The sequence below is a fragment of the Desulfosarcina variabilis str. Montpellier genome, from assembly GCF_048565275.1.
Taxonomy (GTDB): domain Bacteria; phylum Desulfobacterota; class Desulfobacteria; order Desulfobacterales; family Desulfosarcinaceae; genus Desulfosarcina; species Desulfosarcina variabilis.
The window spans coordinates 4,210,280-4,267,950 of the sequence record NZ_CP159846.1; the positions used below are offsets into that span (position 1 = coordinate 4,210,280).

A 57,671-nucleotide genomic window follows, 5' to 3' on the forward strand; every position below is an offset into this window, starting at 1 on the left:
TTGGAAGAGCGGAAGAGATGGAGATGAAGGGGTCGAGGATTCGAGTGGGCGTTCGCCCATATTTCTCGCTTTTCCCGCCAGTCTTGCTGAAAAAGATTGTAATCCCAATAAACTTAACAGACACAAGTAACCCAACAAACTCAATAAACAAAAAATCACCGCAGAGTCGCAGAGAGCGCAAAGAAAAAAAAAGAGTTCACTCGGCTTCGCCAAAACTGATTCTTTCCAGTCAGAGAAAACCGAAACCTTTGCGAACTTTGCGCCTCAAGCGAAGCGGGCGGTGAAAGCTGTTTTTGAATTATATGGTATCAAAATTCCTACATTTGAATGAACGCCAGCCATGAACACAAAAGAATTACGGGATTTATTCGATCAACTCACGGAATGTAAAAAAAATCAGCAACTGAGCCAAGCATGTGAACTGCTCAAGACTGTTTTTAGCGCGCTTCTGACGTCTGCATATTCGATTGTCCGCGGCCAGGCGCCACCACGGATCCTGCGCGGCCTCATGGAAATAGAGATCGAGATTGGTGGTGAAGAAGGCGATTTCAAGACTTTTGACAACCAACAAATGATCGATCTTTTCAACCGTTGCAAAGTGGTTGACTATGTACACCGCAACCGTTGCATGGTTTGAGAACAACAGTGATGGACGTCCAGCACCTGTGGGCACCCGGTTGCCCAATGGGCTGGGACTGTATGATATGAGTGGGAATGTATGGGAATGGTGCCGGGATATCTATATCGCGTCAGCTTATAAGCAACATGCCAAGGTTGATCCGGTGTGCATAACAGGTGGAAGAGATCGGGTCATTCGAGGCGGTGGCTGGCATCTGGATGCATGGAGTGCCCGTTGCAGCCGACGACTTGCTTTCGATCCTGAGCTGTTTGGACCGGCGCTGGGTTTTCGGTTGGTAATGAAGACTACGGTTTGATTGGTTAACTAACCCTCACTTTTCCGGAGGAATAATATTCAGATCGCTAATTTTGTAAAGCAGGGTTTTATAGCTGATTTTAAGTATTTTTGAGGCTTTGCTGCGATTCCAGTCGGTTTTGGCAAGAACGTGGGAAATGATTTCCCGTTCAACCATTTCAACGGCCTTTTTCTTGGCGTTTTTCAACGAAAAGGATTGGCTGTCCGGTGAGTTCACACCGTGAAGATCAAGAATCTGTTCCAGAGATGCATGGTGACTTGTCTCGGCAACGGCCATGTCCGCAGCCATTCCCACTTTTTCGCCATTGATAAGCTCATCGATGATTTGGGAACAATCTCCCAGCACAAGCATTCGTTTCAACACATTTTGCAGTTCCCGGACATTTCCCGGCCAGCTATAGGCGCACATACGGTCAATAACCGCTGGGCTGGGTTTTTCGATATGACGATTATTTAACATGGTGGTGTATTCTTCCATGTAATAATCAATCAGTGGGGGGATGTCCTCGGGGCGTCCCCGAAGCGGTGCCAAAAATATTTTGATGATGTTGAGCCGGTAATACAGGTCTTCACGAAAACGGCCTGCTTCAATATCTTTTTTTAGATCGTGATTGGTCGCCGCAATGACCCAGGTATCTGCTCTGACTTCTTTTTCAGAGCCAAGCGGAGAGAATTCACCCCCACTTTGAAGCACATGCAACAATTTGGCCTGAAGAGGAAGCGACATGTCGCCGATTTCATCAAGCAACAACACACCGCTGTGGGCAAGTTGAAATTTGCCTTTTTTCTTTTGTTCGGCACCCGTGAATGCACCGCGCTCGTATCCAAATAATTCGCTTTCCAAGAGTCCTTCGGGTAAGGCAGCACAATTGATCTTGATAAATGGTTTGCCCACCCGCGGAGACCGTTGGTATAGGTTCTGGGCGACGACCTCCTTGCCAACGCCACTTTCCCCAAAAACGACGGTGTTCAGTCCAGTGCCAGCGACATGATCGATCAGTTCACGAACCCGTTGGATGTTTTTACTTACACCAACAATGGGCGGTCCCGCCTTGAATTTTGAATGTTCGCTCATCGGCTGCTCAATAATTTTTTAACCAATTGTTCTAATTCAGGCAGTTTAAATGGCTTTTCAAGAACGATATCAGCATGGGCCTCTTTGGCCAGCGATTCCGGATGCTCCCCCCATCCCGTGATGGCAATGATCGGCGTGTCTGGAAATTTCTTTTTTACAATTGAAATAATAGCCACACCGCTGATATTCGGCAACACTAAATCAGTAATGATCAAATCGAAATACGCATCCTTTGATTCGATATGCTTCAAACCGTCAAGGCCATTGGCCGCAGCTATAACATCGTATTTTTTTTGAGTGAAAAAATTCGTCAACGCCGTAAGGATCTCTTCGCTGTCATCAATTATCAGTAGCTTGAAGGGCGCTTTCATTTCAGCCTCTTATTTTTTCCATAGGGGAAGGGCCCATATACAACATTTATCGACACTTATATATGAATGTTAACAAAATGGCAAGTTTTTACATACTTTTCACGCAGTAAAGTCTTTTTTAAATCTCATGATCTGTCTGTTTCGGTCGATAATTCTATAACAGGTTATGTCAATTGATATTTTCCATATATCCAAAAAGGTGGTAAAAGTTTTCATAATATGTAAAGTAAGTCCACTTTTTTGGGAAGATCTTTGACAATCAGGTTGCGGTAAACCGACTAATTCTGTCTTCGTTTATCCTAACGTACTAAGAAAATAGGATATATATTTATTCAGGGGTGCTTGTTTATAATGGCACACTAATTGATTGTTACCATGGCAAATCAGGTGTTTTCTGGATCCCTTCCAATGTTACTACATTCCGGGGGCAATCCAGCAACAAAAAAAGAGTGTAATAAGCCAAGACCGATTCAATGACACAAACCACCGCAGTCGTATTAGACCCGAATCAAGGCAGAAGGGACCAGATCCGTATGTGTTTATCCGATTGCGGTATATTGCCCATTTGTTTTGATGATGAATGGATTTGCCTTGAAAATCTGTTTCATGTAAGACCGGCATTCGCGGTGGTTCGGCCCACATCCTGCGAAATGGCTATTCACTTCATTTGTGTTGCCAGGGCAATTGAACAGGGGCTGCCCATTATCATCATTTCGGATCAGCGGGAACTCAAGCGGGTGATTATTAAACCCTGGCTGAACCATCTTTATTTTTTGTCTGATCCGGTTTCGAAAAACGACTTGAAAGCGCTTGTTGACACGGTAGATGGGGTGGCATCGCGTTTATACCAGCCAATGTTGATTGCTGAATCAACGGTTACCCAAAACTGTCTTAACCAGTTGAAAAAAATTGGCCTTGCCAACAATGAGCCGGTGTTGATTCAAGGCGAACCCGGTGTTGGAAAAAGACTGATCGCCAGCATGATTCACCATTGCAGCGAGGCTAACGTCAAATTGTGTAAACCCATACCTGCCCAAGATATTTCCGGCTCCTGGATTCGAAAGCTTCAGAAACAAATTGAGCGTTTGTCGCAATCTGACAACTTTTTGATTTGCCATGTGATTGAGAATCTCGAGGCACTCAGTGATCGGATGCAGTCCCAATTATTGCTGATTATGGACATGCTTGCGGAGAAAGGCGATGGAATCGGGGCAGGGACACCGGTCCGGTTTATTTTTTTATCGGAGACGGATTTATCGCATTTGATTCGTAATGGGCTGTTTCGTAAGGATCTTTATTACCGGCTGACCGTACTCAACATGTACGTTCCGCCCCTTAGGCAGCGAAGAGAAGATATCCCGCTTCTATCTGAGTTTTTTACGGCGAAATACAGCCTTGAGAAACATTGTTCCCTGGTTCAGTTACCCGGGGATATAAAGACGGCCTTTAGTGCCTATGACTGGCCAGGCAATGTGGCCCAGCTTGAAGAAACCATAAAAAAGGCCATGGAAAAAGGGATGGTGGCTTGGGTGGACGATCTTTATCAATGGTGTCAGGATCATACAAAGCAGCAAAACCGCAGATCCCCAACACTTCCCATGGATGTAGACGAGTGTTTACGAAAAATGATGGATAAAAAGCAGGGAATGTCTTTGAAAACGGCAAGACAGCTCTGTATTATGAAGATGGAAAAAGATATTTTAAAAACAGCATTGTTCAGAACCCATGGTAATTGTAAAAAAGCAGCAAAATTCCTGAATATCAGCTATAAATCGATGCTTAACAAGGTAAAGGCCTACCAATTGTTTGGCAGATCGCTCGATTCAAACCAGCGTATAGGGCCTGGCAGTGAAAATATTTTAGCTTGAAAGTAAGTATCGATACGATTGACGTTTCAACAAGAACAAACAACAAACGACCAACAACTAACTATTAATTATAGAGCAATCAATGCCATCACAACCAATACCCACTGATCCTAAAAGCATAATCGATCTCATTATTAAGCGACGCTGGATTGTTATGATCCCATTTTGTCTGGCAATGATCGTGGGGATGTATAAGGCGGTTACGCTCCCAAGAATTTACGAAGCCAGTACGCTGATTCTAATCCAGCCCCAGCGGGTTCCGGACAGTTATGTTCAGTCCATTGTCTCCACAGATACCAGCGAACGCATCAGTACCCTCTCCCAACAAGTGCTCAGCCGTACCAACCTGGAAAAACTGATTAATGAATTTAAACTATTTCAGAGTATTGGAAGCAGCCAGATGTATGTCGAGGACAAACTTAATAACCTGCGTCAACGAATTGCCATTGATGTCTCAAGGGACAGGCGGGGAAACGATGCCTTTACCATCTCTTTCCAGGATCAGAATCCTATAACCGTAATGAATGTGACCAATGCTTTGGCTGCCTACTTTATCGACGAGAATTTAAGGATCAGGGAAGCACAAGCCGTTGGGACCAGTGATTTCCTTGAAGCTGAATTGCAGACCATGAAATCGCGGCTTGAAGGGGTTGAGGCCCAGCTGAAGGATTATCGTGAATCCTATATGGGAGAACTGCCGGAACAGCTCGATTCGAATCTGAGAATTCTAGACCGGCTCCAGGATCATTTGAATGAGAGTCAGCAAAACCTTGCCGAAGCAAAAATTCGACTGGTAGCCTTGCAAAATGATGCGGTTCAGTCCAGAAATCAGCCCACCACGGTTATTGTTGGTTCCGAGACTCAGCAGGAGCCCAATAATATAGAAGAAATGCGGGCACAGTTGGAATCGCTTCTCAGTCGTTACACGAAACGCCATCCGGATGTGGTTAGATTAGAAGCAAGAATTGCGGAAGCGGAAAAACAGGCTGAACAGATTATACAATCAAACATTAGGGATGGTGTTGACGATAGCCCGGATCAAACGCCAACATCATCTCTTTCTCCAGAATTTCGTATGCAGCAGAACGAAATCATGCAGGAGATGCGGCGTCTGGAAATTGACATCAAGGATACAAAAAGACAGATCAGTATCTACCAACAACGGGTCGAAAATACACCCAAGCGTGAACAAGAGTTGTTGTCACTGAGAAGGGATTACCAAAATATTCAGGGCTCCTATAACTCACTGTTGGCCAGAAAACTTGAAGCTGAAATTGCCGTAAATATGGAGCGCAAGCAAAAAGGGGAGCAATTCAGAATCCTGGACGAGGCCAAGTTGCCCCAAAAGCCTGTAAAGCCGGACATGAAAAAGCTGTTTATGATGGCGATTGTTGCAGGATTGGCCATTGGTGGTGGGGCTATCTTTTTGCTTGAATATTTTGATGATAGCTTTAAGCAGCCCGACGACATCGAATCCGAACTAAAGCTAAAGGTATTATGTACGGTTCCATTAATTATAGATAAAAAAAAGAAGGCGTGGCGGACTGTCGAGCATGTTTGCAGTTCCATCTTTGCGGCTATATCTCTCGTTTTATTAGCGAGTTTTGCCATCTTATATATAAGGGGCGTAGACCAGACCATTGCTGCCCTGCGAAAATATATTTCAATATAGTTAGTGCCTGAGATTTAGCAATAATGATCAATTTGAAATGCCAGTCGATTTTTTGCATTTAAATAAAAACAATCGTTAGAGGTTTTGATGGGGAAGTTTAGTGACGTATTGGAAAAATTGGCAGAACGGGAACGCCTGGAAGAGCCACCGGAAACGTTGCCTGAGCCAAAAGTTGTAGAGGAGCAGGAAACCGACGAGGCCGCAACGAGCGTGCCGTTGGATTCGACCTCTGAAACTGTGCCAGTTCGTGCGGATGATCGAGAACCTATGTATTCTGGTGACACGATTCCCCTTGAAATAGAACAAGAAGAAACCGACGAGGCAGCAACGAGCGTGCCGTTGGATTCGACCTCTGAAACCGCACCAGTTCGTGCGGATGATCGAGAACCTATGTATTCTGGTGACACGATTCCCCTTGAAATAGAACAAGAAGAAACCGACGAGGCAGCAACGAGCGTGCCGTTGGATTCGACCTCTGAAACCGCACCAGTTCGTGCGGATGACCCAGAATTTTTGTATTCCGATGACACGATTCCCCTTGAAAAAGAACAAGAAGAAACCGACGAGGCATCGACGAGCACGCCATCAGATTCGGCGTCTGATTCAGAGGCAATCCGGCTGACACAAGTCTGGCCTTTTGTTGCCTATGACCCGACGGTTTCCGTTGAAGCAGGAAAAAAGACAAAAAATAAAGCTGCAACGAGCATAAAATTGCAGCCACCCTCTGTATCTGAGATTGTTCATCCAATTGACCCCCATCTGGTTGTTTATCATGACCCGGTTTCCGTTGAAGCAGAAATATTTAAAATGCTGAGAAACAATATCTTGTTTCCTAAAGATGGTGTTCCACCACCATCCATAATGATCACAAGTGCGACACCGGGAGATGGAAAATCGTTTATTGCCGCCAACCTGGCTGTCTCCATTGCTCAAGGCATTGAAGAACATGTGCTTTTAATGGATTGTGATATGCGGCGTTCTAGCATTCATCGAAAATTTGGTTTTAGTGATAATGTTCAGGGATTGAGTGAGTATTTGTCAAAAAACATGCCGCTACCTTCTTTGTTGAAAAAAACGATTGTTGAGAAATTGTCCATCTTGCCAGGTGGTCAAACCCCAAATAATCCAGCCGAGCTTTTGTCCAGTCAACGAATGAAAGACCTGCTTGATGAAACGAAAAGCCGTTATAAAGACAGGTTTATCATCGTTGATTCACCGCCACCCCAATTAACCGCTGAAACCACAGCCCTGGCCAAATATATCGATGGGATTCTTATTGTTGTCAGGTCAGGAAAAACACCGAGGAATTTAGTTGAAAGTCTGATTGAAAAATTAGGTCGAGAAAAGATAATTGGTGTTGTGCTCAACGCTTATCGTATCCCGGCCACAGAACGCTATGGATATGGCCAATATGAGATGCGTAATTACGAACAGTAACAAAAATATAAAAACAATCTTTGAGAGCCTGTCATGCTGAGGTTGTTCAAACAATATTATCCCATTCGAAACGCGCTTTTTGTTGTTGGAGAAGGGTTGTTCATCTTTTTCTCGGTCTTTATCGCGAGTTGGATCCTCATTGGTAATGATTTTTTCTTTGCCGATCAGCAGTTGGTGCTGAAAATACTGCTTATTACGGTAGTTTGTCAGATGTGCCTTTACTATAATAATTTGTATGATTTAAAGATTACCGATTCCTACACAGAATTGTTGATCCGTCTGATGCAGGCCCTGGGTGCCGCGGCCATCCTTTTATCCCTGATCTATCTTTTATTTCCGGGTTGTATCATTTACAGGAATGTTTTTTTACTCAGTGTCGGGTTTTGCATGGCCTTCATCGTGATCTGGAGAGTTGGTTATACTCATATTTTAAATCGGGGACTATTTGATCAGAAAATCTTTTTATTGGGCCATGGCGAACTGGCAAAAAATATTGTCCATGAAGTGATTGATAAAAAGGATTGTGGCCATCAGTTTGCCGCTATTATCGTCGGGGATGAGAATCGGCAAGAGCGGATAAGTAACAAAATACCTGAAATATGTCTGAAGGCATACCAGGGCCTTCCTGACTTTTCCCAAAAAATGGATGTAAAAAAAATTATCGTGGCCATTGAAGAAAGAAGAAATCAGTTTCCTGCCAGGCAGCTGTTGGATTGCCGGGTAAACGGCATTGAGGTGCTAGAGGGTACCTCATTTTACGAAATGCTGACGGGTAAACTGATCGTAGACAAAATCAATCCTAGCTGGCTTATTTTTTCTGAGGGCTTTCGAAAGTCAAAGAGTCGGCGTTTGTTCAAACGGATCGTTGATCTAATTTTAGCTTTGGTCCTACTTGTCACCCTTTCACCTGTGTTGATGCTGACAGCCCTATTGATCAAATTGGATTCAAAGGGACCGATCCTATTTTCGCAGGAACGGGTTGGTCAGAACAGAAAACCCTATCCGGTTCATAAATTTCGGTCCATGGTGGATGACGCGGAAAAAGAATCCGGTCCGGTATGGGCCCAGTGCGACGATCCACGTGTGACGCGGGTAGGAAAATTCATTCGCAAATGGCGTATTGATGAATTCCCACAGATATTCAACGTGATAAAGGGGCAAATGAGTTTTGTGGGGCCGCGGCCGGAAAGAGCCTTTTTTGTTAAGGACCTAGAAGCGGTTATTCCTTATTTTGGTGAACGGTTTTCCGTAAAACCGGGGATTACCGGCTGGGCTCAAGTCAATTACCCTTACGGTGATTCCATTGAAGACGCCAAAGAGAAACTGAACTATGATCTTTTTTACATTAAAAATATGAGCGTTTTTATGGACTTGATGGTAATTATGCGCACGGTGAAGACGGTGATATTTGGGGAAGGGGCGAGGTGAGATATCGGTGATCGGTTAACGGTGATTAGTAACCGGTGAACAGATACTGAGTTTAGCGGTTCATAGGGGATAGGTGAAGGCATGGGGCTTGGAAAGGGGCGCATCCATACACCGTATACCCTTCTACCTTACAGCTTACACCGTAAACCTATCACGCAAAAAATAATTAAAAAGCCCAACGAGTAACAAAATAAATAAAAATTCCAAATGGATAACAAGATTTCTCGCTTGTTCTCCACCAAGCGGAGCTATATTTAAATTAGCTGTTAGCTGTGAAAGGTTAAAGCGGGAAAAGCGGGGCGCGCGCCTATCAAATTATTGGAGCAATGGGCGTAAGGTTGGAAGATCGGGAAGGCCCTAAAGAACAAAAATCATTCATCTCATTACGGTTTGTCTTTCCCGCGTTTCTCGCTTTTCCCGCCAGTCTCGCTGAAAAACCCACCCAACCCAACGAACATAAAATCACCGCAGAGTCGCAGAGAACGCAAAGAAAAGAAATAGTTTTTGTTGGCTTCGCCTTTTTTTCCCGTCAGGGAAATTTAAACTCTCCGCGATCTCTGCGCCTTAAGCGAAGCGGGCGGTGAAATAATCAGCCACCGACCCACACTGACAGACACAGACGAATTAGATGATAGGCCATAGGCAATGGGAAAAAGGAAAAGCGGAAGCTTAGAAGAGCGGAAGAGATGAAGATGAAGGGTTCAAGGGTTCGAGGATTCGAGAGGGGAGCCGTTAGCTCATATTTCCCGCGTTTCTCGCTTTTCCCGCCAATCTCGCTGATTTATTGTTAAACCCAACAAACAACCCACCACTCACGACAAGCAACAGACAATGCTATCACCGCAGAGTCGCAGAGAACGCAAAGAAAAGAAATAGTTTTTGTTGGCTTCGCCTTTTTTTCCCGCCAGGGACACTTAGACCCTCCGCGATCTCTGCGCCTTGAGCGAAGCGGGCGGTGAAATAATCAGCCACGGTCCCACACCGACAGACACAGACGATTTAGCGGATAGCTCGTGGCCGATAGGCGATGGGAAAAAGGAAAAGCGGAAGAGATGAAGATGAAGGGTTCAAGGGGTCAAGGGTTCGAGGATTCGAGGGGGGGAGCCGTTAGCTCATATTTCCCGCGTTTCTCGCTTTTCCCGCCAATCTCGCTGATTTATTGTTAAACCCAACAAACAACCGACCATGGCAAAAAAATAAAACTCAGGAAAGATCATGCATATCGATTACAAAAACGCATTAGTTACCGGCGCTGCCGGTTTTATTGGTTTTCATTTGTCAAAACGACTTTTGGACGAGGGAATCCGTGTATTTGGATTGGACAACCTCAACGACTACTATGACCCACTGCTCAAGCAAGACCGCTTGGAGATCTTAAAAAAATATCCTGATTTTTCTCTTCACCGTGTGGATCTTGCCGACGCTGACCAGCTGGCATCCCTTTTTCAAAACAACACTATTGATGTTGTGGTGAATCTTGCCGCTCAGGCCGGTGTACGCTATTCATTAACCAACCCCCAAGCCTATGTGAATTCCAATTTGGTGGGATTTGTCAATCTGCTGGAATGCTGCCGGCATCATCAGGTAAAACATCTGGTGTTTGCCTCATCGAGTTCTGTTTATGGGGCCAATACAAATATGCCGTTTTCGGTTCACCATAACGTGGATCATCCTGTGTCTTTATACGCTGCGTCTAAGAAATCAAATGAATTGATGGCCCACACGTATAGCCATTTGTTTGGTTTGCCCTGCACCGGCCTGCGCTTTTTTACAGTTTACGGCCCGTGGGGAAGGCCCGATATGGCTTTGTATCTCTTCACAAAGGCTATTTTGGAAGACAAGCCCATTGATGTGTTTAATCATGGAAAAATGAAACGCGATTTTACATATATTGATGATATTATCGAAGGTGTGGTACGGGTGATGAAAAATGTTCCAGACCCGAACCCGAACTGGACAGGCGATGCGCCGGACCCTGGAACATCCTACGTTAAATACAAAATATATAACATCGGGAACAATCAACCGGTAGAGCTTATCGACTTTATTCGTGCTATTGAAACGGCGCTGGGTAAAACCGCAAAAAAGAATTTTATGGATATTCAGCCTGGTGATGTACCGGCAACCTATGCAAACGTGGATGACCTGATCAACGATGTGGGGTTTAAACCGAATACCTCGATTGAAGAGGGGATTGGGCGGTTTGTGGAGTGGTATAGAAGTTATTATAAATAGGGTCCAAGGATTCAAGTGAAGGGCGGGAAAGGGTTAGAGCGGGAAAAGCGGGAAAGCGGGAAAACGATGTCACAAATTAGACGCTTTGAAGATTTACAATGCTGGCAACGTGCTGTTGATTTGAGCGTCAAGATATATGAACTAAGCAGTTCTGGTGACTTTGGAAAGGATAACACTTTTTTGAGCGTTTACAGATCTTCTTTCGCGCATTTCACGCTTTTCCCGCGTGTCTTGCGCTCCCAGCTTTCCCGCGTGTCTCGCAACTGAAAAGCACTTGAATCCTTGACCCCTCGAATCCTAAAAAATTAAGGTCTCAATCATGCAAAAAAAAACGATCCTCCTGATTTCTTTTGTCCTTTTGTTCGCGCTTCCTCAACTTGGTCTTTCGCAAAGCAAAATTTCAAATGATGCTATTGATGCAAATGGTGCTCCACCGGATCCTTACATCATTGGCAATGGAGATGTTTTAGAGATTGTTACCTGGAGAGAGCCCGACTTTTCCAGGCAAGAGATTATTGTACGAATCGACGGTAATATTTCATTTCCTTTGATTGACGATATTGTTGCCGCAGGAAGGACCCCCACCCAGTTGAAAGTTGAAATCCAGAAGCGGCTTGCAGATTATGTCACCAATCCCAATGTGACCGTTACCGTTCGAGATGCAGGCAGTCAGCGCTTTTATATTTTGGGTGAGGTGGTCAATACTGGCGAATACCCGCTGACCAAAAACCTGACCGTGCTCCAGGCGTTCGCCCTTGCCGGTGGGTTTACCGAGTGGGCCTCAAAAAAGGAGATCATCCTTTTTCGTCGTGAACAAGGCAAGGATATCGTTCTGAGAATTGATTACAAGGATATTGTCAAAGGTAAGGACTTTAGCCAGAATGTTCAGATTCGTGCTGATGATACGATTGTGGTACCGTAAATTAGTTGGTTTGTTAGTTGGTTGATTGGTTGTTTCGTTCAATTCGTTTTTCCAAAACCTGTATGTCTTATGTCCACTGTCAAACGTTTTGAAGATCTTGAGTGCTGGAAGTCAGCGCGAATAATGGTTGGCACTGTATATAAAATGACCAATAATGAAAAATATAAAAAAGATTTCGAGTTGGTCAATCAGATCCGCAGAAGTGCCGTTTCTTCAATGGCCAATACTGCAGAAGGTTTTCATCGCAGTAGCCACAAAGATTTTCTGAGATTTCTGGATTATTCAAGATCATCAATTGCAGAAACTATTAGCCACGCCTATGTTGCCCTGGACCAAGGATATATTAGTGAAAAAGAGATGGAAGAGTTAAAAGAAATCGGGGAGGATGTCTGGAAAAGAATTAATGGTTTCATTTCTTACCTAAGACGCTACCAACCAACCAACCAACAAACCAACAAACCAAGTAACTAAATAACTAAATAACTAAAAAACCAATAAAACCAATAAAACCAACAAACCAAGCAACTAACCATTCCCCCGGACAAACAAATGCAAAAAAAACAAAAAAATAATCATACCGTCTACTGGATCCACTTTGCTGCTATTGCCATGCTCCTGATGTGCCGCCCAATGATTGGGCATGCCGCAATAGAGATTACTCCGCGGTTGACCACCGGTGTAGATTATACTGATAACTACTCATTAGCTAATGATAATCCCGGTTCAGAGGCGGAATCCGAGTGGATTACAAGGATTTCGCCCGGTCTTTCTGTAGATATGGATGGTAGACATCTGGGGTTGTCACTCAACTATGATCCATCGTACACCATGTATGACCGGTATTCTGACAGAGACTACTGGGAACACGCAGCCAGTGCAACCGGTACATGGCAGGCAACACGATATATGGGGATGACTCTGTCCTACGATTTTTCAAGAACCGAAGATCCTATTGACGAAGAAGACCTGACGATTCGCCGAGGGCGGAATGTGTATGACCGGCATCGTTCTGAAGCCAGAATCGATTATCGTTTCGGGGCAGAAAATACGCTTTATGCACTTGGAAACTATGGTAATTTGAAAAACGAAGACACAACCATCCAGGACAGCGAGGAATACGGCGGCGGCGCCGGGATGGTCTATTGGTTCAACATTCAATGGGGAATTGATCTTAGCATCGAACAAAATTGGGCGAAATACAAAGAAATCGATGATTCTGAATCTATCGATGACTTCGAAGATTCAGAAAATTTTAAAGAATTTTCTGGGCGTTTGCGGCTAAATCGCCGTTTTAACCGTAAGGTTACTGGATATCTTCAATACCAACATACGGATCATCGTTTCGACGAGGAAATCGCGGAGACGAACTACAGGATCTATGATGGTGCAGTTGGCGTTGAATATGCGATCAGTTCCAGCATGGACTTCAGTATAGGAGTTCACTATTTTGTTCGTGACTTAAAAGACAGTGAAAATGAGTCTGAAACACCCGTTAACCTTTCTCTTACCAAACGGTTTTCGCAAGGATCGGTTACCTTCAGCGCCGAGGGGGGGTATGATTACACTACCACAGCGGCCGAAAACATAGGCTATTATGTCTACTATGGTGGTACACTTGCAGCCGACTACGTATTTACCCGGCGCTTTAGTGGTGACGCGGCTATCACTTATATGTACCATGATTACAAAGATGAAATACCCAGTCGAGATGACGATGTTTACCGGGCCAGGTGCGGTTTGTCATTTCAACTATCGCGTTGGTTGACGGCACGTCTCGGATACACATACAACGCAGTCGAATCCAATATAGAAGCAAACGATTATGTGGAGAATCGTGGCAGCCTGGATTTGATCATCGCTCCTCCGAATCCGTATCGTTTTTAATGCCACACCGGATGGTGAGGTCGCTGGCCGGCAAGCTTTTCTCGCTTTTCCCGCGTTTCCAGCTTTTCGCGCCGATCGATTCTCAACAAACCCTCAGCGAACTCTGCGCCTTGAGCGAAGCGGGCGGTAAAATAATTAGCCCGGACCCACGCGGATGGACACAGACGATTAGCGGATAGCTTATAGCTGCTGCGCAGTGGGTAAAAAAACGGAAAAGCGGAAGCTTGGAAGTACGGAAGAGAAGGGGGGATCCGGTTGCTCCTATTTCCCGCGTTTCACGCTTTTCCCGCGAGTCCCGCTGATTTTCTGTTTAACCCAATGAACTCAACAAACTCAAAGAACCCGAATAACACCATTTAGAGGATAACCATGAACGTTTGCATTATAGGCACCGGATATGTAGGACTCGTTGCTGCCGCTTGCCTGGCGGAAATGGGCAACGATGTCGTCTGCATTGATGTAAATCCAGAAATTATTAAAAATTTGAATGAGGGCAAAATCCACATCTTCGAGCCAGGATTGGAACCCTTGGTCAGCCGGAACGCAGCCGAGGGACGATTGCGTTTTAGCACCGACCTGGCCGAAGGCATACAGGACGCGTTGTTTGTTTTTAGCTGTGTGGGGACCCCGTCCAGCCCGGATGGCTCCTGCGACCTTTCCTTTGTGGATAACGTGGCCGGTCAGATTGGACAGATCATCAACGACTACAAGATAATTATCAACAAATCCACCGTACCTGTGGGAACGGCGGATCGGGTGAAAGGAATTATCCGGGAAAAGCTTAAGGACAGAGGTGTATCCGTGGAATTCGACGTGGTTTCAAACCCGGAATTTCTGAAAGAGGGGGATGCTGTGAACGATTTCCTAAAGCCTGATCGTGTGATCGTGGGCACGGATAACGTGAGAACAGCCAAACTACTGGAAACACTCTATGCCCCCTTTGCTCGCAGCCGCGAAAAAATGATCATCATGGGGGTGCGTAGCGCCGAGATGACCAAATATGCGGCCAACTGCATGCTGGCTACCAAGATTTCCTTTATGAACGAAGTAGCCAATATTTGCGAGGCTGTCGGTGCAGATGTACGGGAAGTGCGCAACGGTATTGGTTCGGACAGACGGATCGGCTATCATTTCATCTATCCGGGTGTAGGGTATGGTGGGTCCTGTTTTCCCAAAGACGTGCGCGCAATGATCCATACGGCAAAAGAAAATGGTTGTTCGCCGGATTTGGTGGCTGCTGTGGATGCAGTCAACAATCGGCAAAAGAGCATGGTGGCCCGGAAGATAATCGATTATTTTGCAACCCGTGGCGGTGTAACGGGTAAAATCCTGGCCTTGTGGGGGCTGGCTTTCAAAGCCAATACCGACGATATGCGCGAGTCAGCAGCGTTGGACATCATAAGGGATGTCACCAGTGCCGGAATGAATGTGAAAGCTTATGATCCGGTGGCCGGTCCCAATGCCAGGCGACTATTGGCTGACAATGCCAACGTGACGGTCGTGGACAATCAATACGATCCAGTGGATGGCGCGGATGCCTTGGCCGTGGTGACGGATTGGAATCAGTTCCGCAATCCGGATTTCGTGCGCATAAAAAAGATGCTCAAAGCACCATTGGTGTTTGACGGCCGAAATCTTTTTTCACGGTCCTTTATGAAAGAGATGGGCTTTTCTTATATTAGCGTTGGGCGGCCGGTGGTAATGGTTGATTAGCGTGAAAGGGTTAAGGCGAGAAAGGCGGGAAAAGAGAAGAAATGGCACAGATAAGATCTTTGCCACCTATGTGTTGCCGTTATCTTTCTCGCGTTTCTCGCTTTTCCCGCGCGTCTCGCATAACTCTCGCGAAGAATAGTGCCTTATTTAATTTTTCAACAAATTCAAGAGGTGAAAGCGTGAAACCACCCTTTTCAAAAGATATACTGACCCTCGATCCCGAAAAAGAACTCCAAAAAATTTGTAGCCAAATCCGTTTGCTGATGAGGAAACAGCTCAAGCGCCGTGGGTTGGTTGTGGCCCTTTCCGGCGGTATCGACAGCAGTGTTTCTGTTGGATTGGCAACGAAAGCGTTAGGGCCGGAACGCGTGGTGGCTTTATTAATGCCTGAACGCCATTCCTCTGATGATACGCTTGATTTGAGTAAATCAGTGGCCGAAACATTCAGAGTGAAGTGGTTTCATGAAGATATCTCCAGGGTTTTGGAGGCCGTGGGATTCTACCGGCGTTATGATGATGCCGTGCGTAAAGCCATCCCCGAATATGGTGATGGGTGGAAGTCCAAAATTGTAATTCCCAATGTGATGGAGTCCAAGGGGTTTAACCTATTTTCTGTCGTTGCTCAGCAGCCGGATGGAACCCAAGTACAGAAGCGGCTGCCACTTGAAGCGTACCTTGAAATCGTTGCTGCTACCAACTTCAAGCAGCGCACGCGGAAAATGTTCGAGTATTACTATGCTGACCGATTTAATTACGCGGTTGTGGGTACCCCGAATCGCCTGGAGTATGATCAGGGATTTTTTGTCAAGTTAGGCGATGGCGCTGCAGATATCAAACCCATTGCCCACCTTTACAAAACCCAGGTGTATCAGATGGCCGCCCACCTTGGCGTTCCCGAAAAAATCCGTATGCGTCCGCCAACCACCGATACCTACTCTATGCCTCAGGGTCAGGATGAGTTCTATTTTTCCTTGCCTCACGACAAAATGGATCTTTGCCTGTATGGCAAAAACAATGGTTATCGTCCGGAGGAAATCGCCGCAACACTTGGACTAACTTTCGATCAGGTTCAACGGGTTTACGATGACATCGACACCAAGCGTAGTACCACGCGATATTTGCATTTGTCGCCGCAGTTGATTGAAGCTGTGTCTGAAATAAAATGATATCACCGCCCGCTGCGCTCGAGACGCAAAGAACGCAGAGGGGGGAAAAGCCTCCCCGAAGGGAAAACAAACGCTTTGCGAACTCTGCGCCTCTGCGGTGAAATAAAATACGGATAAAAAGATATCACCGCCCGCTACGCTAAAGACGCAAAGAACGCAGAGGTGTGTTGGATAATCGTCCCCTAAGGGAAATCAAAAACGCTTAGCGCACTTTGCGCCTCTGCGGTGAAATAAAATATGGATAAAAAGATATCACCGCCCGCTTCGCTCGAGACGCCAAGAACGCAGAGAGGTGCTGGATGATCCCCCGCAAAAGGGGAACTGAAACCCTCAGCGAACTCTGCGCCTCTGCGGTGAAAATAATGGATAAAAAGATATCACCGCCCGCTTTGCTCAAGACGCAAGGAACGCAGAGGGGTGTTGGATAATCCTCCCCGAAGGGCAACTAAAACCCTCAGCGTACTCTGCGCCTCTGCGGTGAAAATAATGGATAAAAAGATATCACCGCCCGCTACGCTAAAGACGCAAAGAACGCAGAGGTGTGTTGGATAATCCTCCCCTAAGGGAAATCAAAAAATCTTAGCGCACTTTGCGCCTCTGCGGTGAAATAAAATATGGATAAAAAGATATTACCGCCCGCTTCGCTCGAGACGCCAAGAACGCAGAGAGGTGCTGGATGATCCCCCGCAAAAGGGGAACTGAAACCCTCAGCGTACTCTGCGCCTCTGCGGTGAAAATAATAGATAAAAAGATATTACCGCCCGCTACGCTAAAGACGCAAAGAACGCAGAGGTGTGTTGGATAATCCTCCCCTAAGGGAAATCAAAAACGCTTAGCGCACTTTGCGCCTCTGCGGTGAAATAAAATATGCTGATTATCACGGATTTTGGGGAGGTCCTCTAAACCCCCCGAGTGACGCCGAAATAAGAAGATTTTGCAACCAATTCTCATGATATCGGAAGCCATTCAGTCTTTCGGCCGGACTTTGCAAGCCATGATACTTGGCGACCGTCCTCGGATTTGAAGGCGCAAAATTCTGGATGAGTGCCCATCCGCGAATACCCTGCTCGGCTGCCTCAAGACTTCCATGGAAATATTGGGTGCAGAATAGGTAACGATCCAATCGTTGCATGAGCCTATCGACCATGTTGCTTGTCCGATGCGCGCCGGGATGGTTATAAGCAATTGAAAATGAGGGAAGATTATTGCGCAGCTTTTCAAGCTTGGTCATGATGACAGATGGCATCTCACGGCAGGAAGCCCATTCGTGAAGACGCCTCACCCGTTGAGCAAAAGAGGCTTTGCTTTTAGCCTGATAGCAGCTCCACAGCTTATCTGAAACCAACCGGAAGATATCTTTGAACTTTTTCCGTGATCGATCTCGGATGGAAATGTAAAGGTGTAAAAAGCAGGAGATGAGCACCATAGCCGGGAATAATGACTTGAATGCGTTCATGGTTGGCATCCAGCCATCCGTGTTGCAGGTTTGCGGAGAGTAAGTCGGGTTCAAGTCCTGCGCTTCCTTTTTAAAAACACCATAGCCGGCCTCAAGGTCCTGTTGGCCGGCACTTTTCTTCACGGCCACGCCTAAAATGCAATCGTTGCCGACCGTGCAGGGCACATAGACCTTTTCGCCCTTGATTCGGCTGTGTTTTTCATCCGCGCTGATATGCTGGGGCAGGTATTCAGGGTTTTTAATGGAGGTGCCGATGAGGCTGTTTTTGCCAAGAGACGTCTCCATTCGGTACCAATACATCGGGTTTTTTCCGAAGCCGTAGGCTAACATCCAGAAGGGAACAGCAGCCTTGCGCAACATGAGAGGTTTTTCAACATCCTTTGTAAACCCAGTCATATAGGGCATAGCAAAGGCTGGACGTATCGTATAGGCGATGCCATCAACTTTAATACGGCGGATCCAAATCGACAGCTTTTTCGAACGATACTTATCTTTCATCCGATAGCCTTTGGAAAATGAAGGCGGAAACAGTTCTGGGAAAAGCTCATATTGCGCATCCAGAAATTTTCTGAAATCGACGGCCGAATTGATTTTGTTGTCATAGGGTTCTTGAGAAAATGGTAAACATATGGTTCTATTGAGTCGGGTGGTGGATGTTGCTGCATCTGCTTTTCCCATGTATAGTTAGAGACCTCCTTGCCAGGGTATGGTCTCTAACTATACAAAATCATTAATAAAAAGTCTAGTTGTTTAAATATTACGAAAAATCAACATGTTACACTAATGTTCATCCAGCTCCCCTAAATCCGTTATAATCAGAAAAAATATTACCGCCCGCTACGCTCGAGACGCGAAGAACGCAGAGAGGTGCTGGATGATCCCCCGCAAAAGGGGAACTGAAACCCTCAGCGTACTCTGCGCCTCTGCGGTGAAAATAATAGATAAAAAGATATCGCCGCCCACTTCGCTCGAGACGCCAAGAACGCAGAGAGGTGCTGGATGATCCCCCGCAAAAGGGGAACTGAAACCCTCAGCGTACTCTGCGCCTCTGCGGTGAAAATAATGGATAAAAAGATATCGCCGCCCACTTCGCTCGAGACGCCAAGAACGCAGAGAGGTGTTGGATAACCCTCCCCGAAGGGGAACTAAAAAATCTTAGCGCACTTTGCGCCTCTGCGGTGAAATAAAATATGGATAAAAAGATATTACCGCCCGCTTCGCTCGAGACGCCAAGAACGCAGAGAGGTGCTGGATGATCCCCCGCAAAAGGGGAACTGAAACCCTCAGCGTACTCTGCGCCTCTGCGGTGAAAATAATAGATAAAAAGATATTACCGCCCGCTACGCTAAAGACGCAAAGAACGCAGAGGTGTGTTGGATAATCCTCCCCTAAGGGAAATCAAAAAATCTTAGCGCACTTTGCGCCTCTGCGGTGAAATAAAATATGGATAAAAAGATATTACCGCCCGCTTCGCTCGAGACGCCAAGAACGCAGAGAGGGGTTGGATAATCCTCCCCGAAGGGCAACTAAAAACCTTAGTGTACTTTACGCCTCTGCGGTGAATAAACAATAATGGACATAAATAAACTGTCAGGAGAAATAATCGGCGCGGCCATTGAGGTGCACAAGAACCTTGGACCCGGACTGTTGGAATCCACCTATGAAGAATGTCTGTGTTTTGAATTGAGTTTGCAGGATATTGAATTCAAGAGACAGGTCAACTTGCCGGCCATATACAAAGGCAACAAAATCGATTGCGGATATCGGATCGATATCGTTGTCGAAAAATCTATCATTCTTGAACTGAAAGCCATTGACGCGATTCTTCCTATCCATAAAGCACAGTTGTTAACCTATCTGAAGCTTTCGAATCTTCAGTTAGGTTTCTTGCTTAACTTCAATATTCCACTCATGAGAGATGGAATTCATAGGATGGTAAATGATTTTAAATCTTAACAATAAATTCACCGCCCGCTTCGATCGAGTAGCAGAGAAGGCGAAGGGTTTAAATTTCCCTGACGGGAGGGAAAAGATTTGGCGAAGCCAACTGTATACTGTTTCTCTTTGCGAACTCTGCGCCTCTGCGGTGAACAATAAAAAATAAGGAGTAATAGAACCAAATGGGTGAGAACAAAACCAAAATTAGAGAATTCATTATTGAAAATTTCCTTTTCGGTAACGCCGATGGCTTAAAGGATGATACCTCCTTTCTTGAAGAAGGCATTATCGATTCCACAGGTGTGCTGGAGCTGGTGACCTTTCTTGAGGAAAACTTTGGTATCCAGGTGGAAGACGAAGAATTGATTCCGGAAAATCTGGACTCTATCGACAATGTCAGTTCCTTTTTGGAACGGAAATTGGGCTAAGGATTACCGCCCGCTACGCTCGAGCCGCAGAGAACGCGAAGGATTGTATATCTCCCAAATGGGACGGATAAAAATCTCTGCGAACTCTGCGTCTTTGCGGTGAGAAAAAAATGCTAATTCACAATTTTCTCGAAAAGTCGGCGGCGCAATTTCCAGAGAAAGTCGCCGTTATCCACGAAAAAAACCGCATCACCTACAGTCAGATCAATAGCGCCGCCGATTGTCTATCTGCGTTCCTTTTGGAACGTAAGATCGAATTGGGCGACCGTGTTGTCCTGCTGATGGAGAATAGCTGCGAATATGTGATTGCCTATTACGGGACTTTGAAGTCAGGTGCTGTCGTTGTACCCCTGAGTACCGACCTGAAACCCGACGGCCTCAATGCGCTATTGGCTGAACTCGAACCCGCGGCCATCATTTCTTCCACACGTTTTGAACGACTACTCCAGGCCTCGGATCTTAGCATCCCCAGTCTGAATACAATGATCATCCACAATCCAAAACTCGATTGGTCAAACAAATTCAGAAATGCCTTCACGTTACAACAGACCACAAACAACCCACAACCAGCCACCCACAACCCGCAACCAACAAACCAACCAACCAATTTAGCCAACATCATCTATACTTCCGGCTCCACCGGCAAACCCAAAGGCGTTATGTTAAGCCACGTCAATATTGTATCCAATGTCAACGCCATCTGTGATTATTTACAATTGACCGCTGAGGACATCCAGATGGCCGTGCTGCCTTTTTTTTATGTGATGGGCAAATCACTGCTTAACACGATTATTGCCGTTGGCGGGACATTGGTAATCAATAACAAATTTGCCTTTCCAGCATCGGTCATCAATCAAATGATACAGGAAAAAGTCACTTTATTTTCAGGCGTACCGTCCACATACGCCTATTTGTTGCATCGCTCTCCATTGAAATCAAGCGCTGATCAGTTGCCCCATCTACGCATGGTAACCCAGGCCGGCGGGCATATGGCCCGTTCCGTTAAAAAGGCACTTCGGGATGTTTTGCCCGATCATACCCGGATTTGTATCATGTACGGTGCCACGGAGGCCTCCGCTCGCCTGGCCTGGCTTAACCCGGATTGTTTTGAGCAGAAAATCGATTCCATCGGCCAAGCCATCCCTGGTGTGACAATCCGGGTTATGGATGCTAACGGAAGAGACTTGCCGCCAGGAGAAAAAGGTGAAATTGTCGCCAGTGGTCCCAACATCATGCGCGGCTATTGGCAGGACCCGGATGCAACCGCCGCCGTTCTGGACCAAAACGGATATCACACGGGCGATCTGGGATGGAAGGATGAGGATGGGTTTATTTTTCTGGACGGCCGCAAGGATAACCTTCTTAAAGTTGGTGGCCACCGGATCAATCCCCAGGAAGTTGAAGATGCGCTTTTGGCTACCCAACTGGCGGTCGAGGCCGCGGTTGTCGGCGTTCCTGACACACTTCTTGGTATGCGCATGACCGCATTGGTCGTTCCACTGAACGGTGGGGATGCAGATGCAGAGGCGATTATGGCATCCTGCGCCACTTTGCTGCCTAAATACAAACTGCCCAGTGATATTAAACTGGTGCGATCGCTCCCAAAAAATGCGAACGGAAAAGTGGACCGGGAGGGGTGTTTGAGGCTTGTGGGGGAGGGAAAAGACTGAGGCGAGAAAGGGTTCGGGCGGGAAAAGCGGGAAAAAGTTAAGGCGAGAAAGGTGGAAAAAGCGGGAAAAGCGGGAAAAGCGGGAAAAGCGGGAAAAGCGGGAAAAGCGGGAAAAGCCGGAAAAGCGGGAAAAGCGGGAAAAGCCGGAAAATAATGGCACAAATTAGACGCTTTGAAGATCTTGAGTGCTGGCAGCGTGCTGTGGATTTAGCTGTCAATATATATGAACAAAGCAGCTCCGGTGAATTGGGAAAGGACTTCGGTTTGCGTGACCAGTTGCGAAGAGCAGCTGTTTCGATTTCATCAAATATAGCTGAAGGCAAGGAGCGAGAAACAGTTCCAGAATTTATTCGATATCTTTACATTGCAAAAGACTCCGCTGGTGAGTTGCGGACGCAATTAATTATTGCTGGAAAAATCGGCTATAATAAACAAGAAAAACTGAATTCATTGACAAGTGAAACTGAAAGGATTGGGGCGATGATAGGGAATTTAATCAAGCGCTTAAAATTAAAACGATAGGTGCTTCAAATAGGCGTCTCGCAGTTTACATTTCCCGCATTTCGCGCTTTTCCCGCGAGTCTCGCGCAACTAAAAACACTTGAATCCATGAACCCTAAATCATCATGCCCTTTCCCAAAATAACCCACCTCGGCGCCGAAACCCAAGTAACCGGTTCCTGCCACCTGATGAAAGCCAATGGCGTGACCATCATGGTGGATTGTGGACTGGTTCAGGGCAGTGATACTTTGCGAAAAATCAAGGATTGGTCGGTCAAGCCAAGCGAGATCGACTATCTTTTTCTTACGCATGCCACATTGATCACATCGGAAGAGTTCCAGAATTGATTCAACATGGATTCAGGGGTGAGATCATCTGCTCCCATCCAACCAAGGTCCTTTTGAATCCCATGCTAAGTGATGCCATGCGGTTTTCAGGATTGTCCCGACAGTCGGCCGAGCGCCTTCAGGAAAAGATTGAAGATTTGGCATGGGGATTCGAGTTCGGCCAGACTTTTGATTTGGTAAAAGGGATTGCTTTTATGGTGGGAAGAGCCGGGCATATCCTGGGTTCGTCCTTTATTCGGTTTCAAGATTCAACAAGCGGATGGTCCGTGCTGTTTTCAGGCGACTTGGGGGCCGCCAATACGCCTATTCTGCCGGATCCCGAAATTCCGGAACCGGCCGATTTGGTGATACTTGAGTCTACCTATGGGAACCGGTTGCATGATGATCGGGACCAGCGCATCAAGCGGTTGGGAAACGCGCTTTCCCGGGCGTTGGCAAACGGCGGCAAGGTGTTTGTCCCCGCGTTTGCTTTGGGACGCACCCAGGAACTGATATATGAAATGGATCGCATTTTTTCCGATTCCAAGTATATTGAAATGTTTCCGGAATTGCAGGGTAACGCGCGCCCACCGGTATTTGTCGATTCTCCTTTGGGATTGGAAATCACCGACATTTACTCGCGCTTGACCGAGTACTGGGATAAGGAATCCCGGGACTTGCAGCGGCAAGGCGACCACCCTATTGATTTTGAGGGATTGTTTGCGGTGGAGAATCACCAACACCATCTTCAGCTATGCGATATAAAAGGCCCAGCCATTATCTTGGCCGGCAGCGGAATGTGTACGGGTGGCCGAATCGTGAATCACCTTCTTTCAGGGATTGAAAAAACGGAAAATGACATCCTGTTTGTCGGCTACCAGGCTATTGGCACGCCTGGACGCCACATTCAAGACCATGCCGGCAGATGCGGCGGTTATGTCGAACTTGATGGGCAGCGTAAATGGATAAAGGCGCGGGTGCATACCCTGACCGGCTACTCTGCCCATGCCGACCAGAAAGGATTGGTTGATTGGATCGCATCCATGGATCAAAAACCCGGTAAAATCAAATTGGTTCATGGCGAAGCACCGGCTCGACAGGCGCTGGCGGAAGTGTTGACGCGAAAAGGGTATGTTGTTGAGGGGGAGTGAGCTGATAGGAAAGAGGCTATAGGCCAAGGGCGATGGGCCATAGGTGATGAGCTATGGGGAAAATCGGAAAGCGGAAGAGATGAAAATGAAGGGTTCAAGGGGTCTTCACGGTGTCGAGGGAGAAAGCCGTTAGCTCTATCCCATATTTCCCGCGTTTCTCGCTTTTCCCGCCACTCTCGCTGATTATTGTCAAACACAACAAACTCAAGCAACCGACTACCCACAACAATCAACAAGCATATTATCACCGCAGAGTTGCAGAGAACGCAAAGAAAAGAAATGGTCTTTGTTGGCTTCGCCAAAGTTTTGTTTTTCCCATCAGGGAAATTTAAACCCTCCGCGATCTCCGCGCCTCGAGCAAAGCGGGCGGTGAAAAAATAATCACCATTGGCTTCGCCAAAAAGATCAGATAACCTTGCACTGATACTGCATTATTTTCGGGTCATTGGTCATAAGATGACAATTTTCAACAATACTTTGGGCAACAAGCATTCGATCAAAAGGGTCTTTGTGATGAAACGGCATTTCCTTCAATAGCAGTGCCGCTTCCGCACTGAAATCCATCAAGGCAAAACCGGTTTCTGCTGCGAGCTCAACCGGATTGAAATCGATTTCAATTTTTCCAATAGAGGCCTTGATCATTAGTTCCGCAACAGTGATTGACGATAAATAGATTGTGTTTGATAAGTCTTCCAGTGCAGAGCGTTTTGATTTACCAAGCTTGGACGGTGTGGACAGAGACCACAGGAAAATATGAGTATCAATGATAATATTCATTCGTCGGTTCCATAGAACAATTCGTTTATTTCAGCATCTTCATCCATTATGTTATCTGGAACGATAAGCTTTCCTGCCAGGAGCCCGAGTTTCCTTTTTCCTTCTGGCTTATGAATGACCAGATCAACAAGGGGTAAGTTATTTTTGGCAATAACAACTTTCTCTCCGCGGTAGACGAGGGCCACCAGTTTTGAAAGATTCGTTTTTGCTTCGGAGATGTTGACTATTTTCATTTTTCACCACCTAAGATTATTAGCTGATCTTTCTGACCAACCTTACCAAAATAGACCAGCTTGGTCAACTTTATTCGTTTCTATCGTCCCTGGCAGGGGAATGTAACCCCTCTGCGCCTCCGTGGCCTCGAGCGGAGCGGGCGGTGAAATAGTTAGCCACGGACTCACACGGCCCCACACGGACAGACACAGACGGTTTAACTGATAGATAGGCAATCGGCTAAATTTTTCCTGCGAATAAGCCGATTATAAATTATCTAAGTGCGTCAATGAAAAAGCGTTTTACATCTATATGAATTCAGAACGGGTATGTATTCCAGGCGGCGGAGCTATTTACAAGCGTAGATCGACCTTTTTTAGTATTTCCTGCTTTTCCCGCAAGTATCGCTGAAAGGTTGTTAAAGCCAAATGACTCAAGGACTCCAACAAACCCACAACCCCTTAGCGAACTCTGCAACTTGAGCGAAGCGGGCGGCGAAAAAATTAGCCACCGACTCACACCAACAGACACAGACAAAAAAGATATAAAATCATAATCATTTTCTTCATCAGCCATAGACTGAACAAAACCCGTCTGTGTAAGTCCGTGTGTGTCCGTGGCGAAAAATAAGAATGAAAGAAGACAAAATAACCTACAACATTAACGGCGCTGTTTTTGAAGTAAACAAGGTGCTTGGCTCAGGTTTTCTTGAAAAAGTTTATGAAAGGCATTAGTTCATGAACTAAGCCGCAGAGGACTTAAAGCAAGCAACCAGATTCCGATAACCATTCGTTACAAGCAGAAAGTTGTTGGCGAATATTTTGCTGATATCATTGTTGAAGATAGCATCATTTTGGAGATTAAGGCAGTGGATAGGCTATCCAGCGTTCATGAAGCACAAATTTTAAACTACCTCAAGGCAACCGGTTACAAGGTTGGCCTGCTTATCAATTTTACCCACCCTAAGGCAGAGATAAAGCGATTTGTTTTTTAGCCACAGACATACACGGACAGACACAGACAAAAAAGAAAATAAAATCAAAACCTTTTCAAACCGAAGGATTCCCTTAACCTGTTTGTGTGAGTCCGTGTGTGTCCGTGGCAAAATAAAGAGGAGAAAGTATGAAGAAATGCAGAAGCTGGAGTTCATTGTTGATCTTACCTTTTTTTCTCATCATTGCATGCTCAGGAGGAGGCGAGATGGAAACCCAAAAAACCACATATAAAAATTTGAATGACATTCCCGACAGCGCATGGGAAGCACTTTCACAGAAAAAAATATACTTTGGCCATCAGTCGGTGGGCTTCAACATAATCGACGGTATTAAGGACCTGATGAAGGAATATCCCAAGATCAAACTGAATATCGTTGAGACCAGTGAACCCAAGGATTATAATGCAGGCATACTTGGCCACTCAAAAGTCGGAAAAAATACAGATCCCGCTTCAAAAACAGCGGACTTCTCAAGGTTTCTTGATAAGGGTATCGCTAAACAAGCAGATGCTGCGGCCCTTAAATTTTGCTATGTGGATGTAACGGCCGACACCAATGTGCAAAAGGTATTCGATGATTACGTTCAAACAATGGATGCGGTAAAAGCCAAATATCCCGATCTGAAACTGATTCATTTCACTGTTCCGCTAACGACAATAAAAACCTCTTGGAAAACCTGGTTAAAGAAAACCATGGGGAAAAAAGATATCTGGGAATATACCGAAAACGTAAAGAAAAACCAATACAATGACCTTCTGGTAGCCAAATATAAAGGCAAAGAACCAATAGTTGATATTGCAGCAGTCGAGTCGACTAAACCGGATGGGTCACGGAATACATACGATTATGATGGAAAAACCTACTTCTCCATGGTGCCCGAGTATACTTACGACGGTGGGCATCTGAATGAGGTGGGGCGAAAGCGTGTTGCTGCTGAATTTTTGGTTACATTGGTTAATGAAATATAAATAGCCACCGACCCACACGGAAAGACACAGACGAAGTAACCAATAGGTAGAGGCGATGGGCGATGGGCGATGGGAAGGCGGAAGCTTGGAAGATCGGAAGATCTGGAGATGAAGATTTCAACGGGCCGAGGATTCGAGGGGGCCGTTAGCCCATATTTCCCGCGTTTCTTGCTTTTCCCGCCAGTCTCGCTGATTATTATTAAACCCAACAAACCCAAAGAACACAAGTCGCCCAACCAACTCAACGAACACAATTAATTCAAGTAACCAAAACAACCCTCTGCGAACTCTGCGCCTCGAGCGAAGCGGGCGGTAAAATAATTAGCCACAGACGATCCGGCTAAATTTTTTCTACGAATCAACCGATTATAAATTATCTAAGTGTGTCAATGAAAAAGCGTTTTTACATCTATATGAATTCAGAACGGGTATGTAATCCAGGCGGCGGAGCTATATGCAAGCTTGGATCTATTACAGATGATTGTAAATAGGCGATAGGCTATGGACTATAGCTGATGGGTGAAACCCAACGAACCCAAGTAACCCAATAAACATTGTATCACCGCAGAGACGCAAAGAACGCAGAGAAAAACAATATGCAATCCCGTCAGGGAAAACAAACCCCTCAGCGATCTCTGCGCCTCGAGCGAAGCGGGCGGTGAAATAATTAAAATGAACAAATCAAAAATAATTAACTATCTAACCATAGATGTAGAAGATTATTTCCAGGTCTCAGCCTTCGAAAAAGTTATTGAACCAAAAGGGTGGGATACCTACCCCTGCGGTGTCGTTCAGAACACCCAGATCATATTGGATCTATTGGCGCAACAAGATGTAAGAGCCACATTTTTCATCGTTGGCTGGATTGCGCAACGCTATCCAGAGCTCGTTCGCCAGATAAGCGAACACGGCCACGAGGTTGGATGCCACAGCTACTGGCATAGAAAAGTCTACGACTTGACGCCGGAGGAATTTAGACAGGACACATACCGATCCAAATCGATTCTCGAGAACATCACCGGTAAACCGGTTTATGGATATCGGGCGCCGAGTTACTCTATTACCAATAAATCATTGTGGGCCTTGGATGTATTATCGGAAATGGGCTTCCAATATGATTCTTCCATTTTTCCAACCTACCATGATAATTATGGAATTCCAGATGCCCCTCGATTTGCATACAAACTTGGCGCTCAGAAAATGATCGAGTATCCCATATCCACCACAAGGGCCATGGGACGCAATCTACCCATCTCAGGCGGTGGCTACTTCAGACTGTTTCCCTACTCGATTACGCGATCGGCGTTGAAAAGAATCAACACAAAGGAAAATCAACCATTTGTTTTTTATCTACATCCGTGGGAACTTAATCCGGACCAGCAAAGGATCAAACACGCCAGTGCGCTATCCCGATTCCGGCACTATGTGAATCTGAAGACAACACGGAGAAAGTTTGAAAGATTACTGGATGATTTTAGATTCAGACCATTTGCCGATGGGTTATAGGGTATGGGCTATAGGCGATGGGAAAAAATGGAAAGCGGAAGCTTAAAAGATCGGTTTAATTTTCTCGCTTTTCCCGCCAGTCTCGCTGATAGTTTTTAAACCCAACAAACTCAATGAATCCAACAAACATAACATCACCGCAGAGTCGCAGAGAACGCAGAGAAAAGATTAGGGTTGGCTGGCTACGCCAGGAAAAACGGATAGATAGCATTCTATTCTATTTGATCCCCCTCTCAGGGATCAACCCCCTCTGAGCCTCTGAGTCCTTGAGCGGAGCGGGCGAGAGATAAAAAAGGTAGCCTCTCACAGAGTCACAGAGATCACATGGTATAGATTAAAAAATCAAACGGATTAACATACTATTTCCCTTACCCGTCAGGAAATTTAAACCCTCCGCGCACTCAGCGCCTCGAGCGAAGCGGGCGGTTAAAAAAAATCACCGCAGAGACGCAAAGCACGCAGAGAAAAACAATATACAGTTGGCTTCGTCAAATTTTATTCCTTCCCGTCAGGGAAAATTAAACCCTCCGCGATCTTCGCGTCTCGAGCGAAGCGGGCGGTGAAATAATTCGCCACAGACGAACACGGACAGACACAGACGAATCAGCTGATAGTTTATAGGGCTTGGGTAAAAACAGGAAAGCGGAAGATTGGAAGAGCGGAAGATATGAAGATGAAGGATTCAAGGGTTCAAGGACTCGAGTGGGGAAGGCTCGGTAACTCATTTTCTCGCTTTTCCCGCATTTCGCGCCAGTCTCGCTGATTATTGTTAAACTCAACAAACATAACATCACCGCAGAGACGCAGAGGACGCAAAGAAAAAGATGGGATTCAGTTGGCTACGCCAATTTTTTTGGTTTCCCGTCAGGAAATTTAAACCCTCAGCGCACTCAGCGCCTCGAGCGAAGCGGGCGGTTAAAAAAAATCACCGCAGAGACGCAAAGCACGCAGATAAAAACAATATACAGTTGGCTTCGCCAAATTTTATTCCTTCCCGTCAGGGAAAATTAAACCCTCCGCGATCTCCGCGTCTCGAGCGAAGCGGGCGGTGAAATAAAAAGTATCCACCGACAAAGAACCATGAACAATCAAGATGAAAATTCAGTGTCAACGCCAGGAATGCTTGCCTATTCAGGGCTGGCAATCGCGTTCTTAATTACCTTTTTTCCTGTAATGAAGAACCTGTTTCAAACATGGCTTACGTCTGATGACAATTCACACGGCCTTTTGATTCTTCCGATGAGCCTTTACATTGTTTGGAATCACCGTCATGCAATAAAAAAAGCCAAAATAATTCCTGGCCGTGGCGGTATGTTTTGGGTAACGACGGCAACACTGCTTTATCTTTTCGGCCACCTCGCGAGTATTCTGACCGTTGGTTATCTATCATTCGTGTTGACTATCTGGGCAGTGGTCTGGTCGCTATATGGGAAAGAGATTTTTCGAGTCCTTTGTTTTCCGATGGTCTTTTTGCTTTTGATGATCCCCGTACCATCCCAATTTTACTCCATGGCTACAATACCATTGCAATTGATCGTGACCAAATACAGTGCCTTGATTATCAGTCTTTGCGACATTTCCGTTTTAAGAGAAGGCAATGTGTTACATCTACCACATCAAAGCTTGCAGGTCGTTCAGGCGTGCAGTGGACTGCGATCACTGATGGCATTGGTGACATTGTGCGCTATTTTTGCGTATTTGACCCTGACGTCCAACTTACTTCGAAGCATACTGGTTGTCAGCAGCATACCCGCTGCAATCATAGTCAATATTGTACGGGTGGTGAGCATGGTGCTGGCTTTTCAGCTTTGGAATTTGGATCTTTCCAAAGGACTGGCTCATACCATTTTTGGTGTGGGTATCTTTTTTCTGGCACTAATGATTATCATACTATTTAGAGGAATACTTGCTAAATGGGACGTACCATCTACCGCCGCCTGATCTATACGTTTGTCTGTTTTCTCATCGCGGCATCTATCATCTATTTAAATCCATCTGATGGTAGTATCAGTGTAAAAGAACCGCTTAATTTGGTTTTTTCTGTGGTTGATGAATGGGAACCCGTCAATGTGATTGAGATGCAAGAGTCTTTTGTCGATTCTCTATCACTGGATGATTATTTATTTCGATCCTATATAAAGGATGGAAAGACCGTTAACCTTTACATTGGGTATTATCAGACAGCTGAAAAAATCGGTGCTGCTCATTCTCCCCTTGTCTGTTTCCCAGGTCAAGGATGGACGATTTCCACACCGAGAACAATGAATATCAGGTCCGACGCAGGAATGGTTCATTCGGCAAGAATAACTGCGGCTAAAGATGGGCAGCAAGAATTGATTATCTATTGGTTCCAGTCTTATGATAGGACATCTGGCGGGACGTTTATGCAGAAAATTAATGGGTTATGGGGTCGGCTGAAGGGCAACCCGACTGACAATGCTTTTGTAAGGGTTTCGGTCAGCGTTGTAGACAATAATACAGATGAAGCGGAACGCAATGCCGTAAATTTTATCAAAGATTATTATCCATTATTTCTCGCATATATTAAAAAGTAGAATTCGCTCCCTATAAAGCTCCAGTTGTCTGGTTCCCACGCTCCTGTGTGGGAACCCATATTCAGTCTGGTGAAGGTTAATTGGTGCTCCCAATAGAAAAGAAATACCAACCACGTCATGCCGGGCTTGACCCGGTATCCAGCCATTTTTAGATTTTCAAAAGAGACAGTAGAACCATCAATTGGCACATAGAGGAGAAGGTTAAGCATGGTCATCTTGTTTTGGATATCAGTTTTCATGATTTTTTATGTCTATATCGGATATCCTATAGTAGTTGTTTTATTATCCTTTATTATAGGTAAGAGCGTAAAAAAAGAGAATAGTGAACCGTTCGCTACCATTATAATTGCAGCTTTCAATGAATCTGAACACATTCATAAAACAATTCAGAATAAGCTCGATCTTGATTATCCAAAAGATAAACTGGAAATCATCGTTGTCTCGGACGCATCGGATGACGGTACTGATGAACTCGTTAATGAGTTTAAAGAGGCCAACGTTCGCCTTATTCGCCAGGAACCGAGAGCTGGAAAAACATCCGCTTTGAATCTGGCTGTCCCTCATGTCAAAGGAGAAATTATAGTATTCTCCGATGCGAATTCCATCTATGATCCCAAGGCAATCAAAAAGCTCGTCGGCAACTTTTCAGATCCCGAAGTCGGGTATGTTACTGGAAAAATGATCTATGTCGATTCCGATGGATCCATGGTCGGTGATGGCTGCAGCGCATACATGAAATATGAAAATCTTCTAAGAAAATATGAGACGCTTTTAGGTTCGGTCGTTGGGGTAGACGGAGGTATCGATGCGATTCGAAAACAGCTTTACGCTCCCATGAAAGATGATCAACTTCCTGATTTTGTTCTTCCACTCAAGATAGTTGAAAAGGGATACCGTGTGGTTTACGAGCCTGAGGCATTGCTGAAGGAAGACACGCTAAAGGAAGCCGAAGATGAATATAAAATGAGAGTCCGAGTTTCTTTAAGAGCAATGTGGGCAATTCTTGACATGAAACATCTGTTATGGTTTCAGCAAAACCCCTTTTTTTCATGGCAGCTTATTTCACATAAACTGCTGCGTTATTTTTGTTTTGTTTTCCTAATAGTTGCCTTTTTTACCAATCTTTTCCTGCTTGATTCCGGATATGGATATATTTTGGCTTTTGTAATTCAGTGCGTTGCTTATCCGACGGCGTTCCTTTCGCCAAAACTCATAGAAACTTTACATTTTCCATCAAAAGTTACCGCTATTATCCGATATTTTTTTCTTATTAACTTAGCCTGTGCACACGCGTCTACGAAAGTTTTACGGGGTCAGAAGCAGGTTCTATGGACGCCGAGAAAAGGCTGAGTGCGATAGTTCGTGTTGTGAAAGTATTCTGGTTGGATTTTTACCACGATCAGTTTTTAAGATTTTACTCGTTTTAGCTGTTCACTGATGAATAAGTATAAAATGTTGATGGGTTAAAGGGGAAAAAATGACTCGTAGGTTTTTCTTGAAGCTGGCTGTCGCTATTGGTTTAGTGATAAACTTGTTTCCCTGGTTCCAAAAAAGGGCGTTTACTCAGGGAAAAATCACCAGAAAAAAGGATGTGGGGCTTCCACTTGGTGTTGATGATGACGGTTTTTCATATGTCTACTTGGTCAAAAACGGTTCTCCTGAGGACAACATTCAAAAAGCGATTGACCTGATGGGAGGCATTGAACATTTCATCAGCAAACAAGATATCGTTGTTTTAAAACCTAATGCACAGCGTTATAATCAAGGGATGACCAATACCGATGCTATGAAGGGATTTATTGACCTTGTTTTGAGTATCGAAGGTTTCTCTGGAGAAGTTATCATTGCAGAAAATCATCAGTATCAAGACGATAATTGTTGTGGTTGGACGACAGATGAAAGAAATGGAAAATTTAATCTAAATGAATTAGTCGAATATTACCAAAAAAAAGGTTATCCAAATGTAACCAAATATCATTGGCATGTTGCTGGACCATGCAAATACCCATTGGAAGGAAACGGCCAAGGCGAAAGTAGGGTGAATGGACCAGAAGAGGGCGATGGGTATGTTTGGATGGAAGATGATTATTATTTATCGCCATCTGGTCATATATGCCTAATGACCTACCCGATTTTTACCTCAAGTTACAGTGGCATCACAATTGATTTAAAAAAGGGTGCTTGGAAAAATGGGGAATACCTGGCTGAAAAGCGATTACGTTTTGTAAATTTTGCAGGTCTAAATCATCACGGGCGTTATGCAGGAGCCACCGCAAGTGTGAAAAACCTGATGGGTGTCGTGGATATGACTTGCGGTTTTCCGGGCGATTTATGCGCCAATACTTACAATACCCACCATATTGGCGTCTCACGTATGAAACATTGGTTACATCATGGACACTGGCGAATAAGAAGCTATAAGGGTTGGCTCCGTTACAAATTCGAGGATTATTGCTATCGTAACTTCCATTATACAGGTGGTGCACTTGGGAATTTTATGGCAAAGGTTCGAATGCCTGATTTAAATATCATTGCTGCTGATCTTGTAGGATGGGGGGACCGTAAGCGGCTTGACATGGCTTTTAGGCCAAAAGCACTTCTTGCTGGCACTGACCCTGTGGCTCTAGATTATATCGCGACTAAAGAAATACTATATCCAGGAACTCCAAAGGATGTAGCAGAGGTTTCCGGTGTGCCTCTACACCAACTCAATAATCCCGATGATACTAAAGGGCCCCTATACTGCTTTTTAAATGAGGCAAATGCTCAAGGCGTCGGAAATCTAAGCATGAGCAAAATTAAGCTCACACAAATTGATTTATCATAACAAGTCCAATAAATAACTGACCCTTTCTATGAATATTTTTTATATAACCGATGTGTTCCCCCTTTTGTCGCAAACTTTTGTGTTGCGTGAAATCAATGCACTTGAAGAACTTGGGCAAAATATTGCCGTTCTTTCACTTATCAGACGCCCTATATCTGATCCTGATCATGCCATAATGAAAAGACTCAAGGCACTGCGTTTTTATGGCCCTGACTTGCATCCAGAAAAAATACAAAAAGCTATATATCACTTTAGGGCTTTCAGGAAAAATCCAAAGGGATACTTGGAAGCATTGCGTTTGTCCAAGACCACGGGACTTCCTATAATGAAATATCTCTTTAGGGATTTAGCCACTTATGGCTTAACTATAGAGAGATTTGGAGCTCAGCATCTTCATGCCCATTTTGGCCGAGTTGGAATGCTGGCAGCGTGGTTATTAGGGAAAATGCTGAACCTACCATTTTCAGTAACATTACATGGCAGCGATGCACTTGTTGATCCTTATCCTGCCATTGGACGCGTTCTTCAAGACGCATCTCGTGTTATCTGCGTGTCTGGTTTTATTCAAAAGAAAGTCGTTTCTGATTTTGGGGTTAGCAATAGAAAGACTACCATTATTTACAATGGTATTGATCCAAATGAATTCATCCCGGCTGAAGTTCTTCAAAAAGAACTTCGCATCATTACTGTTGCTCGTTTACATCCTGTGAAATGTATTCCAGACCTTGTGGATGGCTTAGCATTGTTGGAAAAAAAAGGAATCAACTTCCAATGCACCATTGTTGGAGAGGGTGAAGAACGTAATAAAATTGAAGCGCAAATCCAATCGTTAGGGATGGAAAAGAATGTTAAGCTGCTTGGCGGATTAAGAAATGAAATGTTACCATCAATTTTAAAAGAACATAATTTATTTGTTATGCCCAGTTCTTCCGAGGGGTTAGGTGTCGCATTGTTAGAAGCCTTATCATGCGGATTGCCAGTCGTGGCTACACGCGTTGGGGGAATTCCAGAGATTATAAAAGACGGGATAAATGGCATTCTTGTTAGCCCCAATAGCCCGAATGAAATAGCAGATGCAATCATGGAATTGCATCAGATAACATTTGCTCATAAAGAAAAAATGGCAAAAGCGAACCGAAAAAAAATAGAGGAAGATTTCAATGTTTTTCATCAAGCAGAAAAACTTCTTCAGTTTTTTATAAATAGTGAAAAGTAAGATGATTCCGAATGACTGCATCATTTAAAATTGAACGATTGTCGATGAAAGATGTTGATTTGCTGTTTGAATTTAAACAGCGCTTGATGCCAGACAATTCAAAATGGATGGATCGACCTCGTTGGAATTGGTTATACAAAGAGAATCCGTTTGTCGACCTTACTCCGGTTTGGGTAATCAAAAGCAATGGCCGGATCGTTGGCTCCATAAGCGGAATTGTTTTCAAAATTCATTCTGGGGATGAATCTTTTACTGCTTACCATGGAGCAGATTTTTTTGTAGAGGAAGGATTCAGGGGGCTACCTGCATTACGATTATTTAAAAAGATGGCTTCCGATGGTGATTTAGTTGTTGCCGCCAATTTGTCACCTGATGCAAAAAAATTATTTTTAAAAATGGGTTTCGTTGATTTTAGCGATCATTTATATGAGGCAAAGGTTATTTTAAGTTCTGGCAATTATAGCTTTCATAGATTTTTGGTCAAACGTTTGGTTCAAAATTTTATGAAATTGGGGACTCGACTGATTGGATATGAGGCCAGCATAAATAAAGAAATACCCGATAATTATGAACTGTTGTGGAAAAGGATTGTTAAAAGACGAGAGTATGGAATTGAAAAATCCCGTTCTTATTTAAGATGGCGATACGCCCAGTGTCCATCCATCCAATACGATTTTGTTAGTATAACGCTCCAAGGGAATCTAAAATGTTTAGCTGTTGCTTCAATAATAACAGATAATGGTACTGGTGGTTCAAATGGATTACTATTTGACTTGTTGTTGCCTGAGAATGATTTTCTCGCCTTAATTGCTGCTTTAAGTGCGATTATTAATTATTTTAAGAGAAAAAGGTGCGATTCCTTCCAGATGCATTGGAATGCGAGCTGGGCAAGGCCAATTTTAAAAGGGTTAGGATTCTGGATCACACAAAGCGATCTTGGATGGTTAGTGAATACAAGAAAGGATAATGAAAAGCTACAAAAGTTGATGAATCCAGGAACATGGTATTTTTCATTAGGGGATACAGATAAATATTAAACTCCTTTCGTTTATCAAGTTAAGGTTAATCGCAAATGAAACTTGAATCGATTAAGGTTATGATTCACAGGTACTTGAACAGGGATATGGGTGTAATCCTTATCTATCATAGTGTGGTTGATTGCATTTTAGGCTTTAACATGTGGACACATATGCCTTTGAACCGTTTTGCGGCACACATGCGGGTACTAAAGCAGCAGGCTAATGTAATTCCACTTACTAAAATGATTTCATCTATCCAAAAGGGAAAACTACCCAAATATTCTGTGGCTGTGACCTTTGATGATGGATTTGTAAACAATTTTACGCGTGCCTTCCCAGTTCTGCAGCATTACAACATACCCGCAACTATATTTTTAAGCACGGCCTTTATTGGAACAACAAAGTTTTTTTGGCCGGAACGTCTGGCGTTTCGTTTGATGCGAACAAATTTGAAGAAGATCAATGTGTTGGATCAAGGATTTAGTCTTAACAGCGATGAAGATCGTTGTAATGCTTATACACATTTGAGAGACTATCTTAAAAAACTTCATCCAAAAGAAATTGATACTGAGCTAAAAAAAATAGAAAATATACTTAACATAAAGGAAACTTTCATTAATGATCCCATTTATCAGGAGTGGTTACCTCTTAACTGGGACCAAGTTAAGGATATGGAAGATAGTGGTCTGATTGAGTTTGGCGGTCACACTGCGGATCATCACATTTTAAGCCGTCTGAATTTATCAGAGGCAGAAGAACAAATTAAAGCCTGCAAAAATGCATTAGATCTAAATTTGAAATATCCAACAAAGTTATGGGCCTATCCAAATGGAGAAAAAAATGATTTTTCAGACGATCACAAGGAATTGCTACAAAAATATGGTTTTCTGTATAACTTTTCAACAATTCCATCCTATATATCAATAAATTCAGAAACTAACACTATAGGAAGGATAGGTATCGGAAGCCAAACGGATACTGATGAACTCATGAATATTTTATCAAAAAGGGATCGATGGGAAGAGCTTGATAAAACTCAAAGGATAAAAATGGCCTTAAAATGCGGTCTTTTCAAAAACTTCGATACAACAACAAAGAGTCTTTAAAAATGTGAGAATATTTAATTATACTCTAACAAGGTCTTTTTTTCGCTTAAAATTTTCCAGTTTTTTGATAAAAGCGGTGAGTTTTTTTTCTAACTTGTTCGCTCCGCATGAAAAACTAATATTTAAAACATAGATGTTAAAAGGCTAAATGACAAAATCATCTCATATTTGGCAAACTTTCAAACACGCATTAATTTATAGTACCGCTGGATTATTGGGCAAAGCAATTGGTTTTATCATGCTGCCGGTGTACGCACACTATTTAAGAGGAGAGGGGTACGGCACCATCGGAATGATTGATGTTGTTCTTTCTGTTCTCACACTATTAATAGGTTATGGCATCCAGGGTGCCATGACAAGGTTTTATTATGAAAGAGAAACCCTGGAAGAACATAGACAGGTAGTATCTTCAGCCATTTTTGTCATGCTTGCATTGACATTGAGTGTTTCCTTGCCTGTAGTTCTTTTTAACAAGCCCGTAGCCTATTTGGCTTTTGGAGACTCTGATAAAGCCATATATATTACACTCGCTGTATTTACCTTCATTGCAGACATATCCTCAAAAAACGCAGAAACATATATACTAATAAAGCAGCAATCAATTTTTTTTTCTATCCTATCACTGTGCCGATTGGTACTTGCACTTTCATTAAACATATATTTCATTGTGCACTTAGAGTTGGGAGTATTGGGATATCTATATAGTGGCCTTATCGTAGCTATTTTCTTTTCTGCGTTTAATCACTGCTACGCTCTATACCATGTTGGGCTTAGTTTCAATAAGGATATAGCTATAGATATTTTGAAGTGGAGCCTTCCACTTCTTCCAGGGTATATTGCCATGTTTATAAGGGGAAATACCGATCGTGTGATTCTGCGTACAACTTTAGGACTAAGTAAACTTGGTACGTACGAGATGCTTTTCAAATTCGCTACTTTGATTGGATTTTTGGTTGTTGAACCATTCAGCAAGATATGGGGCGTTAAAAGATTTGAAGTTGCCGAGAAAGTGAATGGCCCATCGATAATGGCAAGTGTCTTTAATATCCAATTGGCAATTTTACTTTTTATAGGGATCATCCTTAGCCTTGAAATTCCAATTGTTTTGCGGATCCTTACACCTACTGAATTCTGGATAGCCGGTATCACAGTGCTTTTAGCTGTTATGTCAAGAGTCATACTTGCCTGTTATTATCACTTTTTTTTCGGACTTCTTTATGCCAAAAAGACTCATAAAGTTTCCATCATCCAAATCGCCTCAGCAGTTGTTAGCGTTATAGCTAATATTCTGCTTATCATACCTTTTGGAATATTTGGTGCGGTGGTTGCTTCATGCTTAGCGAATACGTTTCAATGTGTTTTAGCTTATCGATTGAGCCAGCCTTTTTACCGTATACCATATGATTGGAAGCGTATTATTTTTATGTCAGGACTATCAATATCAATTTTTTTTCTCGCCGACTGGATCTCGATCGAAAAGATAAATGGAATGACACCATGGATTGTCGATACAGTTGGAACCCCGTTAACAGGCTTCCTAATGTGGATTAAAGCTGATTCGATCAAGGATGGAAAAATCGTTGATTATCTTGTGAACAATATTCCACTTTTAGTAGATGGGGGGCTTAAGTTTATTGTGGGCTGTAGTTTCCTTTTAGGACTGGTTTGGACCGATATTATTCCGCGTAAAAAATTGATTGCTATTGTTAGACAACGCTCTTTATCGCCTATATCTAATACATGAGAGATCAAAAATCTTATGTTACTTTGTGCTTTTTTACCGAAGACTAATATTTAATATAGGGTATCCACTTGACTCAATTGACCAGCATATTGTCCTAACGCTCCACAAAGAAATATACCTGAGAAAAAGCATGACTTCAGCAGCTTCACGTTTCCAGAATATTCCTGCCGTAAATTGATCACATGACGTATTGCGCTTTCAACAAATCCACTGCCTATCGGCAGATTCACTAAACGAAAGACTGCACACACACACTGCATGCGACGGGGAGAGAGAATCATTGATCCATAACGACAGCCTAAATAATAAAAGGTAAATATAAGATATGAGGTTAAATTATTTTGATTATTTTAGAGGGGTGGCGATCCTCCTAATCGTTGCTGGACACTGCTTCTCTCCATGGTATATCAATACATTATCAGAGATGGTTGTCGCAAATCTAATCACTGGGGGAACAGCACTATTTGTTTTTATCTCAGGCTTCTTTTTCCATCATGTATATTATCCGAAATTTCAATATAGAAATTTTTTAATCAAAAAGGCGAAAATTGTTTTTCTGCCTTATCTGATCCTATCAAGCATAGCATTTATCTTGATTGTAATTTTGCTTAATCAACACAACGGTCATATAATTGGAGATACAAATAGTATTTCAAATAGCATGCTACTGTTTTTTAAATACTTATGGACAGGGCGAATTCTAACGGCCTATTGGTATGTGCCGTTTATAATGATTATTTTTTCAATATCTCCATTATTTATTCAATATATAAAACTATCCTTTGTAATGCAGTTAACAATTTTATCTATATTATTTGTCGGATCTATGTTGATCCAGCGGCCATTGTATAATCTATCACCAATACATTCAGTTATATATTTTACTCCGATTTATCTGATAGGAATTATTTATTCAATTAATGAAAAAAAAATTTCTTTTTTTCTAAAAAACAAAAGCTTGACATTAGGAGGGGCAGTATTAGGTACTTCTATATTTCAAGTTATCCAAAATAAAAGCTATGGAAATTACCATAAATCCACATTATTTTCATATTCTGGATTTGATTTGATTCTTGTTCAAAAGACACTTATGATATTCTTTTTTTTATCAATTTTTTTAAAAATTGACAAAAAAAATATTTCTATTTTAAAGTATTTTGCGTCGACTAGCTTTGCATTATTTTTTTTACATCCTTTTATTTTATGGGCTTTAAAATACTTATCTGCTACTGATTATTTATTATTTATTCCGGGAATTATTGTCTTCCCTATGAAAACAACATTTGTTATTTCTGTATCTATACTAATAGCAACATTAATTAAGAGAATCCTGCTTAAAAAAAGTCGTTACTTTATAGGCTATTAAAATGGTGCTATTGACAGCGTGAAAAGTTTATATTTTCTATAATCTGACAATTGCAAAGAACGGAATCACAGAACGAGGTGTCCCATGAATGCTCGAAAGACCAGACGACGTTTAAACAAAGACACCGGGGTGCAATCCCATTTAGGGGCAAATCAAACTGGATTAATCGATCCTATCCCAAAATCATAAATAATCAGTAACTTCCGGATAGGAAATTGCATTTAACTAACCGACATAATTTTAAAAAATGTGTTTTTTTGCTTGACAAATAGCGGCTAATGTGAATCGCGGTTTTGTATAACTAATAAAACCAGGAGGTTATACATGCCGCGCGCGTTTAGCCCGTTTAAAGCACCAAGTTCTTTATCTTTTGCTGATTTTTTGAAACCCGCCCTTGAGGCCATGAATGATATGCCTGAACTTAAATCCAGAGGAAACCGAAAGCTAAAAATGTCCTTCGAAGACCAACTCAGGGCTTTGGTCTTTTTCCATCTGGAAGAACATACATCTGCTCAGCATCTGCTGCAAACGCTCAAGGAGGATGACTTTGCCAGAGAACACATTGCTCCTGAAGACGGAATTGAAAAAAGCAGCTTTTCTGAAGCCACCAACAGTCGGGGTCTCGATCAATTCATGCACGTATTTCAAAATCTCCAAGCTCAAGCCTCGAAGATTTTACCCAAGGCTCATGAAGAACTTGGGAACCTTGTTGGCATTGACGGTTCTTTAATTGATGGCACTTTTTCCATGCTCTGGGCCGATTACCGTAAAGGAGTCAAAAAAGCAAAGGTACATGTCGGCCTTGATCTGAACCAATCCATCCCCAAAAAGGTGTACCTGACCGACGGTAACGGTGCTGAAAGACCTTTCGTTTCCAAAATACTCTCCGAAGGCCAAACAGGCGTTCTGGATCGAGGATACCAGTGCCACGATCTGTTTGACCAATGGCAACAAGAAAACAAGTTTTATATCTGCCGGATCAAAGCCAGCACGACCAAAACAATCATCTCTCAAAATCCTGTGCCAGCCGGCAGCATTGTTTTTTTCGACGCCATGGTGCTTTTGGGTACCAACGGTGTTAACCAGAGCAAAACACCATTACGGTTAGTGGGCTACGAAGTCGACCGCATTCAATATTGGATTGCCACTAATCGCTATGATTTGTCAGCTGAGCAAATTGCCCAAGCCTATAAGCTCCGCTGGGACATCGAGAACTTTTTTGCCTGGTGGAAAAGGCATCTTAAAGTTTATCATCTGATTGCCCGTAGCCCCCACGGACTGATGGTCCAAATCCTTGCCGGATTAATTACATACCTACTGCTGGCAATATATTGTCGAAAACATTTTAACGAAAAAGTATCTATCCGTCGTGTAAGGCAGCTACGTACACAAATTGAGAACGAGCTCCGTTGCTGGCCAATGAGCGAAGCTAACTCAAATTATGGGAAAAAAATGAAATTACAAATGGTTAATGCAAAAGTTTAGCCGGAAACTACTGATAAATAATCGTTATTTCAATAAATAACGAATACCAATGTGTTTTTGGTCGGTATTGGACTCTGTGGGAAGAATCGAAAACAATCAATATTGGCCAATTTTTGACCAAGCGATTTGTCTAATTATTCTGAGATCAATTGTAACACAACTATTTATATCACAATAATACAGGTGTTTACAAAACTGCTGTCTGAATAGCTCAAGTGCCCCTAAATGGGATTGGGCCCAGGTGATGAATGATCTAATTGAAAAGTGATAATTTACAAAAGAAATAGAATAAGAAAAAATAGAATGCCAAAAATATCTGTCATAATACCGACATACAATGCATCGAATTATATTCAAGAAACAATAAACTCCATTCTGGAACAAGATTACAAAGACTTTGAAATAATAATAGTTGATGATTGTTCAAGTGACAATACGAAACAGAAGGTCAATGAATATAATTTAGAAAAAATAACTTTTATTAGTCTTGAGAAAAACCATGGCGGACCTTCAAGGCCGAGAAATATTGGAATTAAAAATTCAAAAGGGAAATATATTGCCCTTTGTGATTCTGACGATCTCTTCTGCCCGGGACGATTAAGCACTGCAATGGCATTACTTGAAAAGCAACCTCATATAGGCATGGTTTTCACAGGTGCCACTAAATTCAATGATTGTACAGGAGAATTAATAGGGAATTTTCACGATGGATATGATAAATTCTGGTCAATTCCAAAAACTAATATTAATAATAATAAATATATAATATCCTCTGAAAACGCTTTCGAAGGGTTGTTTTTCGAAAATTTTATTATGCCTTCAGGCGTAACTATTAATAAAGAAATTTTTTTAAAGGTTGGATATTTTGATGAATCGTTAAAAAACGGCGATGATTGGGATATGTGGTTTAGGATAACAAAACAGGCTAAAATAGGGTTTATAGATGAAGTAGGGTTTAAATACCGCATTAGAAGTGGCAGCGTTTCCAAAAGAGGTGCCGAGCTTGCAATTAATAGAATAAAAGTATTAAAAAAATTAAGAAAAACAAAATTGCCAAAAGATTTGTATAATCAATTGAAAAATCAATTATCGAATCATTATTTTGGATTAGCATATAAATATAAAGAAACTGGTATGTTTAGATTGTCATTTGACTATTTTAAAAAAAGCTTAAAGGAAAAGTTTACATTAAAAAGTATAAAAGGATTGATCTCTCTTATTAACATAATGCTATCAAGAAAATTTAGAATCTATCAAAAATGATTTTTGGGTTTGGTTGTAATTTAACACAACGATAGTTAAAAATATAATTATAGGCTAAAAAGTTAATTCTTTTTAATGCGAAGCAGAAATCCATGCCCTTTGGGCATGGTCAGAGTTCAAAGGCTTTGCCATTTGAACAGCTCACTGCTACCTCGGAGCTGAGTTGTCCCCACAACATCAGCCAAAGGAGATAGCAATGAGCCGCTTCAGAAAACTATCACACACGATTTGGCACTGCCAGTACCATATTGTGTGGGTTCCCAAGTACCGTCATCGAATTTTGACTGGGCATGTTGGCCACGAAGTAGGGAACTGCATAAGGGCGTTTTCCCAGCAAAAGAACATCGAGATTGTGGAAATGAATATTCAACCAGACCATGTCCATTTGTTGGTGATGATTCCGCCCAAAGTGTCGGTATCGAATTACTGCGGGATGGTAAAAGGCCGGTCAGCGATCCGAGTATTCAACAAATTCAAAGAACTGAAAAAGCGCCCCTATTGGGGTAATCATTTCTGGACCGAAGGGTACTGTGTCGATACCGTCGGTTTGGATTCCGAGATGATCCGTAAGTACGTCAAGTACCAGGAAAACCAAGAACGGCGAATGGAACAACGAAGCCTGTTCTGAAATTCAAAGGGGGCAACTCAACGTTCCTTGTCCCCTTTGGGGGCAAGGCAAACTCACCCCCTTATAGGGGTTAACCCAATACCACCCTTTCTAAGGGTGGATCCTTTATCTTTAAAATATCATTTTCCCAAAACGCCTCGGCTTTCTTTACTAGTATATAACATCAATAATCTTTTGATTGGAATTCTTATGTGCGGTATAGTAGGTATCTACTATAAAAATAAGCATGAATGCTACAATGAAGTTCTTGGAAATGAAGAATATCATTGTAAAAAAATGCTTAAAAAATTGAAATATAGAGGGCCTGATGAAATTAATTCAGCTATATTTGGAAATTCAGTTTTTGGGCATACTAGACTCAGTATAATCGACTTAAATACCGGATCTCAACCTATATACAATGAAGAAAGAACAGTAATTGTAGTTTTAAATGGTGAGATTTACAACTACCAGCAATTAAAAAGAAGACTTATCAAAAATGGCCATAATTTTAAAACAACATCTGATACTGAGGTAATTGTTCATCTTTACGAAGAAGAAGGTGAAAATTTATTTCGATATTTGAATGGTATGTTTGCCATATTACTTTATGATAAGAAAAATAATGTTTTTTTGGCAGCTAGAGATCGAATGGGCGAAAAGCCAATATTGTATTGGGAAACCAATGAGAAAATCGTATTTTCATCTGAATTAAAAGCATTATTACAATACCCTGATATTAATTTTGAAATTGATAAGAAAGCTCTTTCCTTCTATTTTAGTTCAATGTTTGTCCCATCTCCATATTCAATTATTAATGGAATAAAAAAAATCCAACCATCATTTTATTTAAAAGTAGAAGGAAATAAAGTAAAAGAAGGAAAATATTGGGACCCTAATATTAATATTGATTGGAAGCTAAATGAGAATGAAATTAAAGAAAAATTTATTGAATTATTTTATGATTCAGTTCGAATAAGAAAAATTTCAGATGTTCCATTAGGAGTATTTCTGTCCGGTGGTATTGATTCTAGTGCAGTGACAGCAGCAATGGCTCTACAATGTTCAGAACCAATTAAAACTTTTTCAGTTGGATTTTCTGATGAGGTTGATGAAAGACCTTACGCACGAATTGTTGCTGAAAAATTCAATACCGATCATCAAGAATTACATATATCTGATCGTATCGAGGATGTAGCATTAGAAGTTTTAGCGTATTTCGATGAACCATTTGGTGACTCTTCTGCAATACCTACTTATTTAGTGTCTAAAGAAGCAAGAAAATTTGTTAAGGTCGTTCTCACTGGTGATGGTGGAGATGAACTTTTTGCTGGATACCCTTCTTATCTTAATCAAAAATACTTGTTCGGAAATCGTCTAACTACAAAATTATTAAAAACAATTGGTCGATTATTTGATAGTGAATATTTAGATAAAATTTATGCGTACAGTGGAAATAAAATGTCATGGAATCATTGGTTGTCGATTCGATCTATGATGGACAAAGATGAAATTACTCAATTAATGAATTGCTATCCTTTAGATATTAGATCTCATTATCAGGATAAACAATGGCTTCATTTGAACGATAAAGATCCACTGTCAATTGCTTTTTCTCATGATCTTAATTTTTATTTGCCAGATGATTTATTAAAAAAAGTTGATATGGCTTCAATGAAAGCAAGTATTGAATGTAGAGCTCCTTTTTTGGACCATCGACTTGTTGAGTTTGCTATGGCAATTCCATCAAATAAAAAAGTCAAAAAAAATCAACTGAAATATTTATTGAAAAAGTCATTAGAAGACCTGCTTCCATCTGTAATTATAAATAGAAAAAAAACTGGTTTTGGAGCACCTGTGTCATCGTGGTTAAATAATCAACTTAAACCTTTGGTTAATGACCTATTAAACACTGGATGTAAAAGTGAACTCTACATCAATCCTTTAACCATAAAGAAAGTAATGAGAACTTTTTATTCTACCAAACAACACAATAATTTCAGAATCCCTTTTAAGCTATGGCTTTTATTTGTATTCGAAGTTTGGTTAAGAAATTATTCAAAATAATTAAAAAATAATTTACTATTTCTTATCATGATTAACATCGCTTATTTGATTGATACTATATCAACTGATACTGCTGGAACCCAAAAACAACTACTTCAATTAATACAAAAACTTGATCGTAAAAGATATCATCCGTTTCTTATCTGCTTAAAAGAATCGAAATGGATGCAAGAAAATCCAATTCCTTGTAAGCATATTTCATTGGCCTACAATGGTTTCATAAGCTTAAGCTTCCCATTAGTAGTTCGGCGTCTAATAAAATTCTTGACCGCAAAAAATATCTGTATTGTACAGACCTTTTTTGAAGACTCAATATTTGTTGGGCTGATTGGCGCAAATTTAGCAAAATTCAAACCCTTGTTATTTTCAAGTAGACGTGATATGGGGCTAGGACTACAAGGGCAACCTTGGTACCACCGACTTTACCTTCCAGCACTACTTCTTGTTAATCGTTTTTTTGACGGAATCATCACTAATAGCTTTGAAATACAAAAATTTGTATCAAAACGCGAACGTGTCCCATTGAATAAAATAAAGGTTATTTATAATGGAATAGAAATACCGCAAAAGAAATATATTATACCTGACCTATTTAGACGATACAAAGCAGATGTTTGGATAGGAATTGTGGCAAGCCTAACTCCTGTCAAACGCCATGATATCATTTTAAAAGCATTCTCTCAAATGATTCTTTGGACTAGTGGGAGTACTATCCGATTGGTCATTATAGGAGACGGTGAAAAGAGAAAAACGCTTTCGGAGATGGCTATAGTGTTAGGTATAAAAGACCATGTTCACTTTGAAGGTGCTGTTAAGAATGTGCCTGATTATCTTAATATGATCGATATAGGAGTACTATGCTCGGACCGGGAAGGGCTTTCTAATTCAATTTTAGAATACATGGCCTGCGGTTTGCCCGTTGTAGCAACACGAGTAGGGGGAAATACTGAACTGGTAAACAATAAGACCGGTATTTGCGTCCCTCCAGGAGACTCACGGGCGTTGGCTATTGCCCTTTTAAATTTATGCAATAACCCTGAACAGCGTAAGGTTTTAGGTGATAATGCAATTAAAATCATAAAGGAGAACTTTTCTTGGGATAAATGCATGTCAGATCTTGAATCCTATTACGAAAAGAAATTGAGGAATAATTCATAATGATAAACATAGCTCCCATTAGAACGAATATTTTTGGGCGAATGCTTAGTGTAAGGAATGGCAGTCCAAAACTAAGATATTGGAAAAAGCTTGAAAGTACACAGTTTCTTCCCCTTATTGAACTACAAAAAATACAGTGGCAACGCCTTTTAGAAATGTGGAGCTTTTTATGGCGTCAGAATCCATTCTATAGGAAACGTTTCATAAAATATGGTTTAACGGAGAACAGCCTTAAAAATCCCGAGGATATCCATAAGCTGCCTATTCTGACAAAAAAGGAAGTTCGTAAAGCAGCTGATGGAATGTTATCTTCGGGTTACAAAAAAAGTTTGTTACAGCACTTCAAGACTGGGGGATCAACTGGTAAGGCCCTTGATATTTACATCACAGAGGCTTGCAGTGAGTTACGCAACGCTTGTGCGTGGCGACATGATCGCTGGACAGGCTGGGAGCCTGGTGAACCCATCGGCGCAGCATGGGGAAATCCCAAATTGCCACGAACGGTAAAGGAAAAGCTGATCAACAAGCTTATCCAACCATATATTTACTTCGATACAATGGCTGTTACGGACAACGCAGTAAAACGTTTTGCTGCGGAGTGGAAGAACATCCAACCGACATTACTTTTTGGTCATTCTCATTCCTTGTATATTCTAGCAAGGATGGTTCGAAGATTGGGCATAGATCATATCCGGCCGGTAGGCATAATTTCAACCTCCATGATGCTACTTCCCAATGAGCGCACCTTTATCGAGCAGGTATTCCACGTGCCGGTGACTGACCGATACGGTTGTGAAGAAGTCAGCCTAATTGGTTGTGAGTGCGAGCATCATGACGGCATGCACATGAACATTGAACATTTGATTATCGAATTCATAAAAGAAGATGGCAGTATCGCAACAGCAGGTGAGCCAGGTCAAATCGTAGTAACTGACCTTATGAATAAGGCAATGCCTTTTATTAGATACAAGGTTGAGGATATCGGCGTTCCACTAGACAGAAAGTGCTCATGCGGAAGAGGCCTTCCCCTCATGAAAAACGTTGTCGGACGAGTTGCAGACTTTTTGGTTAAAAAAGATGGAACCCGCGTTGCTGGTGTTTCATTGATTGAAAATACGTTAACAAAATGGCCTGGCATCGACCAGATGCAGATCATTCAAGAAACCATTGATGCAATTCATATTAAAATAGTCCCTGGCGGAAGCTACTCTGATGAGGTTCGGTTCAACTTAATTGATTATTTTAAGCGTCTGTTTGATGCCGACACTCATATTCAAATCGAAGTGATAAACGAGATAATGCCTGAACGTTCTGGAAAGTTCAGATTCTCAATTTGCAAGGTGGACAGGTAGATAGATTGAATAATTTTAAATTTATTCAGCATAATAGAGACCATTTTCTGGGTTTCAGTATAATACTTATCGTTTTCTATCACTATAAGATTATTTTTTGGGGCGAGATTGGCGTAGATTTGTTTGTATTTTTATCTGGGTATGGATTAGCTTGGGGGTACAGTCAAAAAAAAGTTAGGCTCGTTAATTTTTGGCTAAAGAGAGCCAAAAGGTTGTTTCCGGCATATTGGACAATTTTGCTGGCGTATGTTTTTTATTCAGTACTATGTACGGATAGAACTTACTCCTTAACGCAGGTCCTTCTTAACATGTCATGTCTTCAGATGTATGTTGTAGGATTTAAATCAATTATTCCCCACGTCTGGTATTTATCGTTAATAGTCACCATGTATTTTTTTTTCCCGATGTTTCTTAATCAGATCAGAAAAAAACGTTTATTACCATTAATGCTATTTATATATACTTTGATGGCAATTGAGTATGTTACTGTTAACCTTTTTCCAATTGCTATGTTTCGTATACCTACATTTATTGCCGGTGTTTGGATAGGATATGCAAGTATTTCAAATCGGGAACTATTAATCAGCAATAGAATAGAGAAGATGGCATCATCACTAATCGTGTTTGTTCTGATGACGATTTTTGTAATTGCAGCACTTAACTTGCCAGTGCACCTACTTTGGAACCCTGGCCGGTATTGGACAATTATAGCTTTATTTTCACCATTACTATCGATCTCTCTTCTGGTTGCATGCCAACCTTTGACTCTGCAATTCGAGTCAATTTTTAGTGCCATTGGTCGATGCAGTTATGAAATTTTTCTTTCGCACCAGTTGATTTACGATTTATTACAAAAGAAGATGATGACGATAATAGACGTCGCTTGGTGCCAGAATTTCATCCCTTTTTTAATTGCTTTTATTGTGTTTTGTTTTTCACATTTTTTCCATATTTGTATAACCAAATTCGTTAAAATGAGTTTATTATCCAATGGAATGGTTTTGAATCAAAAATGAAGATTGCACCTAAGCGCGTAATGCATTTTATCGAAAGCGGCGGCATATACGGTGCTGAAAACGTATTGCTGAATCTTTCCAGAGAGATGATAAAAGAAGAAGAGAACATCCCCATTATTGGCTGTATCGTGTCTGACAAGGCTGAAAATAGCGAGTTGTATAGAAAAGCACGAGAGTATGGTATTGCGGCAAATAAGCTTTTATTAAGAAATTTTTTGTTATGGTATGATCTTCCAAGCGTCGCCAAAAAGCTTAAAAAAGAGCGTATTGGCCTTATCCATTCACATGGTTATAAGCCATCAGTGTTCGGCTACCTCATTTCATTAATTACAGGCATTCCAATTATGGCAACCTGCCATTTATGGTTTCTGCAAGATAAGATTCCGCTAAAAATGCGCTTTATGATTAGACTTGAGCTTTTCATATATCGGTATTTTCCTTTAGTTGTTGCCGTCTCAGAGCCCATTAAAGAAATTTTACTGGATAATGGCATTCCAGCGCATAAAGTACATGTAATTAATAACGGCATTGTTCTGTCGGATTATAATGAGCTGACAAAAGATGATTCCGAAAGGCTACGGAGGGAATTAGAAATAGAAGACGTAGATCTATGTTTTTTAAACGTTGGTCGCTTATGTCGACAGAAGGCGCAATGGAATATCATTTTAGCGGCTGCGCATTTAAACAGTCATATCAATGGAAAACGGCTTCGCTTTTTTATAGTGGGTGAAGGGATCCTGCGTTCCGAGCTACAACACCAAATAGAAATACATAATTTACATGACAGAGTGCATTTATTAGGCTTTAGAGAAGATGTTCAAAAACTAATGCAGATTGCTCATGTTTTTCTGCTACCATCACTTGATGAAGGGCTGCCTATGGCCTTGTTGGAGGCAATGGCAAGTATGCTACCTGTTATAACTACTCCAGTTGGTAACATCCCCAATTTAATTCGCCAAAATTACAATGGTATTCTTATTCGCGTTGATAACCTTGAAGACCTTGCAGGTGGTATTCAAATGATGGCAGAGTCAGAAAGCTTGCGAAGAAGACTTGCAAAGCAGGCTATAGAAACGATTCAAACGAGCTATGATAGCAAAAAAATGTTAAACGATTATAATATTTTGTATCGAAAAATAATTGTATAGAAAATTCCTGTGTAATTCTCAAAGGACGGATGGACATGACGTTTATTAAGAAAATCAGCCGGATTTATAACCGATACATGCAAAGAAATGCTAACCTCCTATTCCGTGGGATTCTTAGTACGGCGCCAATGTCTACAAATCCAAAAGCACAAACCATCCTATATTGCGCACTTAGCAAGAACGCCTGCAGACAATATATCGCTATGGCAAAATCATTTCTTCGTTTTTGTAGCAATGTAGCAGTGGTGGTGCAGGATGATGGTAGCCTTGACGTTGAACAGTACAAAGAAATCAAAAATCACATCTTGGGAGTTAAAATTTATAGCAAAAATGAAATGTTTGAGTATATCCAAAAACAAGCTGAGAAAGAATTGCTGGCTTTGCTACCAACAGAAGATGAATATCAACAGTGGACATCGATTAAAATCATGTACTTAAAATTTTTAAATGTGGTTTTTAGGTTCAATGGTAGAAAAGTGATAATAGTTGATTCGGACTTACTTTTTTTGCGACCGCCGAGAGTTATAATCGACTGGGTTGAATCTCATTACAATAGCGATTTCTACGGTGAAGGTGGCAACGCTAAATCTAAGCAATTTTATGATATGGGATTTAGCTTTGATTCACTCGACATAGCGAATTTCAGCTCTGGCACTATCGGTGTTGGCGGGTCGGTGTCAAAGGTGCAATTGCTGGATATTTTTAAGAGAATAAACGAATATGACCGTGAGTTGTATAAAGCATGGGAAATTGAACAGGCCATTTGGGCAGTAGTTATGTCTCAACGACCAAACCCCTTAAATCTCGACTCGTTGAAAGATTTGTATATTGGCAGTGGGTGGAAGTCATATAGACGGTTAAAAAACGAGGCAATTATTGCTCATTTTGCTGGAGCTGTGAGATTCAACAATTTTCGTTATCTTCGGTTGCTATCGGATCTAATTTTAGAATTGAAACATGGTTTTAACACAGTAGGATGATATGGAGAACAAAAAAATAAATTATAAAAAAAGACTTCGACCAATAGTGAGTGTGGTGGTGACCTGTTATAACTACGGCCATTTTCTCGCTGCCTGCTTGAACTCTGTGTTGAGTCAGACTTTCAAGGAAATAGAAGTTATCGTGGTCGATGATGGCTCAACAGACGATAGCGAACAAGTCGCCATACCATTTCTTAAAGATGAACGTGTGCGTTACATTAAGCAAAAAAACGGTGGGCAGGCAAATGCTAAAAATCGTGGTATTCGAGAAGCGAAGGGTGAATTTATTGCCTTTCTAGACGCTGACGACCAGTGGGATAAATGCAAGATAGAAAAACAGTTGCCATTATTTGAAGACACGTCGGTTGGTGTGGTTTACAGCATACATCGATTTGTTGATGAAGCGGGCCAACCAGTGATGCGGCAGAAGCGGCGTAGAACAATGAAACCACGCAAAGGAAAGGTGACTCAATATCTATTCATTGATAATTTTATACCTTTTTCGTCAACTGTTGTGAGGTCTGATTGCTTTAATCGTTTGGGCGTTTTTGATGAGTCACTTGCCATGGGAATAGACTGGGATCTTTGGCTTCGCTTTTCCACACGCTATCTTTTTGATTATGTTGATGAACCACTTCTTATTTACCGAATCGGACATAGCGGCCAGATGTCAAAAAATGTTTTGAAACGACAATCATGCTCAGACCGTATCATGGATAAATTCAGAAGAGCTTACCCCAAAGAGGTCAATGCTTCAACCGACCGAAAAGCGATGGCGTTTACTTACTGTAACCGTGGGGAGTATTTCAGACATGAAAGCTTAATACTTTCAACTAGTTATTATATTAAATCATTGAATATACACCCCCTTTGGATTCCTGCATATAAAGGGATATTGAAAAACAGTATGGCTTTGGTCATTCCAGCAATGAAAGGCAGGACTAAAGATTGAAGGCTAACCTCGCATTCATGTTTTCAAATTGGTATTCTGGGGCAACTTTGTTAGCCATTTTGCTAAACAACCATTCGCAACTGGTATGCAATGGGGAAACTTTTCCTTTTCAGTATGACGAATCTAACAGTGATATTTACGTTTGCTCTTGTGGAAAACATATGCGTCTGTGCGATTTCTACACACAAACTACGAAATCATTAAAAACAGATAAGGGCAATTGGAATAATGATTTCAGGATAATGCCGAATATTTCACGAATTCCTACAATCAGCAAGATAGTATGTAGTTTCAATAAACATGTCTGGCTGCGGGATCTAATGTTGAGAACCGGTCTCCCACTTCGGAAAAGATTGGACAATTATCTTAAAGCACACCAGCAATTTTACAAACGTGCTCGGGAGTATTATGGCGCTGATTGTTACATCGATGGTACAAAATCCATTCGGAGAGCTGAGCTTTTTCTTAAATATGATAATAATACAATCAAAGGCATTTACTTGATTCGTGATGGCCGTGGTTTTTGCTGGTCCTATCTGAAAAATAAAAAGCTTTCTAATGATAAGCTTCCTGAAGCTGCTAAATCTTGGAATGAATACGTTGAAATAATGGATATTTTTATGAAAAGATATTCAGACGTCGAAATTTTAACAGTTCGCTATGAGGACTTATGCAATGAGCCGAAAGATACACTTTGCAGGATTTGTCTTTTACTCGGGGTTAATTATGAGGAAAGAATGATCGGTAATCCAATGAATCATCACTTGCTTGGTAATCGTATGAGATCTAACTTTGATGGCAACATTATAGAAGACCTATCTTGGAAAAAAAAATTTAGTAGGAGTGAAATCAAATACCTCAATGAAGCTATGAGTGTTTATTTAAAAGAATATGGATATTTATGACTATGGAGTCATATCAATTAATATGATAAGAAAAACTTATTATCGCCTTCCAATCCGATTTTTTAAAGATAGCTTGTAGTAGTATGCGAGAGAAATATACAGAGTATCCAAAACAGTCTTTTTTCATAACCATACTTTTTAATATTTACGTCATAGCATGGTGGTTAGAAGTAGCTAAGAGAATTGAGGTGCTAGAGAAAATACGTTTTGAATTTTTATTGGGCGCCATTTTATGTGTACTTGCATTGCTAAGACTTGGCAATCTCAAAAGCAAAAGCCCAGAAAAATCAAAGATCATTAGTGGGATAATTATTTATTTTATTGCGATTATATTCAGCTTATTATTAACTGTAGACTTTGATATTTCTTGGGATATTTTTATAAATAGAATTTTGAAGCTATCTGCAATGGCATTCTTCATGAATGTTTATATCGTTTCACCTAAATTATTATGGTATTTTTTAATAAGCACTTTTTTCGCCTTTTTAAAAATTGGGCAGGAAGCTTTCGTTGGTAAAATAACAGGCAATATGATGTGGGAAAATCAAGGAATTATGAGGCTTCACGGCTCTCCTCGTACTATGTTCGGACACCCAAATTCATTGTCAGGAAAAACAGTAACACTATTACCTTACTTATGGGTTTTATTTGGCTTAGTAAAAAAATATTGGAAGGTTATAATAATAGTCCAAGTTGTTTTTTCAATAAACATTATATTATTTACTGGTTCTAGAACCGGATATTTAGCTACATGTTTTTTGTTTCTTGCTTTTTTCATACAGTCCAAAAGTAAAATAAAAATAGGTATAATTATAGTGATAGCTTCCGTAATAGTCGTTTATAATGTCCCAGTGCAGTATAAAGAAAGATTTTTATCTTCATTCAGTGGGGAAGAAGCCGAAGGAAAATCAAAAGATACACGTATTGGATTATTACGTGATTCTATACAAGTGTTTGTGGAAAATCCTTTTGGTGTTGGAATAGGGTGTTTTGTAGTGATTCAAGCAAATGCGGGGAGAAATGAGCAAGGAACTCATAATCTATATACACAATTACTATCTGAAATTGGGATACAAGGTTTTTTAGCATTTATGTATTTTATGTATACAGTAATTGTTGGATTAAATACATCAATTTTAAAGCTTAACTCGATGATAAATTTTTTAAATAGTAAGTTGATTAATAAAGATAGAGCATCTGGTTTAAAAGCAAATACAATAAAGCAAGAAATTATTACGTTAACATCATTGAAAGCTGTTTGTTCCGGTACACTAATAATGGTCTTTATGCGTGCAATCCTCGGCTTTTTTGGTCACGATCTTTATGAGATATATTGGTGGATAGCAGCAGGCCTATCTATTACTGTACTGAATTTGATGCCAATTGCTGAAAAAAGGATGAAAGAAATATTATTAGCTGCTGAACAAGTATAATTATTGGAGAAAAAAAGTGAATATAAATAAATTATTTTTTAAATATTGTGTATACTATCCAGTAGTAATGGTAAGAACAAAAGGATTTTTCAAAATACTACGTGAAATGAATAAGAGCCAATACTTAATACCAAAAAGTCTAAGCGATTTGCAAATGAAAAAGTTTTCTATTCTTTTTAATAAAATTAGAATACGCAATCCAATATACACTGAATTATTTAAAAATATAAATATAAATGATATTAGATCGGTTGATGACTTATCAAAATTGCCATTTGTCGATAAAGAATTAGTGAAGACAAGATACAATGACTTTTTGACAAAACAAATTCCTTTATTCTGTACAAAAAAAACAACAGGTGGATCAACAGGACAAGCAGTTAGCATTTTGAAAAGTCGTAAAGCAATGGCTTATGAACTTGCTGCAACATGGCGTGGATATTCTTGGGCAAATATAGATATTGGTGATAAACAAGCTCGTTTTTGGGGTGTTCCTTTCACGGGTAAAAAAACGATAATGCCACGATTAATCGATTTTATATGTAACCGTATTAGACTATCTGCATTTTCATTTAATAACGAATCATTAAAATTTTACCATAGGAAATTGTTATCTTTCAAACCCGTATATTTTTATGGATATCTATCAATGATGGAAGAATATGCCAAATATTATGACACTAATAATATTAGTAAATTAAAAAATTTAAAAGCGATAATTTCAACATCAGAAGTTCTTCATAATACCAAAAGAGATTTTCTAAAAAAAACTTTTAAAACAAATGTTTTTAATGAATATGGTTGCGGTGAAATTGGTTCAATAGCCCATGAATGCGAATATGGGAACATGCACATTTCAGCTGAAAATATGATCATAGAAATAGTTAATGGGAATAAAAATTGTGATAAAGGAGAAGTTGGAGAAATAGTTGTTACTGAACTAAATAATGATGTTTTCCCATTAGTACGCTATAAAATTGGAGATTTTGCATCATTCGCAAATAGAACTTGTCCATGCGGAAGAACTTTGCCAATTATTGATAAAATTAAAGGACGTGCGTATGACATCGTTACTACAAAGGATGGAAAAAAATTTCATGGAGAATTTTTCATGTATATTTTCGAAGAAGTAGAAAGAATGAAATATGGGGTTAATAAGTTTCAAGTTGAACAAAAATCTCTAAATGAAATTGTAATAAAAATTGTTCCTACATCATCATATAAGGCCAAAGAAACCGAAACAATGATAAAAAAATATGTGAATTCACATTTAGGGAAACAAATATCATTAACTTTCGAAACTGTAGATGATATTAGTAGAGAAAAATCTGGAAAAATGCGGTTAATAATCGGAATGAATAAAAGATAAATCGTTGTAGGTGGCTGGCAGTCAAAAAACAGGTTGTAGTCTATGTTCAGTGAAAAATGCACCAATTACGCTAAGTTTACTCTATTACGCAATGATCCGAAAAGAAATCAACGAAAAAGTTTTATAACTTATTGAATTATTATATTAAAAATAGAAATGATTGATGTGATAAAGCTGAGAAGATTCGATGTGAGTAGCTGACGACCCAATTATGATGAGGTTCTGCAAAGGTCTCTTCGTGGCGGTATGTCTCCAGCACGTGTTCAGCCCCAGGCTGGTAATGTAACGGCTGTTGTCATCCAAGAAGCCGATCAGGTAGGCGTTTCTTCCCGCCAGTCGGAACGTCATGATGTCGCTCTGCCACAGATGGTTGGGACTGGACCGTTCGAAGAACCGGGGCTTGGATGGATTCCTCACCGGCTTGCGCTTGGCCTTGTCTACCAGCCCCTTCTTGGACAGCGTTTTATGCACAGTCGATTGACTGGTGGGAATCAGGAAATAGTTTGAGGACATCGGCAATCCGTCGCGGGCCACACTCCGGATGGGCCTTCTTCACCGCGACCATCCGCTGACGAACGTCGGGCGTCACCCGGGTCTTGCCACCGGCGCGAGGCTTGATCTGCAGTCCCTCAATGCCTTGCTGTCGGTAAGAGCTGACTCATTGACGGATGGCCGTTCGGCTAATGCTGAACAGTTCGGCAAGAAGGGATGCGCTGTACTCTTCCTTCCAGATAAAGCTTGACGATTTGGTGCCGGACCTCCACCGGATACGCCCAGGTCCGGGAACCTCTCTTGGCACTGCTTTTTCTTTCCTTTCTTTTCCATTAGGTGATCTCCTTCCTGTGTAATTGGTTTTTACACTCGGGAAGTGGCACCCCATTTTTTCAGATTCTCATTGCAATTAACTGGAATTTAGGACAGGTTTTGGAAAATAAATGAAAAAAGACCAAAAAATTTGGATTAGCTGGGAAAACCACAGAAGAACCATAGAACTCGCTAATGCGTTACAAATAAGATTGATTGTTAAAAAATCGCGCTTAATTAAGGGGTTATCACATATTCATTTATCTTTAAAAACAATTATACACTTATTTAAATGTCGTCCAAAATTGTTAATCGTGCAAAACCCATCAATTTTTTTAGCATTTATTGGTTCATTGGCTAAAAATTTTATTGGCTATAAATTATGTGTAGATAGACATACCAACTTTCGTGAATGGAAAAATATTTTTGATAACCCTTTTTACATTCTTCATACATGGATTAGTAACTATAGTATACAAAAAGCTGATTTAACAATTGTAACTAATAATCATTTGAAAACATTTATTGAGAAAAAAGGCGGGCATGGCTTCGTTCTACCTGACAAAATACCTATATTTAAAAATTTAAAAAAAAAATCGTTGAATGGAAAATTTAACATTGTATTTATTTGCACTTACGCACGTGATGAGCCATATTTGTCAGTTAT

At 41.5% G+C, this 57,671-nt stretch carries 50 protein-coding genes and 1 pseudogene (1 of these 51 cut by a window edge); 44 read left to right on the forward strand and 7 right to left on the reverse strand.

From position 1 onward, the window contains the following. Positions 1–340: 340 nt before the first annotated feature. On the forward strand, positions 341–637 hold the full coding sequence (locus Dvar_RS18990; RefSeq protein WP_419663418.1) for a hypothetical protein: 297 nt from the start codon (positions 341–343) through the stop codon (positions 635–637). Continuing rightward, positions 609–935 carry a formylglycine-generating enzyme family protein gene (locus Dvar_RS18995; protein WP_419663420.1) on the forward strand — a complete coding sequence of 109 codons (327 nt, stop codon included), beginning with the start codon at positions 609–611 and terminating at the stop codon, positions 933–935. Before Dvar_RS18990 ends, Dvar_RS18995 begins: the two co-directional genes overlap by 29 nt. Positions 936–950: 15 nt before the next feature. On the opposite strand, the gene Dvar_RS19000 is transcribed toward Dvar_RS18995, so the two are convergent. Together Dvar_RS19000 and Dvar_RS19005 are read right to left on the reverse strand one after the other, a co-directional pair. Beyond that, on the reverse strand, positions 951–2,009 hold the full coding sequence (locus Dvar_RS19000; protein ID WP_419663421.1) for a sigma-54 interaction domain-containing protein: 1,059 nt from the start codon (positions 2,007–2,009) through the stop codon (positions 951–953). Further along, on the reverse strand, positions 2,006–2,380 hold the full coding sequence (locus tag Dvar_RS19005) for a response regulator (RefSeq protein WP_419663423.1): 375 nt from the start codon (positions 2,378–2,380) through the stop codon (positions 2,006–2,008). Before Dvar_RS19005 ends, Dvar_RS19000 begins: the two co-directional genes overlap by 4 nt. Before the next feature lie 854 nt (positions 2,381–3,234). Between Dvar_RS19005 and Dvar_RS19010 the strand changes: the two genes are divergently transcribed. The 10 genes from Dvar_RS19010 (at position 3,235) to nadE (ending at position 16,705) form a co-directional block, all read left to right on the forward strand. Further along, the gene (locus Dvar_RS19010) at positions 3,235–4,248 is read left to right on the forward strand and encodes a sigma-54-dependent transcriptional regulator (protein WP_419664134.1); all 1,014 of its coding nucleotides are present in this window, start codon (positions 3,235–3,237) and stop codon (positions 4,246–4,248) included. Between the two features lie 82 nt (positions 4,249–4,330). Next, a complete protein-coding gene (locus Dvar_RS19015) occupies positions 4,331–5,920 on the forward strand; it encodes a GumC family protein (RefSeq protein WP_419663425.1) in 1,590 nt (529 codons plus the stop codon). Between the two features lie 87 nt (positions 5,921–6,007). Further along, positions 6,008–7,357 carry a polysaccharide biosynthesis tyrosine autokinase gene (locus Dvar_RS19020; RefSeq protein ID WP_419663427.1) on the forward strand — a complete coding sequence of 450 codons (1,350 nt, stop codon included), beginning with the start codon at positions 6,008–6,010 and terminating at the stop codon, positions 7,355–7,357. 33 nt (positions 7,358–7,390) lie between these two features. Further along, the gene (locus Dvar_RS19025) at positions 7,391–8,785 is read left to right on the forward strand and encodes a TIGR03013 family XrtA/PEP-CTERM system glycosyltransferase (RefSeq protein WP_419663429.1); all 1,395 of its coding nucleotides are present in this window, start codon (positions 7,391–7,393) and stop codon (positions 8,783–8,785) included. 1,215 nt (positions 8,786–10,000) lie between these two features. Continuing rightward, positions 10,001–11,020 carry an NAD-dependent epimerase gene (locus tag Dvar_RS19030; RefSeq protein WP_419663430.1) on the forward strand — a complete coding sequence of 340 codons (1,020 nt, stop codon included), beginning with the start codon at positions 10,001–10,003 and terminating at the stop codon, positions 11,018–11,020. A gap of 319 nt (positions 11,021–11,339) precedes the next feature. Then, positions 11,340–11,942, forward strand: a complete 603-nt coding sequence (locus tag Dvar_RS19035; protein WP_419663431.1) for a polysaccharide biosynthesis/export family protein — start codon at positions 11,340–11,342, stop codon at positions 11,940–11,942. Between the two features lie 69 nt (positions 11,943–12,011). Then, the gene (locus tag Dvar_RS19040; protein ID WP_419663433.1) at positions 12,012–12,413 is read left to right on the forward strand and encodes a four helix bundle protein; all 402 of its coding nucleotides are present in this window, start codon (positions 12,012–12,014) and stop codon (positions 12,411–12,413) included. A gap of 78 nt (positions 12,414–12,491) precedes the next feature. Continuing rightward, complete coding sequence (locus Dvar_RS19045) at positions 12,492–13,826, forward strand: outer membrane beta-barrel protein (RefSeq protein ID WP_419663435.1); 1,335 nt, start codon at positions 12,492–12,494, stop codon at positions 13,824–13,826. Positions 13,827–14,195: 369 nt separating this feature from the next. Further along, positions 14,196–15,539, forward strand: coding sequence for a UDP-glucose dehydrogenase family protein (locus tag Dvar_RS19050; protein WP_419663437.1), 1,344 nt, complete (start codon positions 14,196–14,198; stop codon positions 15,537–15,539). Between the two features lie 41 nt (positions 15,540–15,580). Then, positions 15,581–16,705, forward strand: a complete 1,125-nt coding sequence (nadE, locus tag Dvar_RS19055; RefSeq protein WP_419663439.1) for an NAD(+) synthase — start codon at positions 15,581–15,583, stop codon at positions 16,703–16,705. A gap of 877 nt (positions 16,706–17,582) precedes the next feature. On the opposite strand, the gene Dvar_RS19060 is transcribed toward nadE, so the two are convergent. After that, on the reverse strand, positions 17,583–18,839 hold the full coding sequence (locus tag Dvar_RS19060; protein WP_419655564.1) for a hypothetical protein: 1,257 nt from the start codon (positions 18,837–18,839) through the stop codon (positions 17,583–17,585). 894 nt (positions 18,840–19,733) lie between these two features. Here Dvar_RS19060 and Dvar_RS19065 point away from each other — a divergent pair. The 6 genes from Dvar_RS19065 to Dvar_RS19090 all read left to right on the forward strand — a co-directional run bounded on the left by Dvar_RS19065 (position 19,734) and on the right by Dvar_RS19090 (position 24,174). After that, positions 19,734–20,117 (forward strand): GxxExxY protein, encoded by a 384-nt coding sequence (locus Dvar_RS19065; RefSeq protein ID WP_419663440.1) that lies wholly within the window; start codon positions 19,734–19,736, stop codon positions 20,115–20,117. A gap of 164 nt (positions 20,118–20,281) precedes the next feature. Further along, a complete protein-coding gene (locus Dvar_RS19070) occupies positions 20,282–20,527 on the forward strand; it encodes an acyl carrier protein (protein WP_419663442.1) in 246 nt (81 codons plus the stop codon). Positions 20,528–20,637: 110 nt separating this feature from the next. Continuing rightward, positions 20,638–22,197, forward strand: coding sequence for a class I adenylate-forming enzyme family protein (locus tag Dvar_RS19075; RefSeq protein WP_419663444.1), 1,560 nt, complete (start codon positions 20,638–20,640; stop codon positions 22,195–22,197). Positions 22,198–22,349: 152 nt separating this feature from the next. Beyond that, on the forward strand, positions 22,350–22,718 hold the full coding sequence (locus tag Dvar_RS19080; protein ID WP_419663446.1) for a four helix bundle protein: 369 nt from the start codon (positions 22,350–22,352) through the stop codon (positions 22,716–22,718). A gap of 104 nt (positions 22,719–22,822) precedes the next feature. Next, a complete protein-coding gene (locus tag Dvar_RS19085; protein WP_419663447.1) occupies positions 22,823–23,044 on the forward strand; it encodes an MBL fold metallo-hydrolase in 222 nt (73 codons plus the stop codon). After that, positions 23,041–24,174, forward strand: a complete 1,134-nt coding sequence (locus Dvar_RS19090; protein ID WP_419663448.1) for an MBL fold metallo-hydrolase RNA specificity domain-containing protein — start codon at positions 23,041–23,043, stop codon at positions 24,172–24,174. The genes Dvar_RS19085 and Dvar_RS19090 overlap by 4 nt, the downstream gene beginning before the upstream one ends. A gap of 405 nt (positions 24,175–24,579) precedes the next feature. On the opposite strand, the gene Dvar_RS19095 is transcribed toward Dvar_RS19090, so the two are convergent. Both Dvar_RS19095 and Dvar_RS19100 read right to left on the reverse strand, forming a co-directional pair. Further along, positions 24,580–24,951 (reverse strand): type II toxin-antitoxin system VapC family toxin, encoded by a 372-nt coding sequence (locus Dvar_RS19095; protein ID WP_419663450.1) that lies wholly within the window; start codon positions 24,949–24,951, stop codon positions 24,580–24,582. Then, positions 24,948–25,184: a type II toxin-antitoxin system Phd/YefM family antitoxin gene (locus Dvar_RS19100; RefSeq protein WP_419663452.1), complete on the reverse strand. Its 237-nt coding sequence runs from the start codon at positions 25,182–25,184 to the stop codon at positions 24,948–24,950. The genes Dvar_RS19095 and Dvar_RS19100 overlap by 4 nt, the downstream gene beginning before the upstream one ends. 612 nt (positions 25,185–25,796) lie before the next feature. Between Dvar_RS19100 and Dvar_RS19105 the strand changes: the two are divergent. The 25 genes and pseudogenes from Dvar_RS19105 (at position 25,797) to Dvar_RS19225 (ending at position 56,200) form a co-directional block, all read left to right on the forward strand. Beyond that, positions 25,797–26,158: pseudogene (locus Dvar_RS19105) on the forward strand (GxxExxY protein). Positions 26,159–26,364: 206 nt separating this feature from the next. Continuing rightward, positions 26,365–27,126, forward strand: coding sequence for a hypothetical protein (locus tag Dvar_RS19110; RefSeq protein WP_419663454.1), 762 nt, complete (start codon positions 26,365–26,367; stop codon positions 27,124–27,126). 672 nt (positions 27,127–27,798) lie between these two features. Beyond that, complete coding sequence (locus Dvar_RS19115; RefSeq protein ID WP_419663455.1) at positions 27,799–28,632, forward strand: XrtA system polysaccharide deacetylase; 834 nt, start codon at positions 27,799–27,801, stop codon at positions 28,630–28,632. Positions 28,633–29,712: 1,080 nt separating this feature from the next. Beyond that, complete coding sequence (locus tag Dvar_RS19120; RefSeq protein ID WP_419663457.1) at positions 29,713–30,573, forward strand: exosortase/archaeosortase family protein; 861 nt, start codon at positions 29,713–29,715, stop codon at positions 30,571–30,573. After that, a complete protein-coding gene (locus Dvar_RS19125; protein WP_419663459.1) occupies positions 30,546–31,187 on the forward strand; it encodes an exosortase C-terminal domain/associated protein EpsI in 642 nt (213 codons plus the stop codon). The genes Dvar_RS19120 and Dvar_RS19125 overlap by 28 nt, the downstream gene beginning before the upstream one ends. 207 nt (positions 31,188–31,394) lie before the next feature. Further along, positions 31,395–32,537 (forward strand): glycosyltransferase family 2 protein, encoded by a 1,143-nt coding sequence (locus tag Dvar_RS19130; protein WP_419663461.1) that lies wholly within the window; start codon positions 31,395–31,397, stop codon positions 32,535–32,537. Positions 32,538–32,664: 127 nt separating this feature from the next. Continuing rightward, positions 32,665–34,014: a DUF362 domain-containing protein gene (locus tag Dvar_RS19135; RefSeq protein ID WP_419663463.1), complete on the forward strand. Its 1,350-nt coding sequence runs from the start codon at positions 32,665–32,667 to the stop codon at positions 34,012–34,014. A 28-nt stretch (positions 34,015–34,042) separates the two neighbouring features. Then, complete coding sequence (locus Dvar_RS19140) at positions 34,043–35,230, forward strand: glycosyltransferase (RefSeq protein WP_419663465.1); 1,188 nt, start codon at positions 34,043–34,045, stop codon at positions 35,228–35,230. Between the two features lie 11 nt (positions 35,231–35,241). Then, positions 35,242–36,267 carry a hypothetical protein gene (locus tag Dvar_RS19145; RefSeq protein WP_419663466.1) on the forward strand — a complete coding sequence of 342 codons (1,026 nt, stop codon included), beginning with the start codon at positions 35,242–35,244 and terminating at the stop codon, positions 36,265–36,267. Positions 36,268–36,302: 35 nt separating this feature from the next. Further along, entirely contained in the window at positions 36,303–37,355 is a 1,053-nt protein-coding gene (locus Dvar_RS19150) for a polysaccharide deacetylase family protein (RefSeq protein WP_419663468.1), read from the forward strand. A gap of 148 nt (positions 37,356–37,503) precedes the next feature. Next, entirely contained in the window at positions 37,504–39,099 is a 1,596-nt protein-coding gene (locus Dvar_RS19155; protein WP_419663470.1) for a lipopolysaccharide biosynthesis protein, read from the forward strand. Between the two features lie 325 nt (positions 39,100–39,424). Continuing rightward, on the forward strand, positions 39,425–40,465 hold the full coding sequence (locus Dvar_RS19160; RefSeq protein WP_419663471.1) for an acyltransferase family protein: 1,041 nt from the start codon (positions 39,425–39,427) through the stop codon (positions 40,463–40,465). Positions 40,466–40,789: 324 nt separating this feature from the next. Continuing rightward, positions 40,790–41,950 (forward strand): IS4 family transposase, encoded by a 1,161-nt coding sequence (locus tag Dvar_RS19165; RefSeq protein ID WP_419656521.1) that lies wholly within the window; start codon positions 40,790–40,792, stop codon positions 41,948–41,950. A gap of 303 nt (positions 41,951–42,253) precedes the next feature. Beyond that, positions 42,254–43,213, forward strand: coding sequence for a glycosyltransferase family 2 protein (locus Dvar_RS19170; protein WP_419663473.1), 960 nt, complete (start codon positions 42,254–42,256; stop codon positions 43,211–43,213). Between the two features lie 196 nt (positions 43,214–43,409). Continuing rightward, positions 43,410–43,841, forward strand: a complete 432-nt coding sequence (tnpA, locus tag Dvar_RS19175; protein ID WP_419663474.1) for an IS200/IS605 family transposase — start codon at positions 43,410–43,412, stop codon at positions 43,839–43,841. Positions 43,842–44,030: 189 nt separating this feature from the next. Next, positions 44,031–45,887 carry an asparagine synthase (glutamine-hydrolyzing) gene (asnB, locus tag Dvar_RS19180; RefSeq protein ID WP_419663476.1) on the forward strand — a complete coding sequence of 619 codons (1,857 nt, stop codon included), beginning with the start codon at positions 44,031–44,033 and terminating at the stop codon, positions 45,885–45,887. A gap of 27 nt (positions 45,888–45,914) precedes the next feature. Continuing rightward, positions 45,915–47,045, forward strand: a complete 1,131-nt coding sequence (locus tag Dvar_RS19185) for a glycosyltransferase (protein ID WP_419663478.1) — start codon at positions 45,915–45,917, stop codon at positions 47,043–47,045. Continuing rightward, positions 47,045–48,397, forward strand: a complete 1,353-nt coding sequence (locus tag Dvar_RS19190) for a phenylacetate--CoA ligase family protein (RefSeq protein WP_419663480.1) — start codon at positions 47,045–47,047, stop codon at positions 48,395–48,397. Before Dvar_RS19185 ends, Dvar_RS19190 begins: the two co-directional genes overlap by 1 nt. Before the next feature lie 5 nt (positions 48,398–48,402). Further along, a complete protein-coding gene (locus Dvar_RS19195) occupies positions 48,403–49,413 on the forward strand; it encodes an acyltransferase family protein (protein WP_419663482.1) in 1,011 nt (336 codons plus the stop codon). After that, positions 49,410–50,561 carry a glycosyltransferase family 4 protein gene (locus Dvar_RS19200; RefSeq protein WP_419663483.1) on the forward strand — a complete coding sequence of 384 codons (1,152 nt, stop codon included), beginning with the start codon at positions 49,410–49,412 and terminating at the stop codon, positions 50,559–50,561. The genes Dvar_RS19195 and Dvar_RS19200 overlap by 4 nt, the downstream gene beginning before the upstream one ends. Positions 50,562–50,596: 35 nt before the next feature. Then, complete coding sequence (locus Dvar_RS19205) at positions 50,597–51,541, forward strand: hypothetical protein (RefSeq protein ID WP_419663485.1); 945 nt, start codon at positions 50,597–50,599, stop codon at positions 51,539–51,541. A gap of 1 nt (position 51,542) precedes the next feature. Then, positions 51,543–52,493 (forward strand): glycosyltransferase family 2 protein, encoded by a 951-nt coding sequence (locus Dvar_RS19210; RefSeq protein WP_419663486.1) that lies wholly within the window; start codon positions 51,543–51,545, stop codon positions 52,491–52,493. Then, positions 52,490–53,398 carry a sulfotransferase gene (locus Dvar_RS19215; protein ID WP_419663487.1) on the forward strand — a complete coding sequence of 303 codons (909 nt, stop codon included), beginning with the start codon at positions 52,490–52,492 and terminating at the stop codon, positions 53,396–53,398. Before Dvar_RS19210 ends, Dvar_RS19215 begins: the two co-directional genes overlap by 4 nt. Positions 53,399–53,586: 188 nt before the next feature. Continuing rightward, positions 53,587–54,831 carry an O-antigen ligase family protein gene (locus Dvar_RS19220; protein ID WP_419663489.1) on the forward strand — a complete coding sequence of 415 codons (1,245 nt, stop codon included), beginning with the start codon at positions 53,587–53,589 and terminating at the stop codon, positions 54,829–54,831. A gap of 16 nt (positions 54,832–54,847) precedes the next feature. Beyond that, positions 54,848–56,200, forward strand: coding sequence for a phenylacetate--CoA ligase family protein (locus tag Dvar_RS19225; RefSeq protein WP_419663491.1), 1,353 nt, complete (start codon positions 54,848–54,850; stop codon positions 56,198–56,200). 144 nt (positions 56,201–56,344) lie between these two features. Here Dvar_RS19225 and Dvar_RS19230 read toward each other — a convergent pair whose 3' ends face one another. Together Dvar_RS19230 and Dvar_RS19235 are read right to left on the reverse strand one after the other, a co-directional pair. Further along, entirely contained in the window at positions 56,345–56,713 is a 369-nt protein-coding gene (locus tag Dvar_RS19230; RefSeq protein WP_419663492.1) for a hypothetical protein, read from the reverse strand. After that, complete coding sequence (locus Dvar_RS19235; RefSeq protein WP_419664135.1) at positions 56,664–56,834, reverse strand: helix-turn-helix domain-containing protein; 171 nt, start codon at positions 56,832–56,834, stop codon at positions 56,664–56,666. Before Dvar_RS19235 ends, Dvar_RS19230 begins: the two co-directional genes overlap by 50 nt. Before the next feature lie 301 nt (positions 56,835–57,135). Here Dvar_RS19235 and Dvar_RS19240 point away from each other — a divergent pair, with 301 nt between their 5' ends. Continuing rightward, positions 57,136–57,671 carry the 5' portion of a hypothetical protein gene (locus Dvar_RS19240; protein WP_419663494.1) on the forward strand. Its footprint extends 442 nt past the window's final position, so the window shows 536 of its 978 coding nt (coding positions 1–536); it begins with the start codon at positions 57,136–57,138; its stop codon lies beyond the right edge, outside the window.

Bases quoted from the DNA above. Each gene is read 5' to 3' on its own strand.
- Dvar_RS19050 (WP_419663437.1), top strand. From the start codon at position 14,196: ATGAACGTTTGCATTATAGGCACCGGATATGTAGGACTCGTTGCTGCC.
- Dvar_RS19070 (WP_419663442.1), top strand. From the start codon at position 20,282: ATGGGTGAGAACAAAACCAAAATTAGAGAATTCATTATTGAAAATTTC.
- Dvar_RS19125 (WP_419663459.1), top strand. From the start codon at position 30,546: ATGGGACGTACCATCTACCGCCGCCTGATCTATACGTTTGTCTGTTTT.
- Dvar_RS19230 (WP_419663492.1), bottom strand. From the start codon at position 56,713: ATGTCCTCAAACTATTTCCTGATTCCCACCAGTCAATCGACTGTGCAT.
- Dvar_RS19155 (WP_419663470.1), top strand. From the start codon at position 37,504: ATGACAAAATCATCTCATATTTGGCAAACTTTCAAACACGCATTAATT.
- Dvar_RS19065 (WP_419663440.1), top strand. From the start codon at position 19,734: ATGGACATAAATAAACTGTCAGGAGAAATAATCGGCGCGGCCATTGAG.
- Dvar_RS19100 (WP_419663452.1), bottom strand. From the start codon at position 25,184: ATGAAAATAGTCAACATCTCCGAAGCAAAAACGAATCTTTCAAAACTG.
- Dvar_RS19075 (WP_419663444.1), top strand. From the start codon at position 20,638: ATGCTAATTCACAATTTTCTCGAAAAGTCGGCGGCGCAATTTCCAGAG.
- Dvar_RS19210 (WP_419663486.1), top strand. From the start codon at position 51,543: ATGGAGAACAAAAAAATAAATTATAAAAAAAGACTTCGACCAATAGTG.
- Dvar_RS19150 (WP_419663468.1), top strand. From the start codon at position 36,303: ATGAAACTTGAATCGATTAAGGTTATGATTCACAGGTACTTGAACAGG.
- Dvar_RS19080 (WP_419663446.1), top strand. From the start codon at position 22,350: ATGGCACAAATTAGACGCTTTGAAGATCTTGAGTGCTGGCAGCGTGCT.
- asnB (WP_419663476.1), top strand. From the start codon at position 44,031: ATGTGCGGTATAGTAGGTATCTACTATAAAAATAAGCATGAATGCTAC.
- Dvar_RS19165 (WP_419656521.1), top strand. From the start codon at position 40,790: ATGCCGCGCGCGTTTAGCCCGTTTAAAGCACCAAGTTCTTTATCTTTT.
- Dvar_RS19130 (WP_419663461.1), top strand. From the start codon at position 31,395: ATGGTCATCTTGTTTTGGATATCAGTTTTCATGATTTTTTATGTCTAT.
- Dvar_RS19190 (WP_419663480.1), top strand. From the start codon at position 47,045: ATGATAAACATAGCTCCCATTAGAACGAATATTTTTGGGCGAATGCTT.
- Dvar_RS19045 (WP_419663435.1), top strand. From the start codon at position 12,492: ATGCAAAAAAAACAAAAAAATAATCATACCGTCTACTGGATCCACTTT.
- Dvar_RS18990 (WP_419663418.1), top strand. From the start codon at position 341: ATGAACACAAAAGAATTACGGGATTTATTCGATCAACTCACGGAATGT.
- Dvar_RS19005 (WP_419663423.1), bottom strand. From the start codon at position 2,380: ATGAAAGCGCCCTTCAAGCTACTGATAATTGATGACAGCGAAGAGATC.
- Dvar_RS19160 (WP_419663471.1), top strand. From the start codon at position 39,425: ATGAGGTTAAATTATTTTGATTATTTTAGAGGGGTGGCGATCCTCCTA.
- Dvar_RS19135 (WP_419663463.1), top strand. From the start codon at position 32,665: ATGACTCGTAGGTTTTTCTTGAAGCTGGCTGTCGCTATTGGTTTAGTG.
- Dvar_RS19145 (WP_419663466.1), top strand. From the start codon at position 35,242: ATGACTGCATCATTTAAAATTGAACGATTGTCGATGAAAGATGTTGAT.
- Dvar_RS19015 (WP_419663425.1), top strand. From the start codon at position 4,331: ATGCCATCACAACCAATACCCACTGATCCTAAAAGCATAATCGATCTC.
- Dvar_RS19035 (WP_419663431.1), top strand. From the start codon at position 11,340: ATGCAAAAAAAAACGATCCTCCTGATTTCTTTTGTCCTTTTGTTCGCG.
- Dvar_RS19205 (WP_419663485.1), top strand. From the start codon at position 50,597: ATGACGTTTATTAAGAAAATCAGCCGGATTTATAACCGATACATGCAA.
- Dvar_RS19085 (WP_419663447.1), top strand. From the start codon at position 22,823: ATGCCCTTTCCCAAAATAACCCACCTCGGCGCCGAAACCCAAGTAACC.
- Dvar_RS19040 (WP_419663433.1), top strand. From the start codon at position 12,012: ATGTCCACTGTCAAACGTTTTGAAGATCTTGAGTGCTGGAAGTCAGCG.
- Dvar_RS19120 (WP_419663457.1), top strand. From the start codon at position 29,713: ATGAACAATCAAGATGAAAATTCAGTGTCAACGCCAGGAATGCTTGCC.
- Dvar_RS19170 (WP_419663473.1), top strand. From the start codon at position 42,254: ATGCCAAAAATATCTGTCATAATACCGACATACAATGCATCGAATTAT.
- Dvar_RS19000 (WP_419663421.1), bottom strand. From the start codon at position 2,009: ATGAGCGAACATTCAAAATTCAAGGCGGGACCGCCCATTGTTGGTGTA.
- Dvar_RS19060 (WP_419655564.1), bottom strand. From the start codon at position 18,839: ATGGGAAAAGCAGATGCAGCAACATCCACCACCCGACTCAATAGAACC.
- nadE (WP_419663439.1), top strand. From the start codon at position 15,581: ATGGCACAGATAAGATCTTTGCCACCTATGTGTTGCCGTTATCTTTCT.
- Dvar_RS19115 (WP_419663455.1), top strand. From the start codon at position 27,799: ATGAACAAATCAAAAATAATTAACTATCTAACCATAGATGTAGAAGAT.
- Dvar_RS19025 (WP_419663429.1), top strand. From the start codon at position 7,391: ATGCTGAGGTTGTTCAAACAATATTATCCCATTCGAAACGCGCTTTTT.
- Dvar_RS19200 (WP_419663483.1), top strand. From the start codon at position 49,410: ATGAAGATTGCACCTAAGCGCGTAATGCATTTTATCGAAAGCGGCGGC.
- Dvar_RS19010 (WP_419664134.1), top strand. From the start codon at position 3,235: ATGTTGATTGCTGAATCAACGGTTACCCAAAACTGTCTTAACCAGTTG.
- Dvar_RS19140 (WP_419663465.1), top strand. From the start codon at position 34,043: ATGAATATTTTTTATATAACCGATGTGTTCCCCCTTTTGTCGCAAACT.
- tnpA (WP_419663474.1), top strand. From the start codon at position 43,410: ATGAGCCGCTTCAGAAAACTATCACACACGATTTGGCACTGCCAGTAC.
- Dvar_RS19030 (WP_419663430.1), top strand. From the start codon at position 10,001: ATGCATATCGATTACAAAAACGCATTAGTTACCGGCGCTGCCGGTTTT.
- Dvar_RS18995 (WP_419663420.1), top strand. From the start codon at position 609: ATGTACACCGCAACCGTTGCATGGTTTGAGAACAACAGTGATGGACGT.
- Dvar_RS19095 (WP_419663450.1), bottom strand. From the start codon at position 24,951: ATGAATATTATCATTGATACTCATATTTTCCTGTGGTCTCTGTCCACA.
- Dvar_RS19020 (WP_419663427.1), top strand. From the start codon at position 6,008: ATGGGGAAGTTTAGTGACGTATTGGAAAAATTGGCAGAACGGGAACGC.
- Dvar_RS19185 (WP_419663478.1), top strand. From the start codon at position 45,915: ATGATTAACATCGCTTATTTGATTGATACTATATCAACTGATACTGCT.
- Dvar_RS19110 (WP_419663454.1), top strand. From the start codon at position 26,365: ATGGAAACCCAAAAAACCACATATAAAAATTTGAATGACATTCCCGAC.